The sequence below is a fragment of the Aeromonas crassostreae genome, assembly GCF_054052445.1.
In genome coordinates, this window is the sequence record NZ_JBSTYM010000006.1 from 111,495 (window position 1) to 168,580 (window position 57,086).

Here is a 57,086-nt window from a genome sequence, read left to right on the forward strand (position 1 = left end):
TGACAGGCGCACTGTCCGAGGCAGGCCTGGATGGCGGCATTGGGCCCCCGCTTGCGCAGGAAGGCGAGCAGCTCCATCTGGGTGTGGCGACTGTGGTTGAGGGCGGCCATCCTGAGCTCGCTGCGGCAGTGGGGAGAGCCGGAGAGGTGCAGCAGTTGCTGGTGGGCCTGGCAGAGCAGGGTGCAGGCATCGTTCGCCTCCCCCATGGCCAGCAGCAGATCGGCCAGGTTGTGGCTGGCGACCACCAGGGCGGCGACCACTTCGTCCGCGTCCTGCCAGTCGAGCAGCTGCTGCTCGGCCAGCAACAGGGCCTGGCGATAACCGGGCAGGGCGGCCAGATGATTGCCTTCGGCGAAGTGGTGATTCGCCAGCCGGGTATGGTGCCGCCATTGCGCCATGGGGTCCTGTCTCGCCATCGTCTCGCCCGCCCACCTCAAAGCTGAATGATATCAATTATCATTTCATACTAATTGGTCCCAGACAAGCAGACCCGGGCAACCCCATATGGGGGAGCGGGGATCGCGCCTGGTCGTTTAGTGATCCCCGCCACAACCCGGCGCCCCTTCGCCAGCCATGCTGTGCAGGCTGGCATGATGCCGGCCGTGACCCATGACCCTATCAACAAGGATGCTGATATGAAGAGATGGTGGTTGCTGCTGCTCTGCACCCTGCCCCTGCTGGGCCAGGCGAGCGGCTATACCCAGACCCGATACCCCATCATGCTGGTCCATGGCCTGCTTGGCTTCGACAGATTGCTGGGGGTGGATTACTTCTACGGGATCCCCCAGGCCCTTGGCCGGGATGGCGCCCGCGTCTATGTGGCCCAGGTTTCCGCCACCGCCAGCTCGGAGCTGCGCGGCGAGCAGCTGCTGGCCCAGGTACAGCAGGTGCTGGCGGTGACAGGAGCCGACAAGGTGAACCTCATCGGCCACTCCCACGGCGGCCCCACCATTCGCTACGTGGCCTCGGTCGCCCCCGAACTGGTCGCCTCGGCCACCAGCGTCGGCGGCGTTCACTTCGGCTCTGAGATAGCGGACAGGGTACGGATGCGGGTCACCCCGGGTTCGGCCGAGGAGGCCCTCGCGGCGGCGGCCGCCTCGGCCCTGTCCGGGGTCATCTCCCTGCTCTCGGGGGGTAGCGATCTGCCCCAGGCTCCCACCGCCGCCCTGGACGCCCTCACCAGCGAGGGGGCCGTCCACTTCAACGCCGCCTACCCGGAAGGGCTGCCGAGCCGCCATTGCGGCGAGGGGCCCCTCCTGGCCGACAACGGCGTCTACTACTTCTCCTGGAGCGGGCGCGGCAACCTGACCAACATCCTGGATCCGGTGGATCCGGCCCTGGTGCTCACGGGGACCTTCTTCGGCGAGGCCAATGACGGCCTGGTGGGGGTGTGCAGCAGCCACCTCGGCAAGGTGATCGGCACCCACTACCGCATGAATCATCTGGACGAGGTGAACCAGTCCTTCGGCATCCATCACCTGTTCGAGACGGATCCGGTCAGCCTCTACCGCCAGCACGCGAACCGTCTCAAGGAGATGGGGTTGTGAGGGGCCTGGCCCTGGCGGCCCTGGGCCTGCTGTGCGCCCTGCTCGGCCACGCCTTGTATCAACAGGGTAGCGACCCGGCCGACGCCCAACCCGCAGGCGCTACCCTGCGCCAGCAGTTGGTGGAGCGCCTCGCCAGCGGCCAGCCCATCGAGGATCCCCTGCTGGCACGCTACCGGGACTTCCTCGAGCAGGAGGCCAGGCTGCCCCTGCCCAGGGCGCCGGATCTTGCCAGCCTGATCCGGCTGTTCGAGGCCCGCGACCAGCTGCGTCGCCTCGCCTTCACCCCGGAGGAGCAAGCCAGGCTCTTTGCCGAGGAGCGGCTGATGGAGCAGTGGACCCTGAGGCGCAAGGCCCTGGCCGAGGCGCCCCCCGCCGAGCGGGCCCAGCTTGGCGAGGCGCTGGCACTCTGGCTCGCCGAGCAGCCGGACTGGTTCCAGGAGGCGGAGAGCAACGGCCGCCTGATCGGGGATCTGCAACGGATCGATGCCCTGCCCCCGGAGGAGCGGCGGCTCGCCCTGCTGGAGCGGGTCGGGCCAGAGGCCCAGGGGCGCCTGCAGCAGCTGGCTCAGGAGCAGCAGGCATTCGAGCAGCGGCTCGGCGATTACCTGGCGGCCCTAGCCGCCCAGGGGGATCCCGCCCCCGAGGCGAACCAGCAACTGCTGGCGGCCTGGTTTCCCGAGAGCCAGTGGCGCCGGGTGGCCGCCCTGACCCGGCTGCGCCAGGGACAATCAGCGCCGCAATAACCACCCAACCTGACCGCGTCAGGGGCAATCAGGGTCGCAGTGACCACCCGGCCCGGCTGCGCCAGGGGCAATCAGGGCAGCAATAACCACCCGGCCTGGCTGCCGACCCTGGTCATGGCGCCTCCCCCATCACGCCGGATCCGGCGCCGCCCCATGCAGCCAGGGCCGCAACACACACGGGGCCCTTGGGCCCCGTGTGTTGATCATGTCTTGCCCCGTCTCAGCGCGGCTTGTTGGCTCCCGGCAAGGGTTGCCAGGTGAGGCGGGTGACCCGGGTGCCCTGCACCTCGCACCTGAGGCTCAGATCCTGCCACCCGGCCTCCCGGCGCAGGGAGACCTCTCCCGCCACCCCCTCTGCCGTGGCCTTGACCTTCTCCTGCTCGAAGATCACCTTGTCGCCGCCGGTCAGGGCCATCAGCTTGCCGTTGCAGAGCCAGTGGGCGAGATCGGCCCCCTTCAGCTTGACCCCGCCCCGCTCGGCTTTCTGCTCCGCCGGGCTGGGTGCAAACAGCGCGCTCAGCTCGGCGGCCCGCTTGGTGAGCCAGGCTTCGCGCTGCGCCATGCTCATCTTGCTGACGAACTCCGCCGGCTCACCCTTGTCATCGAGCCACAGGGTCAGCGTGCCATCGTCATCGAAGGCGAACTGGGCGGCGGGCTCCTTGACCCCGAACAGCTTGCCCCCCTTGAAGTAGTAACGGCTCTCGCCGGCCAGCCGGCCCCGCTCGTCGCGGATGGGCACGGCGATGATGACGGGTACGCCGTCGACCCAGGCCTGGATGTCCACACCGTCATGGCTCATCAGCCGGGTGTCGAGGCCATATTCGGCCCCCTTCTCCATCAGGGAGAATTGCTGTGCCAGGGGCGTGGCCAGGGCAGAGAGGGAGCAGAGCCCCAGGGCTCCGGCGAGAAGGATCTTGCGCATACGTGTCCTGTGATGTGGCCCTTGGGCCTTGAGTTAACGCTCGAGCAACCAGGCTCGCAGTCCATCCCGTTGCCCTTCGTCGAGGGGCACGGACTGACGGGTCTGATAATCGAAATGGATCAGGGTGGTCTCACCGGTCACCGCCAGTTCGCCCCCCTGCCAGGCCTCCTGCCAGAGGGTGAAGGAGCTGGCGCCGATGCGGCTCACCCAGGTCTTGATGGTGACCGGCTGGCCATAGAAGAGCTCCCGTTTGAACTGCACTGCGTAGCCCGCGATGATCAGGTGCCAGTCCCCCACGTCCAGATCCGGGGAGAAGAGACGAAACAGGGGATCCCGGGCCGACTCGAACCAGACGGCCGGCACCGTATTGTTGATGTGCCCCAGGGCATCCGTCTCCTGAAAGCGGGGGTGGATCTGCATCTCCAGCATGGTGACTCCTTGTCGGTGGGTGAACGGGCGCGTGGCCATCATCAGCGAGTCAGGATGTTACCCCATCTGCGGGGCCCAGGGACAGGGATGGCGTGCCAGGGCGGCGCCCGGACAAAAAGACGCCCCGCACAGAGGGCTGTGCGGGGCGCCGGGTACCGGCCTTAGCCGATGAGATCGAAGCGATCGGCGTTCATCACCTTGCTCCAGGCGGCAACGAAGTCAGCCACGAACTTCTCCTGGCCATCCTGCTGGGCATAGACCTCGGCGTAGGCCCGCAGCACAGAGTTGGATCCGAACACCAGATCGATCCGGGTCGCCGTCCACTTCAGGGCGCCGCTCTTGCGATCCCGCACCTCGTAGTTCTGCTTGCCGCTGGGCTGCCAGACGTTGCCCATGTCGGTCAGGTTGACGAAGTAGTCGTTGGTCAGGACCCCTTCCCTGTCGGTGAAGACCCCGTGCCGGGTGCCGCCATGATTGGTGCCCAGCACTCGCATCCCGCCCACCAGCACCGTCATCTCATGGGCGGTCAGCCCCATCAGCTGGGTACGATCCAGCATCAGCTCCTCCGCACTGACCACATAGTCCTTTTTGAGCCAGTTGCGGTAACCGTCGTGCAGGGGCTCAAGGGGTTCGAAAGAGTCGATGTCGGTCTGCTGCTGGCTGGCATCGCCCCGGCCCGGGCTGAAGGGCACCGTCAGCTCGATGCCGGCCGCCTTGGCCGCCAGCTCGATGCCCACGTTGCCCGCCAGCACGATCACGTCCGCCAGGCTCACCTGGCTGGCGGCGGCCAGGGGCTCGAGCACCTTGAGCACCTTGGCCAGCCGGGCCGGCTCATTGCCCTCCCAATCCTTTTGCGGTGCCAGACGGATGCGGGCGCCGTTGGCGCCGCCGCGCATGTCCGAGCCACGGAAGGTGCGGGCACTGTCCCAGGCGGTGGCGACCATCTCCCCTATGGTGAGGCCGCAGCTGCGGATCTGCGCCTTGAGGGCCTGCACGTCATAGTCCCGCCGACCGGCGGGCACGGGATCCTGCCAGATCAGATCCTCAGCCGGCACATAGGGCCCCAGGTAGCGGCTCTTGGGCCCCATGTCCCTGTGGGTCAGCTTGAACCAGGCGCGGGCGAAGGTGTCGGAGAAGTAGGCGGGATCGTCGCGAAAACGCTCGGCTATCTTGCGGTACTCGGGGTCCACCTTCATGGCCATGTCGGCATCCGTCATGATGGGGGTGCAGCGGATCGACGGGTCTTCCACGTCGACCGGCTTGTCCTCCTCCTTGATGTCGATGGGCACCCACTGCCAGGCACCGGCCGGGCTCTTGGTCAGGGTCCACTCGTGGCCGAACAGCATGTCGAAGTAGCCGTTGTCCCAGCGGGTGGGGTGGCTGGTCCAGGCCCCTTCTATGCCGCTGGTGACCGTATTGCGGCCGATCCCGCGGCCGGTCTTGTTGAGCCAGCCGAGCCCCTGATCCTCGATCTCGGCCCCCTCGGGTTCGGGACCCAGCAGCTTGGCATCGCCGTTGCCATGGGTCTTGCCCACGGTGTGGCCGCCGGCGGTCAGGGCCACCGTCTCCTCATCGTTCATCGCCATGCGGGCGAAGGTGATCCGGATATCATGGGCGGTCTTGAGGGGATCCGGATTGCCATCCACCCCTTCCGGGTTGACGTAGATCAGCCCCATCATCACCGCCGCCAGCGGGTTGTCGAGATCCCGCTCCCCGGAGTAGCGGCTGTTGGGGTTGTTGGTGGGCGCCAACCACTCCTTCTCCGCGCCCCAGTAGATATCCTTCTCCGGGTGCCAGATATCCTCGCGGCCAAAGGCGAAGCCGAAGGTCTTGAGCCCCATGGACTCATAGGCCAGGGTGCCGGCCAGCAGGATGAGATCGGCCCAGCTGATCTTGTTGCCGTACTTCTGCTTGATGGGCCACAGCAGGCGACGGGCCTTGTCCAGGTTGGCGTTGTCGGGCCAGGAGTTGAGCGGCGCGAAACGCTGGTTGCCTGTGCCGCCACCGCCACGGCCATCGGCGATGCGGTAGGTACCGGCGGCATGCCAGGCCATGCGGATCATCAGGCCGCCGTAGTGGCCCCAGTCTGCCGGCCACCAATCCTGGCTGTCGGTCATCAGGGCCAGCAGATCCCGCTTGAGGGCATCCACGTCCAGGGTCTTGAGTGCGTCGCGATAGTTGAAGTCCTGCCCCAGGGGGTTGGTCTTGGTGTCATGCTGGTGGAGAATGTCGAAATTCAGGCTCTTGGGCCACCACTCCATGTTCGCCATCTCGGCGGCCGTGGTCCCTCCGTGCATGACAGGGCATTTTCCTTGGGAACGTTCTGAATTGTTGCTCATTGTTTTCCTCACTTGCTCTGCTTTCCATAACCAGAATCAGCATGGCACAGGACGATGACGCTATCTGTGATCCCTGAGTCTCTTCGCCGTTTTTGATGCACAGCACAATAGCCGAGGGCGTCATTCGGTGTCGCGACGCCCCTCTCCCGGCCATCAAGTCGCCGGGCTCTCCCACTCGGGCCTGAGCCAGGCGCTGCGAAAATCGAACCAGCCGAGGGCCGTCATCCGCACCCCGTGCACCCCGGCCCGGCTCTCCAGCTCCAGCCAGTGGTGAAACAGGGGCACGAACCAGCCCTGGCGCTGCACCTCGGCCAGCAGGGCGCGCGGGCCGGGCTCGGCGCCGCTGGCCCGCCACTGTGCCAACCCCTGCCAGAGCGCCTCCTGCCCGCCCCATACCTGCTGCAGCAAGGGGGTACCCTGCAGCCAGGCATAGGGGGCAAACGGCCCCTCATGTTCCAGGTTGAGGGTGCCGAGCCAGAGATCCACGTCCTCATCGGCGCCGCTCACCCAGCGGCCGTAGTCCAGGGTGCGCACCTCCAGCCTGATCCCCTGCTCCCCCAGCAGGCTGGCCATGGCATTGGCACACTCCTCAAACTCCAGATGCTGGTTGAAGCAGGCCAGCACCAGGCGCGTCGGCAGGGTGGCGGGCTCGGGGCCGGGCGGCAGCGGTGGCTCGCGCCAGTGGGGCAGCAGGCCGACGGCGCCGGTCAGGCCTCGTTGCAGCTCGGGGGCGACCCGGGCCATCAGGGCGATGGGGTTGAGCAGCCGGGTCAGCCACTGGCGCAGGGCCGGATCCTGCAAGCGGGGGGATCTGTCGTCCTGCAGCAGGAAGTAGCAGCCGGATTCGAGCTCGGACTCGCCGCGCATGGTGCCGAGCTCGGGGGTGTCGCTGCCGATCCTCAGGTGACTCTCCAGTCGCTCCGCCAGCTCCGGCAGCATCCAGATGTCGATCTCGTCGAGCAGGGCCCGCAGCCCGAAGTAGTCGTCGAAGGCGGTCAGCCGCAGTTGCAGGGGATCGTTGGCGCTCACCTGGTAGGGCCCAGTCCCCACCGGCCGCAGGGCGAAGCCCGCCTCCCCCGCCAGCTCCCGGGGCAGGATGGCGGCCACCGGCTCCGCCAGCAGGTGGGGCAGCCAGGGATCCGGGCTGGCTAGCCGGATATCCAGGGTGCGGGGCCAGGGGCTGTCAAACCCCGCCAGGTGGCGAAACAGCGGCCGCGTCCCCAGGGCCGCCAGGCTCTCCATCACATCCTCCACCCCCAGCTCGCGGCCATGGTGAAAGCGCACCGCAGGGCGCAGATAGAAACGCCAGTGACAGGGGGAGAGCGCCTCCCAGTGGTGGGCCAGGTCCCCCTCGATTTCCCCATTTTCCTCATTTCGCCGAGTGAGGCCATTGAACAGCTGGCGCGCCAGGTGGACCTCGGATCGGCGCAGCGGCCCGCTGGGCAGCAGGCCGGGCAAGGGGCGGTAGTAGGGCACCCGCAGGATCTGGCGCCCCTCCCGGGTCGCCTGGCCGAGCTGCTCGTAGAGCAGGGGGGTGAGCAGATCCAGCCGCTCCCCCGCCAGGGCCATGGCCTGGGCCAGCTGGCCCTGGCTCAGCAGATCCCGCAATCGGCGCCGGGTCAGGCTCTCCTGATTGTCCAGCAGGGTGAGGCGGGAGCGTCGCCCCCGTCCCGCCTCCGCCGACCAGCTCAGCCAGCCCTGATCCTGCATGCGGCGCAGCAGCAGGCGGGCGTTGCGCGGGGTGCAGCAGAGCAAGTCCGCCACCTCGGCGAGGCTGGCCTCCCGCTCATCGCAGCCAAGCTGCTGGGCGAGTCGTTGAAATTGTTGATAGAGACGGCTGCTGGGCATAAAAGGGGAAATCCTGTTGTTACAAGTCATCAGTTTTTACTTCCGTATTTTAGCTCAATACTGATGACGAACATGAGAGCCACAGCACAGGAGCCCCATCATGCGCCAGACCAGCCCCCTCAAACCGAACCGGATCCAGCAGACCCTACGCCGCTACTTCCGCCGGATCCTGCCCCGCCCGCTGCCCCTCATCGAGGATCCCATGACCCAGCTCAACCGCCTGATGCAGTGGGACATGCACCAGATAGACGACAGGGAGTATCGCCGTCGCCTCTGAATGGGCCCCTTGCGGGGCAAGAGAGGCGGGGAGCGCGCCAGGGCGTTGCCGGATTGGGTGGTTTACATCGGCGCCTGGCCTGCTAGATTGGACGTCTATCCATCCATAATGGCGACGACGTCCAACAAGGAGTGTGTGATGAAAGATGCGACCCTGGCCCTGCACCACGGCTTTGCCAACGACCCCACCACCAAGGCGGTGGCCGTGCCCATCTACCAGACGGTGGCCTACGAGTTCGACAGCGCCCAGCACGGGGCGGACTTGTTCAACCTGGCGGTGCCGGGCAACATCTATACCCGCATCATGAACCCCACCAACGACGTGCTGGAGCAGCGGATGGCCGCGCTGGAGGGGGGCATCGCCGGGCTGGTGGTGTCGGCGGGTTCCGCCGCCATCACCTACGCCATCCAGGCGCTGACCGCCGCCGGTGACAACATCGTCTCCACCCCCCAGCTCTACGGTGGCACCTACACCCTGTTCGCCCACATGCTGCCGAGCTTCGGGGTCGAGGTGCGTTTCGCCAAGGATGACAGCGCCGAGGCCATCGCCGCCCTCATCGACGATAAAACCAAGGCGGTCTACTGCGAGAGCATAGGCAACCCGGCGGGCAACATCGTCGATCTGGCGGCGTTTGCCAGGGTGGCCCACGCCCGCGGCGTGCCGCTGATTGTCGACAACACGGTCGCCACCCCTGTCTTGTGCAAGCCCATCGAGCACGGCGCCGATATCGTGGTGCACAGCCTGACCAAGTACGTGGGCGGCCACGGCAACTCCCTGGGCGGCGTCATCGTCGACTCGGGCAAGTTCCCCTGGGGGGATCACCCTGAGCGCTTCCCCCAGCTCACCCAGCCCGAACCCTCCTATCACGGGGTGGTCTATACCGAGGCCTTCGGCCCGGCGGCCTTCATCGGCCGGGTGCGCACCGTGCCCCTGCGCAACACGGGGGCGGCGCTGGCGCCCATGAACGCCTTCCTGCTGCTGCAGGGGCTGGAGACCCTGAGCCTGCGCATGGAGCGCCACGTGGACAACGCCCTGCGGGTCGCCCATCACCTTGACGCTCACCCCAAGGTAGCCTGGGTCAGCTACGCCGGTCTGCCGGGCCACCCCCACTATCCCCTGGCGGAGAAGTACATGGCCGGGCGCCCCTCGGCCATCCTCTCCTTCGGCCTGAAGGAGGGCTACGAGGCGGGGGTGCGCTTCTACGATGCCCTCCAGATCTTCAAGCGACTGGTCAACATCGGCGATGCCAAGTCCCTGGCCTGCCACCCCGCCTCCACCACCCATCGCCAGCTGAGCGAGGCCGAGCAGGCCAAGGCCGGGGTGAAACCTGAGATGATCCGGCTGTCGGTGGGGATAGAAGCCATCGAGGACATACTGGCGGATCTGGATCAGGCGCTGGAGGCCTGAGTCGGCGCAGAGCGGGCATCAGCCCGCTCTTTTTTTGTCTGCCGGTGAACCATTAACCTCGCCCGTTCGTACACTCCATCCCGCCACCGAATCGAGGTTCCCATGATAGTCCTGCACCACCTGAACAAGTCCCGCTCCCAACGCATCATCTGGCTGCTCGAGGAGCTGGGCCTGCCCTACCAGATCAAGGCGTATCAGCGCGACGCCACCACCTTCCTGGCGCCCCCCGAGCTCAAGGCCGTCCACCCCCTCGGCAAGTCGCCGGTCATTGAGTTCGACGGCAAGGTGCTGGCCGAATCCGGCGCCATCACCGAATACCTGATCGCCCGTCACGCCCCGGAGCGGCTGGCGCCGGCCACGGACAGCCCGGACTATGCCGACTACCTGCAGTGGCTCCACTTCGCCGAGAGCTCAGGCATTCTGCCGCTGCTGCTCGACCTGTTCGTGCGAAAAGATGGCAGCCCGATGGGCTTCCTGCCGGGCTACGCCCAGGCGGAGTGCGCCAAGGTGCTGGGCTATCTCAATACGGTCTTGAGCACTCGCCGCTATCTGGTGGAAGATCGCCTCACCGGCGCCGATATCCTGAACTCCTTCCTGGTGGATCTGCTGGCCCAGGGCGGCCAGCTGGCCCAGTTCCCGCACCTGCAAGCCTACTGGCAGCGGCTCAACACCCATCCGGCCCGCCAGAAGGCGGCGGCCCTGGAGCGCGAGCTGGACAGGGACGCCTGATCCCCAGGGGCCAAAAACGGGAGCCCGCTATCAAAACGGTGAGGGGTCGTCACCTGGCATGAGGTACTCGGGTGTAGCTTTGCTATGGTGTGACTAGGGAGGGGTGACCAAGCGCCTCCCATCACAATGACGCCACCAGGGTTTCGTCATCTGGGCGCTCTCGCCGGGCGCAACTCTCTAGCCACAGGGTCTCAATCATGAAACTGAAACACGCATGGATCGCCGGTTTGCTCACTCTCTGCACCAGCCCTCTGCTACAGGCCGCCGAAGTAACCGCCAATGTGGCGATCGCTCCGGGTCAGGTCAGTCTGGCGGAGGAGGTGAAGGCCGAGGCGACCGTCACCGCCATCGACATGGCGAGCCGCAAGGTCAGCCTGAAAAATGCCGAAGGCAAGGCGTTCGACCTGGTCGCCGGGGACGGGGTAACCAATCTCGAGCAGCTCAAGGTGGGGGATATGGTGACGCTGCGCTACCTGCAGATGCTGGATCTGGAACTGCTCAAGGGCAGCGCCGGGGTGAGAAAACGTCTGGTCGAGGTCGATGGCAGCAAGGCGGCCGCCGGTGAACAACCTGGGGCCGAAGCGGGTATGCAGGTGACCCTCTATGCGGACGTCATCGATGTGGACAAGGCGCAGCAGACCATACGGGTCAAGGGAGTGGACAAGACCCTCACCCTCAAGGTGAATGATCCGGCCCAGTTCGCCCTGATCGCCAAGGGGGATCAGATCAAGGCCGTCCAGACCACGGCCATCGCCATAGGGATAGAGCCCAAGCCGTAAGCGGGGCGACCCGCAGACCGGCCCTCATCCATCCGGCAAAACAAGAGGCACCCTCAAGGTGCCTCTTGTCATTGCGCCGAGACCGGCAGTCAGCCGCGGCTGATATGCAGCGGGCCGAAGGTCTGGGCCACCGGCATGATCTCTATGCTGTTGATATTGACGTGGGCGGGCTGCTCGCCAATCCAGAGCACGGTATTGGCGATGTCCTCCGGCGAGATGGCCTGCACCCCCTGATAGACGGAGGCAGCCTTGGCATCGTCACCGTGGAAGCGCACGTTGGAGAACTCGGTGCCGCCGCACAGACCCGGCTCCACGTTGGTGACCCGCACCGCCGTGCCCGCCAGATCGGCGCGCAGATTGAGGCTGAACTGCTTCACGAACGCCTTGGTGGCGCCATAGACGTTGCCACCCGGATAGGGATAGGTACCGGCGATGGAGCCGATGTTGATCACATGGCCACGGTTGCGCGCCACCATGCCCGGCAGCAGCAATCGGGTCACCAGGGTCAGGCCGCCGATGTTGGTGGCGATCATCTGTTCCCAGTCTTCCAGCTCGGACTGGTGCGCCGGGGCCAGGCCCAGGGCCAGACCGGCGTTGTTGACCAGCAAGTCCACCTGGCTCCAGTCCGCGGGCAGGCCGTCGATGGCGGCCCGGGTGGCGGCCTTGTCCTGCACGTCGAACACCAGGGGCAGGAAGCTCTCCCCCAGCTCCTCGGCCAGACCGGCCAGCCGCTCGGCGCGGCGGCCCGTGCCTATGACCCTGTGCCCGGCGGCGACCAGGGCGCGGCTGATCGCCTCACCAAATCCGGACGATGCGCCCGTTACCATTGCAATCATCTGAGCCTCCTTGGCTGTCATCAGGTTGTCGATTGAATTCATTTCACGGCGAGGCCGTCATTGCAGCTCGCGCCCCGTGCTCTTGCGCCAGACGAAGACCAGCAGATGCAGGGCGAGCAGGCCGGAGCCGGCAAGGCCGAACAGCAGCGCCGTCAGGGCATTGACCGAACCGTCAGCCCCGAACCACCACCAGAGGCCCCAGCCCGCCAGGGCGATGAGCAGGCACTGGAGGGCGCAGAGCGGGCAGCGCCCGAGCTTGGCCCGAATGGCGCTGGCGAGGCAGGCATCACAACTCATGCTGCATCCCCGAGGCAGAGGCAGGCATCACGATTCATGTCGCGCCCCCGAGAGCGAAGCTGGCATCACGGCTCATACCGCTTGCCTCGAGCGCGCCCTGGCAGCGCCACTCATGCTGACCCCGGATCGCGCTGGCGAGGAAGACATCACAACTCATGCTGCATCCCCCGAGCCTCCGAGCGCGCTTTGGCGGCGGGCTCCTTCAGGCTCAGCACCAGCCGATGGGCGTGCTGGTCCCGGCCATAGTAGTCGGGCAACCGCTGCTGGGCCCGAAACCCGAGCCGCCGATAGAGGGGCAATGCCTCCTCGTTGCCATCGGCCACCTCGAGCCGGACCGCGCCCCACCCCTGCTCCCTGCCATTGGTGATCACCTGCTCGAGCAGGCGACGGGCCCAGCCCTGCCTGCGCACCCGCCAGTGGATGGCCAGGGTCTGGATCACCAGGCGATCCCAGCCCTTGTGCTCCAGCAGGCAGAGATAGCCCATCAGCTGCTCCCTGCCGTCGTGCAGCAACAGGGTTCGCCCCTTGGCATGGGAGAGCAGATAGTGCCAGCGCTGGCGGCCGAAGGCGACCTCGGGGGGGAAGCAGTAGCGCTCCAGTTTTACGATGGCCCCCAGATCATCGAGACGGGCGGCACGCACGGTCAACACAGGAGAGTCCTCGTTTGAGTTATTTATCTTCAGCATCAGCAATGAGACTTGTATCACAAGTTACCAAAGCGGAACATGGGCACTGTAACCTCTTGTCCCCCCTAGCGCCATGGTCGTGCTTGCCGGTGCATCGAAGCCCACAGGGGATACTGCCATGTCGGCAGCCTATCTGTGGAGTCCGAAAAAATGAGTACCTATGTCATCGTCGAGGAGCCGGGTGACTGGCCCTGCCAGGGCGATTATCTGCTGACCGCCCGCACCTATCTGCAACATGGCCTGCCCACCACAGGGGGGCACGGTCGCATCATCAACCTCTGCCGCAGCCTAGATCACCTGAGCGCGGGTTACTACTGCTCCCTGCTGGCCCAGGCCAGGGGACACCACTGCCTGCCCGGCCTGCAGGCCATCAGCGTGCTCCAGCCCCAGCAACCGCCGGCCAAGCTGTGGCGCAAGCTGCAGGGCTGGCTGGCCCAGCAGAGCGAGGACAGGATCCGGGTGCGCGCCATCTTCGGCCAGTGTGAACAGAGCGAGCTGGCGGGGCTGGCCCGCTACTACTACGGCCTGAGCCAATTGCCGCTCCAGGAGCTGACCCTCAAGCGCGGCCGTCACGGCTGGTCGGTGCGCCAGCAGCAGAGCCTCTCCCCCCTGACCCTCAGCGAGGGGGAGCGCGCCCTGATGCTGAACCATGTCCGCACCCTGATCGGGGACGAGGCGGACCCCGCCGCGCCGCGCTATCAGCTCGCCATTCTGGCGGATCAGGATGATGGCCGCGCCAGCAGCGATGCCCTTGCCCTGGCCCGCTTCACCCGGGCCGCGGCGGCCCAGGGGATCCGCGCCGAGATCCTCTCCCCCGCCGCCATCGAGCGGCTGCCGGAGTTCGATGCCCTCTGGCTGAGGTCGGAGACGGCGGTGGGCCACTACACCTTCGAGTTTGCCCGCCGCGCCGAGCAGCTCAAGATGCCGCTGATCGACAGCGCCCGCGCCATCCTCGCCTGCAGCAACAAGCTCTACCTCTACGAGCTGATGGTGCGCAGCGGCGTGCCCATGCCCCCCACCATGGTGGTGACCCGCAGCGGGCGCCACCAGGTGGCCGATCTGGTGCAGCGCCTCGGCCTGCCGCTGATGGTGAAGATCCCGGACGGGGCCCAGGGGCGGGATCTGGCCATGGCGAGCGACGAGACCCAGCTCGCCCGCCTGCTGGACGAGGGGCTGGGCCGCTCCGCCCTGCTGCTGGTGCAGAGCCGGATCCCGGCCGAGTTCGACTGGCGCATCGCCCTGCTCGACGGCTCGCCGCTGTTTGCCTGCCGCCGCTATCGCCCCGAGCCCGGCAGCCGCATCCGCCGCCGCAAACACCCTCTCGACCTGAGCCGGATCGAGGCCCTGCCGCTGACCGAGGTGCCGGAGCGGGTGTTGCAGACGGCGCGCCGCGCCGTGCATCAGCTCGGCAACGGCCTGTTCGGGGTGGACTTGCGCCAGCAGGGGCAGGGCTGCGTGCTGCTGGAGATCATCGACAACCCCTGGATCCGGGGCGACATGGAGGACAAGGAGAGCCCGGATCTCTACGACAGGCTGGCCCGCGCCTTTCGCCAGCGGCTGGAAGACAGGGGGCAGCATGCCCTCTCCTAGGGCGGGATCCTGCCGCCCACGGACGAACAAGGGGAGCCTGGGCTCCCCTTGTTGCATCTGGCGCCATGACGGCGCTCAGGTCTGGCTCACTCCGCCGGCTTGTGCTTGCGGCTCGCCTTGAGCTCGAGAAACTCGATGATCTTGCCCGCCACATCCTTGCCGGAGGCCGCTTCCACCCCTTGCAGGCCGGGGGAGGAGTTCACCTCCAGCACCAGGGGACCCCGGGCGCTGCGCAAGATGTCCACCCCGGCCACGTCCAGCCCCATGATCTTGGCGGCCTGCACCGCGGTGGCCCGCTCTTCCGGGGTGATCTTGATGGCTTCGGCGGTCCCGCCCCGATGCAGGTTGGAGCGAAACTCCCCGGGCTGGGCCTGACGACGCATGGCCGCCACCACCTTGCCGTTCACCACCAGGCAACGGATGTCGGCACCGTTGGCCTCGCGGATGTACTCCTGCACCAGTATGTTGTTGTTGGTCTGGATGAAGGCCTCGATCACGCTCTCGGCCGCCTTGTGGGTCTCGCACAGCACCACCCCTATCCCCTGGGTCCCCTCCAGCAGCTTCACCACCAGGGGCGCCCCGCCCACCATCTTGATGAGATCCGGCACGTCGTGGGTGCTGTGGGCATAGCCGGTGATGGGCAGGCCTATGCCGTGGCGCGACAGCAGCTGCATGGCCCTCAGCTTGTCCCGGGAGCGACTGATGGCCACCGAGCTGTTGAGGGCCATGGTGCTCATCATCTCGAACTGGCGCAGCACGGCGGTGCCATAGAAGGTGATGCTGGCGCCGATACGCGGGATCACGGCGTCATAGTCCCCCAGCTCCACCCCTTCGTAATGAATGGAAGGGTTGTGGGAGGCGATATTCATGTAACAGCGCAGGGTGTCGAGCACCTCGACCTCATGACCACGGGCACGCGCCACCTCGACCAGACGACGGGTGGAGTAGTTTCTGGGCTCACGGGATAAAACAGCAATCTTCATGACAATTCCGCTAGGAGGCAGTGCCTGGGCAGGATGGGGCGGGAGAGTATAAGGTGCCACAGCGCCATGGCAACGCCAATTGTTTCTCCTGACAACAAGACAAACCACACAAAACCCGGATAAAGCCGACGGCTGTCATCCGGATGTAAAACGGCGGCCCCATGCTGGAGCCGCCGTTGTCGTCTGCTGAAAAGGGCCTGGGTATCGGTGTCCCCCGCCAAGACGCGGCCTCTTTCGGGGTCATCCCCTGCGCCGGCAGACACCTCAGCTCAAGTTGGGCCCCAGCCAGCGTTCGGCTTCTGCCAGGGTCATCCCCTTGCGTCTGGCGTAGTCTTCCACCTGATCTTGCTGGATCTGCGCCACCGCGAAGTATTTGCTGTCGGGATGGGAGAAGTACCAGCCCGACACCGCCGCCCCCGGCCACATGGCGTAGGATTCGGTGAGCTGCATGCCGATGGCCTGCTCCACCCCCAGCAGCTCCCAGATGCTGCCCTTCTCGGTGTGCTCCGGGCAGGCGGGGTAACCGGGGGCCGGGCGGATGCCCTGATAGTTCTCGCGAATAAGCTCCTCGTTGCTGAGCGCCTCGTCCGGGGCATAACCCCAGTGCCGCTTTCGCACCTGCTCGTGCAGGTATTCGGCAAAGGCCTCGGCGAGACGGTCGCACACCGCCTGGATCAGGATGGCGTTGTAGTCGTCGTGATCCGCCTTGTAGGCTTGCGCTATGGCCTCCTCGCCGATGCCGCCGGTCACCGCGAAGGCACCGATCCAGTCCGGCTTGCCGCTCTCCTTGGGGGCCACATAGTCCGCCAGACAGTAGTTGGGGAAGCCCTGCTTCTCGCTCTGCTGGCGCAGGTGGTGCAGCACCTTGATGACCTCGGTGCGGGACTCGTCCCTGTAGACCTCTATGCTGTCCCCCACCCCGTTGGCCGGGAACAGGCCTATGATGCCGGCGCAGCGCACGCTCTTGTCCTGCTCCAGCCGATCCAGCATGGCGTTGGCATCGGCAAACAGCTTGGTCGCCTCTTCGCCGATGATCTCGTCCTCCAGGATGCGCGGATACTTGCCCGCCAACTCCCAGCTGAGGAAAAACGGCGTCCAGTCGATGTAGGGGCGCAGCACGGAGACGGGCACGTCCTCGAAGGTCTGCACGCCCAGCTCACGGGGCTTGGGGGGCTCATAGCCGACCCAGTCCAGCTGCTGGCGGTTGGCGCGGGCGTGAGCCAGGGAAACCGGCTTGGAGCGCGGCTGCTTGCGGGCATGCTGCTCCCGCGCGATCTCGTACTCCTTGTCGATGCGGGCGACAAACGCAGGCTTGAGCTCGGGGTTGAGCAGGCTCTGGGCCACCCCCACGGCGCGCGACGCGTTCGACACATAGACCACGGGCTCGGAGTAGTTCTGCTCTATCTTCACCGCGGTGTGGGCCTTGGAGGTGGTGGCGCCGCCGATCAAGAGCGGCAGCTTGAAGCCCTGGCGCTCCATCTCTTTCGCCACGTGCACCATCTCGTCGAGGGACGGGGTGATAAGGCCGGACAATCCGATAATATCGGCATTTACCTCGCGGGCCGTCTTGAGGATGGTCTCGCAGGAGACCATGACCCCGAGATCGACGATCTCGTAGTTGTTGCACTGCAGCACTACGCCGACGATGTTCTTGCCGATGTCGTGCACGTCCCCCTTGACGGTGGCCATCACTATTTTGCCGTTGCTGGAGCCGCCGGACTTCTCCGCCTCTATGTAGGGTTGCAGGTAGGCGACCGCCCGCTTCATCACCCGGGCCGACTTGACCACCTGGGGCAGGAACATCTTGCCGGCGCCGAACAGGTCGCCGACCACGTTCATGCCGTCCATCAGCGGCCCTTCGATGACGTGCAGCGGCTTCTCGGCCCCGGCCCGCGCCTCTTCGGTGTCCTCCTCGATAAAATCGGTAATCCCCTTGACCAGGGCATGCTCCAGCCGCTTGCCCACCGGCCAGCTGCGCCACTCCTGATCCCGGGGATCCTCCGCCTGGGCGCCGGCGCCGCGATACTTCTCGGCGATGGCCAGCAGATCCTCGGTGGCGTTGTCATTGAGGTTCAGTACAACGGCCTCGACCTTCGCCTTCAGCTCCGCCGGTATGTCTTCGTAGATGGCGAGCTGACCGGCGTTGACTATGCCCATGTCCATGCCGCTGCGGATGGCGTGGTAGAGGAAGACGGCGTGGATGGCTTCGCGCACCGGCTCGTTGCCACGGAAGGAGAAGGAGACGTTGGAGACGCCGCCGGAAATCATGGCGTGGGGCAGGTGCTCCTTGATGTCCTTCACCGCCTCGATGAAGTCCACCGCGTAGTTGTTGTGCTCGTCGATGCCGGTCGCCACCGCGAAGATGTTGGGGTCGAAGATGATGTCTTCCGGCGGGAAGCCGACCTGATCCACCAGGATCCGGTAGGCACGCTGGCAGATCTCGAACTTGCGGGCACGGGTATCGGCCTGGCCCACCTCGTCGAACGCCATGACGATGACGGCGGCGCCATAGCGACGCAGCAGTTTGGCCTGCTCGATGAATTTGGCCTCCCCCTCCTTCATGGAGATGGAGTTGACCACAGGCTTGCCCTGCACGCACTTGAGGCCCGCCTCCAGCACCTCCCACTTGGAGGAGTCGATCATCACCGGCACCCGGGCGATGTCCGGCTCACCGGCGATGAGGTTCAGGAAGCGCACCATGGCCGCCTCGGCGTCCAGCATCCCCTCGTCCATGTTGATGTCGATGATCTGGGCGCCGCTCTCGACCTGCTGCTTGGCCACATCCAGGGCCTCGTCGTAGAGCCCCTCCTTGATGAGGCGCTTGAACTTGGCCGAGCCGGTGACGTTGGTGCGCTCCCCCACGTTCACGAACATGGATTCGGGGGTGATGATGAGGGGCTCGAGCCCCGACAGCCGGCAGGCCACCGGCAGCTCCGGCAGGGCGCGGGGCTTGATGCCGGCGACGGCGTCCGCCATGGCGCGAATATGGGTCGGGGTGGTGCCGCAGCAGCCCCCCACCAGGTTGAGGAAGCCGCTCTGGGCCCACTCGCGGATATGGTCCGCCATCTCGCCCGCGTCCAGATCGTACTCGCCGAACGCATTGGGCAGACCGGCGTTGGGGTGGGCGCTGACAAAGGTCTCGCTGATGCGCGACAGCTCGGCCACGTACTGGCGCAACTCGTCCGGGCCGAGCGCGCAGTTGAGGCCGAACGAAATAGGCTTCACGTGGCGCAGGGAATGGTAGAAGGCTTCCGTGGTCTGACCGGAGAGGGTGCGACCGGAGGCGTCCGTGATGGTGCCGGAGATCATCACCGGCAGGCTGTAGCCCAGGGCCTCGAACACCCCTTCCACCGCGAAGGCGGCGGCCTTGGCGTTGAGGGTATCGAAGATGGTCTCGATGAGGATGAGGTCGGCCCCCCCCTCGATGAGGGCGTGGGTGGATTCGGTGTAGGCGGCCACCAGCTCGTCATAGGTGACGTTGCGCTTGCCCGGATCGTTGACGTCAGGGGAGATGGAGCAGGTGCGGTTGGTGGGGCCAAGGACCCCTGCCACGAAGCGCGGCCTGGCGGGATCCTTGGCCGTCCACTCGTCCGCCACGGCGCGGGCCAGACGGGCCGCCTCCCGGTTGATCTCGGCGGAGAGCGCCTCCATCTCGTAATCGGCCATGGCGATACGGGTGGCGTTGAAGGTGTTGGTCTCGAGGATGTCAGCCCCGGCGGCACAATATTGATCGTGGATCTCGCGGATGATCTCGGGCTGGCTCAGCACCAGCAGATCGTTGTTACCCTTGATATCCGTATGCCAGTCGGCGAACCGCTCGCCACGATAATCGGCCTCTCCCAGCTTGTAACCCTGGATCATGGTGCCCATGGCACCGTCGATGATCAGGATCCGCTCAAGCAGGCAAGCCTGCAGACTCTTCTTTGTTGTCGACACCGCTCGATCCTCTTACATCCATGCAACTGCGTGGCTTTATCCTAACAGCAAAGAAAAAAAATGGAAATCTAGCCGTCTATCTGTCTAAAACCAGTCAGTGATACCCAAAAGTAGGTAGTGAGTAAACTATCACCGCGGAGTACCCTATGCCCGTCCTTTTACGGACTCGTGCTTGCTGTCACTCCAACGAGAAAAATAATCATGAGCGTCTATTACACACTCTGCTTCTTGGCGGCGTTGGCGATTTTTATCGCATTCGCCAACCAGTATGTCATCAAGATCCAGACCACCATCGCCATCACCGCCGGATCCATGCTGATCTCCGCACTCATGGTGCTGTTTGGCAAATTGGGTTGGTTCAATCTGGAACCCCTTGCCATCGCCACCATGGAGAGCATCAACTTCCAGGACTTCCTGCTCAAGGGGATCCTGGGCTTCCTGCTGTTCGCCGGCGGGATCGGTATCAACCTCAAGGCCTTGCGCAGCCAGAAGTGGGAGATCACCATACTGGCCATCTTCGCCACCCTGCTCTCCACCTTCCTCATCGGCTACGGCTTCTGGTTCATCGCCAAGCTGCTGGGCTGGGAGCTGCCCCTGGTCTACTGCCTGCTGTTCGGTGCCCTGATCACCCCCACCGACCCCATCGCCGTGCTGGCCATCGTCAAGAAGATGCAGGCCCCGCCCCAGATCGCCATCCAGATCGAGGGGGAATCCCTGTTCAACGACGGTACCGGCCTGGTGATCTTCGCCACCGTGTTTGCCGTGGCCTTCGGCGGCGTCGAGCCCACCTTCACCAGCGTGGCTGGCCTGTTCCTCCATGAGGCCCTGGGCGGCATACTGTTCGGCGCCGTGCTGGGGCTGCTCGCCCACGTGATGATCAGCGCCACCGACGATGGCTCCCTGGAGCTGCTGCTGACCCTGTGCATCCCGACCGCCGGCTTCGCCCTTGCCAACATGCTGGGGGTCTCAGGCGCCCTGGCCATGGTGGTGACCGGCATCATGATAGGCAACTGGACCCGCCATTCGGGCTTCTCCGAGCAGAGCCGCCACCACCTGGATCACTTCTGGGAGCTGGTGGATCAGTTCCTCAACGCCCTCCTGTTCCTGCTGATCGGTCTGGCCCTGGTGCTGCTGGATCTCGCCTGGCGCGACTGGATCCTGCTGGTCATCGCCGTGCCGCTCTGCCTGGCGGCCCGCTTCATCAGCGTCTCCGTGCCCTTCATGGCCTTTCGCAAGTTCCGCAGCTACAACCGCTTCACCATCCGCATCCTCACCTGGGGCGGCCTGCGCGGCGGTCTGGCCATGGCCATGGCGCTGGCGCTGCCGTCCGGCGTCATGATGATCCCGGGGCATGACGTCGATCTGCGCCAGGTCATACTGGTGATGACCTACTCGGTGGTGATGTTCTCCATCGTGGTACAGGGGATGACCATCACCCCCATGATAGAGAGGGCCAAGAAGGCCAGCGGCGACGTCTGATCCGCCGCCCTGCAAAACGAAGAAGCCGCCTCTCTGGCGGCTTTTTCGCAGGGGATCCCCCTATGGCCGGGCTCAGTCCCTGGGTTTCTCGTAGGTAAACACCTTGCCGATGTCCTCCAGCCGGTAGCTGGTGAGCTGGTAGACGTAGTAGTTGAGCCAGTTGGCGAACAGCAGATGGCCATGGCTGCGCCAGCTGGCCCGTGGCGGCTGGTCTGGGTCATTGCCCGGATAGTAGTTGACCGGAATGGCGGGGGCGAGCCCGGCCTCGAGATCCCGCCTGTATTCCCCATCCAGGGTCAGCACATCGTATTCGGGGTGACCGGTGACAAACACCTGGCGGCAATCCTTGGTGGCGGCGAGATAGACCCCGGCCTCCTCGGACTCGGCGAAGATCTGCAGATCGGTGTGGGCGCGGATAAGGTCGCCGTCGAAGGCCGCATAGCGGGAGTGGGGAGCCACGAACTCGTCATCGAAGCCGCGCAGCAAGGGCTCGTGTTCATCGAGCCTGTGGTGGCGATAGATGCCGGACAGCTTCTCGCCATGGGTCTGCTTGTCCATGCCATACAGCGCCTTGAGCGCCGCCTGCACCGCCCAGCACAGGAACAGGGTGGAGGTGACGTGCTCGTGGGACCATTCGATGATCTCGACCACCCTGTCCCAATAGACCACCTCCTCGAACTCCACCCGGCCCAGGGGCGCCCCCGTGATGATCATGCCGTCGTAGTTGTTGCCCCGCACCTGTTCGAAGTCGTGATAGAAGTTCTCGAGATGGGCCTGGGGGGTGTTCTTGGATTCCCGATCGTCGATGCGCAGCAGATCCACATCCACCTGTAGCGGCGAATTGGAGAGCATCCGCATCAGCTGGATCTCGGTCTCTATCTTCTTGGGCATCAGATTGAGGATGAGCACCCGCAGCGGGCGTATGTTCTGGGTGACGGCCCGGGATTCCGTCATGACGAAGATGTTCTCCTGCCCCAGCACTTCGGCGGCGGGTAACTGATCCGGGATCTTGATGGGCATGCTGACTCCCTGTACTGCATCAGTAAAAATGTCTGGACATCTAGAAGCCTATAATAAAGCGTCCGGGCTGTCATCCGATACCTTTGTATTCACTCTCGCCATTGACTAGCATACGGCTCACGTGTCCCTCACTGCGACCCCCATGGCCGGTATCACCATTTCAGTAGACAGGCTGCGAGTCGGCAACTATGTCTCCCTGCCCCTGGGCTGGCGCGCTCACCCCTTCCTGTTTTCCAGCTTCAAGATCAAGAACGAAGAAGAGATAGCCCTGATCCGCCATCTGGGGCTGGGCAGAGTCACCATCATCCCGGAGAAGAGCGACTGCCCGCCCCTGCCCCCCGATTCGCCAAGCCGAGAGGCCGCGCCCGATCCGGCTCAGCAGAGGGAGATGGAACAGGACAAGGAGCAGCGTATCGCCCGGTTGCAGCAGTACCGCCGGGACCTGCAACAGTGCGAGAAACAGTTTCAGCACTCCTTGAGCCAGGTACGCAGCCTGATGAGCAAGGTGCAGGCCCGCCCCCTCAACGCCATCGACGACGCCAAGGAGCTGATCGATGCCATCGCCAGCCAGCTGCTGGCGGCGGACGAACTGGTGCTGCACCTGATGGGGGACGGCGAGGAGGGAGATCCCCTCTACTATCACTCCCTCAACGTCAGCGTGCTGAGCATGATGCTGGCCAAGGAGTGCGAGATGAACGCGGAGCAGATCCGTCTGGTCGGCATGGGGGCCCTGTTTCACGACATCGGCAAGCTGAAGATCCCGAGCCAGATCCTGCGCAAGCACGCCCCCCTGACCAGGCCGGAGCAGAACCTGCTGGCCCAGCATCCCCGCTACGGGCTGGACCTCATCAACCTGGCGGCCTCCTTCCCCGCCGAGGCCAAGGGCATAGTGCTGCACCATCACGAATACCTGGACGGCAGCGGCCCGGAGGGACTCAAGGCCGGGCAGCTCGATCCCATGACCCAGCTGGTCTCCCTCATCAACGAATATGACAACCTCTGCCACCGCCACGGCAAGGTGCCCTACTCCGCCCTCTCCAGCCTCTACAAGCAGCGCAAGGGCCAGTTCAATCCGGACAACATGGCCCTGCTGATCCGCCTGCTCGGCATCTATCCTCCCGGCAGCGTGGTGCAGCTCTCCAGCGGTCAGCTGGGCCTGGTGATGTCCGTCAAGGGGAGCAGCCTGCTCCACCCCAGCGTGCTGGTCTACGATCCCGCCATCCCGCGCCAGGAGGCGGCCGTCATCGCGCTGGATCGGGCCGGGCTCACCATCGCCAAGGTGATCCATCCCAGGCGCCTGCCCCCCGCCGTATTCGAGTACCTGAATCCGCGCACCCGCATCAGCTACTACTTCGAACCCAAGACCAAATGACCCTGCAGGAGTCTTCATGCACATAGAAATCGTCAGCACAGGCGACGAGATAGTGACCGGCCTGGTGGTCGATACCAATGCCGCCTGGCTCAGCGCCCGCTTGCTGGACCAAGGCTGGCAGGTGCGCCGCCGCCATACGGTGGGGGATGATCTCGCCGAGCTGACCGCCCTGCTGCGCGAGTGCGCCGAGCGCGCCGACCTGGTGCTGGTGTGCGGCGGCCTGGGCCCGACGGCGGACGATCTCACCGCCCAGGCCGCGGCCGATGCCTTCGACGCGCCCCTGACTCTGCATCCCGGCTGGCTCGATACCATAACGGCCCGCTACACCAGCCGGGGTCGCCCCATGCCCGCCAGCAACGCCAAGCAGGCCTGGCTGCCCACGGGCAGCGAGATCCTCGACAACCCGGTCGGCACCGCCTGCGGCTTCCTGCTGCGGCGGGGGAGCTGCCGCATCGCCTTCACCCCTGGGGTACCGTTCGAATTCAAGCAGATGGTGACGGAGCAGATCCTGCCCCGCCTGGGCGAAGACCATGCCACCGGAGAGACGGCGCTGCGCCGCTTCTACAGCTTCGGCATCTCGGAATCCGCCCTGAGCGATCGGCTCGACGGCGCCCCCTGGCCCGCCGGGATCACCCTCGGCTACCGCTCCGCCATGCCCCTCATCGAACTCAAGCTGATCGGCCAGGGCGCCACTCCCCAGGACATGGAGGCGGCACAGGCACGCCTGCTCGCACAGATCGCCCCCTGGCTGGTTGGTCAGGGAGACGAGGAGCCGGCGCGGCAGATCCTCGCCCTGCTGGGGGACAGGCCCCTGACCCTGTTCGAGGGGGAGAGCCGGGGCGCCTTGCTGGCCCTCTGCCATCCCCATTCCGGGTTGACGGCCCACTTCAGCCAGCGGCCTGCCGACGAGCCGGCCCAGCCGCTGGGGGACGGGCGCGGGGCGAGCCTGACCATAGGGATGGCGGGGCCCCAGGGGGTGCCACTTCGGCTCTGCATCGATGGCCAGTGCGTCGGCCAGACGGTGAGGGTCAGCCACCCGGATCCCGAAAGCGCCCGCGCCATCCTCGCCTTCGCCGCCCTGGACATGCTGCGCCGCCACCTGACGGGGCTGCCGGTGATCGCCGACTACCTCACCCTGACCCGCACCGAGCCCCTGGGTTGAGTCGCCCCGGCCAGCGAGCCAGCATGGGCTCGCTGGCTCATATGCCCTCCCCCCGCCTCCTCACGGCGACCGCCCCTGACCCTGTCCCCATGGCGATTTCTTCAACCGTCATCACCCATTTGGACATAGATCATTGACCGATAAGAAGAATGATCAGGATACTGGACCCACCTTGCCGCCGTGTCGGGGGAACGACAGGGAGGTATCATGGATTTGATAGAGCAATCAGTCAGATGGACTGAGCAGGAGCCTGAGTGTTAAGCAAAGAGTGGTTACAGTTGTCGGCGGATATGGAGCTGGCCTGCCTGCGCATCCTGCCCGGGCTGGACGAGTCGGTGCGCGAAGCCGATGTGTTCAGCCTGCTGCTCGCCTCCAACTGTCGCCGCTATCAGCCCCTGCACGAGGGGATCAAGCAGGTGGTCAGCCTGCTCAATGCCCTGCAGGCCAAGCCGGACGCCCCCATCCCTCCCAATCCCGTCCCCATCGCCAGGCGCCAGGACGCCCGGCTGATGATACTGATCGACAGCGACAAGATGACGGCCCGGGCCCAGATCACCTGCGACTGGGGCGGCAAGCCGCTCACCCTGGACGCCTTGCAGCAGGCCCTCGGCGAGAGCGAAGTGAACAGCGGTGTGCAGGGCATACTGCTCGAGCAGGCCGTCAAGCTCGCCAGAGAGGGGGCCCCCGGCAGTCTGATCCAGCCCGCCATCGCCTACGGCATCGCCCCCATTGCCGGCCAGGACACCCGTTTCGAACGTCTGGTCGATACCCCGTCCGATCGCATCCTCAAGCCTCAGGAGACGGAGAACGGCAAGGTGGATCTGCGCGACCTCGGTACCCTGGTGACGGTCCGGGCGGGGGAGCCGCTGATGCGCCGCCACCCGGCGACCCAGGGCTCACCCGGCCTGACGGTCACGGGCCAGACCCTGCCGGTCAAACCGGGCAAGGAGCTGGCCATGGTCCCAGGGGTCGGCACCGAGACAGCCAGTGACGACCCCAACCTGCTGCTCGCCAGCCGCCCCGGCCTCCCCTGCCTCGAGAAGCAAGGCATGCGGGTCGATGATGTGCTCAGCCTCAAGCAGGTGGATGCCCGCAGCGGCCATGTGACGTTCGAGGGGGCCCTCATCATCAGCGGCGACGTATTCGCCGGCATGCGGATCCGGGCCAGTGGCGACGTGGTGATCGGTGGCTTCGTGGAGGGGGCCGACGTCGAGTCCGGCGGCGCCATCACGGTGCGCCACGGGGTCATCGGCCGCAAGACGGAGGATGACGAGCCCCTGTGCCGACTCAGCGCCCAGGGGGAGATCCACGCCGCCTATGCCCAGTACGCCAGGCTGGAGGCGGGGGGCAATATCCATATCCAGACCCAGCTCACCCACTGCCACACCCGCAGCGGTCAGGATCTGCTGGTCGGCGACAGCGCCATGCGCAAGGGCACCCTGCTCGGCGGCATCAGCATCGCCAATCGCCAGATCCAGGCCCCCAGCATAGGCGCCAGTGCCGCCAACCATACCCGGCTGCAGATCCTTGGCGGCTACTTCAGCCACAAGCAGCAGGAGCAGGAGCTCAAACAGCGCAAGCAAGCCTGCCGCGATCAGCTGCTCAAGGTGCAGGATCTGCTGCTCAAGCTGCTGCAGCTGCCGCGGGAGAAGCGCAACCCCGAGACCCTGGACAAGATCAAGACCCTGCGCCAGCAATACCTGGGCCAGAGCAAGGGGCTGGATGCCAAGCTGGACGAGGCCCAGAAGGCTCTGCAGCAGCTGCTCGGCGAGATGGCGATCACCGCCACCCAGCGCCTCTATGCCGGTGTCGAGGTGGAGCTGGCCAACAGCAGCTACCGGGTCGACATCGACCATGGCCCCATTCGTATCGCCTTCAAGCAGGAACAGATAGTGTTGCAGCCTCTGGAAGGACGCAAATAAGTCATACCACGCCCCTTCAGGCAGGATCGGAGCGTCTTGCCACCCCGGAGGACGTACGGCCAGCCATCACTCAATCCCTCGAGGGCCGGGTCAGCCATGCCGTGATCCCTGACCCGAACTTGGGTACACTGCCAGCCTTGCACGCCACACAAAGCAGGTAACAGTCGATGTACAAACTGATCGCATTGGATATGGATGGCACTCTGCTCACCCCCCAGGGCACCATCTCCTCTCGCACCCATGCTGCCATCACCGCCGCCCGCGCCAGGGGCGTGACCGTGGTGCTGGCCTCCGGTCGTCCCCTGGAGGGCATGACCCGCTACCTGGAAGAGCTGGGGATGACGGGGCCGGAAGATTATGTGATCAGCTACAACGGCGCCATGGTGCAACGGGTCGCCGACGGCGCCCGGATCCGCAGCCAGCTGCTGACCGGGGCCGATGCCAGCCTGGTGGCGCGTCTGGCCGAGCAGCATGGGGTCAATGTCCACGGCTTCTCGGTGCGCCAGGGCCTCATCAGCCCCCGCCTGAGCCACTACACCGAGCACGAGTCCCGCCTGACCGGCATGCCGGTCAACCTGGTCGACTTCGCCACCCTGCCCCCGGACGAGGCGATCCTCAAGGTGATGATGATCGACGAGCCCGCCCTGCTGAGCCGGGCCATCGCCGCCCTGCCGGCGCAGCTCTATCAGGACTACACAGTGGTGCAGAGCGCCCCCTACTTCCTCGAGATCATGAACAAGCAGAGCCACAAGGGGAGCGGAGTCGCCGCCCTGGCCGAACACCTGGGCCTGGATGCCAGCCAGGTGATCGCCGTAGGGGATGCGGGCAACGACAGCCACATGATCGAATACGCCGGCCTCGGCGTCGCCATGGGCAACGCCACCGACCCCCTCAAGGCCCTGGCCCAGCACATCACCAGCCGCAACGATGAGGACGGGGTCGCCCGGGTCATCGAAACCTTCGTGCTGGCCTGATCCCCACGGCCACGTCCATCCGGCAGGCCCCCTGCCGGATGTTTAATATATCCACCCATCATGTCAGCCACAGCTCCGAACTTGCCCCCACTCTCCCCATCAGACGGGCGATGACGCCATGTCTGCCCCATGTTGCTTAACATAAACCGCTCATTTCGTTTGACATATTTAACGGCCTTGGCAGACTGAAATCAGGATCCAGGCTCTCGCCGCTGCGCGCCTTCTCCTGACATCAGCCGATGCGAGCCCGGGATCTCCTAAACTTGCCTTGAGGCAGGCCCTGATATCGGTCAGGGCGAGCCCAAGGCGCAAGGGTCCCTCGGGACCGCAAAGGAATGCCAAGGTGATCTATGTCTGCACATACCCCATCCGCCCCAACCCGCAAGCCCCTGGTTCTGATGACCATGGGCAGCCAGGCCCGCAACGGCCATGACTATCAGGTGATGACTCACAAGTACATCAAACCCCTGGTGGAGATAAGCGACTGCACCCCGCTGCTGGTGCCCACCTGCTGCGACACCGAGGCTCTCGAGCACTATCTCTCCCTGGCCGATGGCGTCTATCTGAGCGGCGCCGGATCCAACATAGATCCCGCCCTCTATGGCCAGCAGAATCTGACCCCGGACAAGGCCCAGGACAGGGAGCGGGATCTGTTCGACATCGCCCTGGTGCGGGCCGCCATCGACAAGGGCGTGCCCATCCTCGGTATCTGTCGCGGCATGCAGGAGATCAACGTCGCCCTGGGAGGGGACATACATCAGAAGGTCTACAGCGAACCCGGCTTCGATGATCATCGCGAGGATCCCGATGATCCGCCCGAGCTGCAGTATGGCGAGAGCCACATGGTCGAGCTGGTGGAGGGGAGCTGGTTTGCCGACCTGATGGGCACTCGCCGCATCCCGGTCAACTCGCTCCATGGTCAGGCCATCAGGCGCCTGGGCAAGGGGCTCGCTCCCCTGGCCCATGCCGAGGACGGGGTGATCGAGGCGATCCATGCCCCCAGCCTGCCCCAGTTCACCCTGGCGGTGCAGTGGCACCCGGAGTGGCACGCCAGCGAGAACCCTCACTCGGTCAAGATCTTCACCGCCTTCGGCGAGGCCTGCCGACGGCAAGCCGCCCGCCGCTGACCGGCGCCAGGACGCAAGACCCAAAGAGGGGCCCGCGGGCCCCTCTTTGGCTGTCTGCCTGTTGCCTCAGGGCCCTGGCCTCACTCGCCAAAGCCCCTGGCCCTGAGTTTGGGCAGGCCGCCGCGCACCGGTCGCAGGCCGCGGCAGGCATCCAGCCCCTTGAGCCCCCGCTGGATATGGTCGGGAGAGTGACCAAAGACCATGCCGTTGCTGCGATAGAGGTTGTTGTCGTCGAGCTCGAACCGCTCGCCGCCGATGAGCAGGGGCCGCCTGCCCTCCTCCTCCTTGCCGCGCTTGAGGGGCAGGACGAGGTCGGTCAGTATCTCCCCCGTGGCGCAGCCCTCGCGCCAGCGAGCCTCATCGGAGAAGGGGGTGATGGCTATTTCGCGCCAGGATCCATCCCCGAATTCGACCCTATAGTGGTCGGTCAGCAGATCGCAGCCTGCCAGCAGACCCAGGCATCCCAACAGACAGTAACGACTCAGCCGCGGCATCTCTCCCTCCTGTCCAGCCAGGGCAGCATAGCGGCCGCGCCGCCGCGGCGCATCTTCATTGGCTGGCCATGGCTCATGATGGCGCCCACTCATGGTCCAGCAGCAGGGGGCCCAGCTCCTCGAGCCGACTCAGCATGAGATCCGGCAGCTGGCTGAGGCGGCGCCAGTCACCCTGGCCGCCATTGAGCCAGGCGACGCGGTAGCCTTGCCGGCGAGCCCCCAGCACGTCGCTGCGCTCATGGTCTCCCACGTGCAATATCTCGGCGGCAGCCAGCCCGAGATCCCGGGCCGCCGCCACGAACATGTCGGGGGCGGGCTTCATCAGGGTGCCGGCACCGGCCTTGTACACGGTGCGAAAGTAGCCATCGAGCCCGGCCCGGGCCAGATCCAGGTTGCCATTGGTGATGGCCACCAGGGGGTAACGCCGGGCCAGGGCCGCCAACAGGCGATGGGTGCTGGCGGGCACCGCTACGGCGGATCGCTCGGCCAGAAAGCCGGCAAACACCTCGGCGGCGGCACGCTCGGCCGAGGCGGCGTCCATGCCGCCTTCCCGCAGTGCCCGCCCCAGGCTGATCCTGCGAGCCAGGCTGACATCGTGATGCAGGGCGGGATCCTCCAGCAGCACCTGGCGCTTGCAGGCATGCCAGCGCTCGGCGTCCAGCATGGCCCCCGCCAGGTATTCGCTGCGCAGGTGAGCCAGCATCCAGGACTCGGCGCGGGCGATGTGAGGACCGTTGTCATAGAGGGTGTCATCGAGATCGAAGGAAAGCGCCTTGACCGGCTGCCAGCGACGGAAAAAAACCATGCTCACTCCTGTTCGTCGTCCTTGCCGCCGCCATGGCGCCTGGCCCTGGGGTGGGCGCCATCATAGACCTTGGCAAGGTGCTGAAAGTCGAGGTGGGTGTAGATCTGGGTGGTGGAGAGGTTGGCGTGGCCGAGCAGCTCCTGCACCGCCCGCAGATCCCCCGACGACTCCAGCATATGGGTCGCGAAGCTGTGCCTGAGCTTGTGGGGATGCACATGGGCGTTGAGGGCCTGCTTGCCGCCCCAGCCATCGAGGCGCATCTGCACCGAGCGGGCCGAGAGGCGCCGCCTCTGCCTGGAGACGAAGAGGGCAGGCTCCTCGGCCGGGGCCAGGGCCGGGCGCAGGGCCAGCCACTTGTGCAGCCACTCCAGCGCCATGCGCCCTATGGGCAGCACCCGCTCCCGCGAGCCCTTGCCCACCACCCGCAGCTGGCGATCGTCCAGGCGCAGATCGGTCAGATCCAGCCCCACCAGCTCCGCCAGCCGCAGGCCGGAGGAGTACATCAGCTCCATGATGGCGCGATCCCGCACCGCCAGCGGATCCTGCTCGTCGGTGATGTTGAGCAGCTGATACATCTCGTCCACGTCCAGATTCTTGGGCAGGGGGCGCCCCTGCTTGGGGGTGCTGATGCCCCGCGCCGGGTTCGCCGCCAATCGCCCCTGACGCACCTGCCAGTCACAGAAGCTGCGCAGGGCAGAGAACTTGGTGGCGAGCGAGCGGGGCGCCAGCCCCCCCTTGTGCATCCGGCTCATCAGGCTGCGCACCTGGCTCGCCTCGAGCTCGGGCCACTGGCTCAGCCCCTGCGCCACCAGCTGGCCCGTCATGGCGATGAGGTGGGCCAGATAGTGGTTGCGGGTGTGGGCGCTCAGCTGGCGCTCCACCCTCAGGTATTCGATGAAATCGCCGAGATCCTGCGCCAACGCGGGGGGCAGGCCGGCGAGCCCGTCAGCGCTGGCCGTCACGGATCAAGGCCGGCAACCGCAGCTGCAACAGGCGGCCGAGCTGGCCGAGCAGCAGAGGGTCGTTGTGGGGGGTGAAGTGACCGGGATCCGGGCTGGCGAAGGCCAGCAGGCCCAGATCGCCCAGGCGCATCAGCGCCACCGAGCCCACCAGTACCCCCTGACCGAACAGCAGCTGCTGTTCGCTCTGATTGAGGCGGCCGAAGTAGAAGCCCTGGCCGGGCAGACGCTGGCCCATCAGCTGCTCCATCCCCTTGCCCGTCGCGAGGAAACGCGCTCCTTCCTCCCCCGGCTGACACTGCCTGGGATTGAGCCAGAGCCGCAGCCCGGACAGGCGCAGCCGCTCGACGAAGGCCTGCTGCATGGCGTTCACCAGCTCGCCCAGGGTCTGGCAACCATGGATGTCGCCATAGAGATCCGTGTAGACGCGAAAGATCCGCTCGTTCTCGCTGGCCAGGCTCATCAGCTCGGTGATCTCCAGCTCCAGCCGCTCGATGCGGTCGCGCTGGCGCTCGAGCTGGCGCTCCACCAGGGAGACGCTGCCCCTGCGCTCATGGGGGATGCGCACCCGATCCAGCAGGCTCGCGTGTCGTTGAAAAAATTCGGGGTAACGGGCCAGGTACGCCAGCACCTCGGCCTCATCGACCTCATGCTCCTGCCGTTTCGCTTCACTCATGCTTGTTCAATCCCGTCTTGATGGTCCTGTGGGCGCCAGATGTGCCGACACAGGGGACCCTGTGGTCCAGGCCCCCTATTAGAACCCTATCGGGGCGTCAAATACAGTCGCGTTTGCAGATGGGGACATAGGCCCCCGCACCGGGCAGAAGAACGGCGGCCCGGGCCGCCGATCCTCACAGCTCTATCTGGCCGTCGAACACATGCTCGGCAGGGCCAGTCATGTAGACCGGCTGACCCGGCCCCTTCCAGGCGATGGTCAGCTTGCCGCCGGGCAGGAAGACGGTCACCCGCTCCTTGAGCTTGCCCTGGCTCATGCCGATCACCGCGGCGGCGCAGGCCCCGGTGCCGCAGGCCAGGGTCTCCCCCACCCCGCGCTCGAACACCCTCAGCCGGATCTGGGTGGCATCCACCAGCTCCATGAAGCCGACGTTGACCCGCTCGGGGAAACGCTCGTGGCGCTCCATGATGGGGCCAAGAGTCTCGACCGGGGCATCATCCACCGAGGGAACCTCGATGACGCAGTGGGGATTGCCCATGGAGACGGCGCCGCACATGACGGTGTGCTCCTGGGCCCGCAACAGGTAGGTCTTCTCCGCCTTCTGGGCGCGAAACGGGATCTTGCCCGGCTCGAACTGGGGCACCCCCATGTTGACCGTGACCTGCCCCTCGTTCTCAAGCTGAAGGGTGATGCGGCCACGGGCCGTGCTGACCGAGATCCTGTCCCGGTTGATCAGCCCCTTGAGCCGCACGAAGCGGGCGAAGCAACGGGCGCCATTGCCGCACTGCTCCACCTCACTGCCATCGGCATTGAAGATACGGTAGTGAAAATCGAGCTCGGGATCATAGGGCGGCTCCACCAGCAGCAGCTGGTCGAACCCTATCCCGAAGTGGCGATCCGCCAGCTTCTTGATGACGTCGTTGCTGAAGAACACCTTCTGGGTGACGCCATCCACCACCATGAAGTCGTTTCCCAGGCCATGCATCTTGGAAAATTCAATCAACATCTTTTTTCCCTGCGCTGTTCAGGCCGCAATAAAGGTCGTACATCACCATGAAGTCGTTATCCGAGGCCCCATGCATCCTGGAAAAATCAATCAACATCTTTTTTCCCTGCGCTGTTCAGGCCGCAATAGCTGTTCAGGCCGCAATAAAGGTCGCTCACCACCATGAAGGCGTTATCCGAGGCCCCATGCATCCTGGAAAAATCAATATCCCGCGTTCAATACAGGGAAGCGCCGGAGCAGCCCTCGCCCTCCCGCGCTCCCCTGCCCGGATCACGGCAGCAGGTGTTCGCCCTGCCAGAGCGAGGCCAGCGGCTCACGCTCGCGGATGAGGAACGCCTGGTCACCGTCCACCAGCACCTCGGCGGCGCGGGGGCGGGTGTTGTAGTTCGATGACATGGTGAAGCCGTAGGCACCGGCGGAACGCACCGCCAGCAAGGAGCCTTCGGCAATGGCCAGGGTGCGCTCCTTGCCGAGGAAGTCGCCGGTCTCGCACACCGGGCCCACCACGTCGTAGAGGGCCGGCGCGTGAGCGGCCTGGCTGTCCACCTCTATGATGTTCATCCAGGCGCCATAGAGAGACGGGCGCAGCAGGTCGTTCATGCCGGCGTCGATCAACGCGAAGTTGCGGGTCTCGCCCGGCTTGAGGTACTCGACCCGGGTCAGCAGCACGCCGGCGTTGGCGACGATGGCACGTCCCGGCTCGAACAGCAGGGTCAGGTCGCGGCCCGCCAGCTTGGCCTTGAGCGCCTCGGCGTATTCGGTCGGGTGCGGCGGCTGCTCGGCGCCATAGTTGACCCCGAGGCCGCCGCCCACGTCCAGGTGATGGATATGGATGCCTTCACCGGCCAGCTCGTCGATCAGCCGCAGCAGCTTGTCCGCCGCCTCCATAAAGGGATTCAATTCAGTAAGTTGAGAGCCGATATGGCAATCCACCCCCTTGATGGCGATGTTGGCCATGGCGGCCGCCTTGCGATAGATGGCGGGTGCCTGCTCGATGGGGATGCCAAACTTGTTCTGTTTGAGGCCGGTTGAGATGTAGGGGTGGGTGCCGGCATCGATGTCCGGGTTGACCCGCACCGAGATGGGGGCCACCTTGCCCATGCTGGCGGCGACCCGGTTGAGACGCTCCAGCTCGGCTTCGGACTCCAGATTGAAGCAGAGGATCTCTTTCTCCAGCGCGAGGCGCATCTCGGCCTCACTCTTGGCCACGCCGGAGAAGACCACCTTGGCCGGATCCCCGCCCGCCGCCAGCACCCGCGACAGCTCGCCGCCGGAGACGATGTCAAAACCGGAGCCCAGGCGGGCCAGCAGGTTCAGGATGGCGATGTTGGAGTTGGCCTTGACCGCGTAGCAGACCAGGTGGGGTATGTCCCCCGCCGCCTGATCGAAGGCATGCCAGTGGCGCTCCAGGGTGGCACGGGAGTAGACGTAGAGCGGGGTGCCGTGCTGCTCGGCCAGTTGCTGCAGCGAGGTCTGTTCGGCCTGCAGCTGACCGGCGGCATTGTAGTTAAAGTGATCCAAGGGGCGGTTCCTTCCAAATTATGACGAGTGCGGCGCAGCCTCTGGGGTCGACTCGGCCGGGGTCTGGGGTGCGCTCTGCTGGCCATCCGACGAGTCGGTCGGCGCCTGGGCTGGCTGGGCCTCTTGCTCCTGCGGCTGCTCGGCAGGCGGCATATAGAGAGGACCTTTCAGGCCACAGGCGACCAGGGCGAGAGAGAGAAGCGCGGCAGACAGGCACCGGACGAGTTGAGTAATCATAATGGTTCGCTGCGAAAAATTTTTTGGCCCTCTATAATCGCACTCACATTGTTAAAAGCAACAGGATAAACCGATGAAGGATCACGAGTATCACGCCCTGGTAGACACCTTTTTCCAGTCTGTGGAAGACCGCATCGACGCGAACTACCCGGATATCGATTGTGAGCGGGCGGGCGGCGTGCTGACCCTGGTGTTCGAGAACAAGACCAAGGTCATCCTCAACAAGCAAGAGCCCCTGCACCAGATCTGGGTCGCTACCCGGGAGAACGGCTTCCACTTCGAGCTGCAAGGGGACACCTGGATAGACAACCGCTTCGGCCACGAGCTCAAGGCCCTGCTCGCGCGCGCCTGCACCCAGCAGTCCGGCGAGGACGTGCGCTTTCCATGATTGACATCCATCCCGCTGGCGCCCGCCATGCCGTGATCTGGCTCCATGGCCTGGGGGACTCCGGCGCCGGGCTGGCCCCCCTGGTGGAGGCGCTGGCCTTGCCAGCCGACCTGCCCATCCGCCACCTGCTGCCCGATGCCCCCGAGCGCCCCATCACCATCAACATGGGCTGCAAGATGCGCGGCTGGTACGACATCAGAAGCTTCGACGACCCGGCGGATCGCGCCGTGGAAGCCCATGTCCGCGAGTCCGCGACTCGTATCGCCGCCCTGCTGAGTCAACTGGTGGCCGAAGGCTTTGCCCCGGGTAACATCGTCCTGGCCGGCTTCTCCCAGGGAGGCGTGATCGCCTCCTTCACCGCCCTGAGTTATCCGGCCACCCTGGCGGGCCTGCTCTGCATGTCCACCTACCTGGCGGCGCCGGATAGGCTGGTCGAGGAGATGAGCGAGGCCGCCCGCGCCCTGCCCATCTGCTACATGCACGGCATCTATGACGACGTGGTGCCCCTCTCCATGGGGTGGGATGCCAAACAGCGGCTGGAGGCGGCGGGCCTGGCCCTCGCGTGGCACGAATACCCGATGCGCCACGAGATCTGCCGGCCCCAGCTGGCGGATATCCGCGCCTGGCTGCTGGCGCGCCTCCTGCCCTGACCCGGCGACGTTCGCAACAGAGAGAGGGGGGGGGGGGGGGGGGGGCGGGAGATAATGGTGGCGGGTTGGGCGCCCTGCCCCCCCCGCGCCTCCCCCGCCGCCGCTCCCAACCCAGCGCGCGCCTGCATTCCCGGCCCTCTTCATATCATGGTGGCTGGTTCAGCCCACTTCCCGCGCCGGGCTCTGGGGCTCGCGCCCCAGCCCCTGGCTGCGATAGGGGATCACCTCCAGCGCTTCCCCCTTCTCCACTATCTCGTAGTACTGGGGCAGGTTGAAGTTGACGGGCTGACCATCGTCACCGAACCGCTCGTGGCTCGAGGTGTAGAAGCGGTTGACCCCGGCCACCAGCTCATCCTTGTTGCCGGCGAAGTGCTGGTAGATCTCCACCCGGTTCGCTTCGTCCAGGATATAGATGTTGGTGCCCGCATTGCGGGTATCGAAGAAGAACTGCACCAGGCCTTCGCTGGCGTAGGCATCGACGATGCCGGGCAGGTGCTGGCTGTGGGTCTTGTCGAGGCGCAGCGGCAGGTGATCCAGCTTGTTGTGGGAGATGTGCCGGTAGAAGTCGATGGCATTCTCCAGCTTCTTGACCGACACACCGCGCCGCTCGAAGAAGATGCCGTACTTCTCCTTGCCGAGGACCAGCGTCTTGACCAGCTGCTGCTTGTCCCGGGCCAGACGCAGCTCGATGCACTCGGCCACCAGCTGCTGGAAGCGGGAGCGCACCAGGGAGCGGAAGTGCTGGCTGTAACAGAACACGGCGATGGTCTCGGGGGCCGCCGCATCCTGGTGCATCTTGCCGAGTATGGTGGTGAGGGCATCGACCACGGCCTCGTCACCGCGAAAATGCAGGGTGCGGATCTCGCTCCAGGAGTTGCGATAGACCAGATCCACCGACCCCACCAGACACTCCAGGTTGCGACCAAACGAGAAGACGTCCGCGCTGTTGGCATCGAACTCGATCACCTGTCCGACCCAGTGACTGGTGGGATCCACCTCCAGGTTGAGGTAGATGGAGAGCTGGCGGATCTCGCAGGGGCGGCTCAGGGCGAGGTTGGTGGCGCGGGGATACTTGATCGGGAAGCAGCCGGCCAGATCGCGACAGAACTGATGCAGGTTGTCGATATGCAGATCCGAGCCCTGGTTGAACAGGTGCACCCGGGACTGGGGCGTGAGCAGATCGTTGAAATAGGCCCAGGCCACCAGCTTGCTGATGTAGCTGTTATGCTCGAGCGGCGCCCGCCCTATGATGTCCGCCGGCTCCAGGGACTGCTTGTAGAGGTACCAGCCGGCACGATTGAGCCGCCCATGAGGCACCTGCACCAGGCTGAGATCCGGCTCGCTCAGATCCGGCGCTATCTTGAGGTTGATGCGCTGCACCTTGCCCGGCAGGCTCTCGAACGCGGCATAGAGCTTGCGCGACAGTATGCCGATGTCTTCCGGGTTGATGGACTCGCTGATGTTGTTGCGCCGGGCGAACTGGATCAGGTTGCGATAGCTCTGCATCAGGGCCTCGAGCAGCTCGGCATAGGCCACCTTGACCTGCTCCACCTTCCACTCCTGGCGATGATCCAGATGATGGAGCCGCGCCGGGCTCCAGCCCCAGTAGTCCACCAGCTGCGCCAGCTGCTCCCGCCGCCACTGGGGCGACCCCTCCTGGTTGGGATGACTCAGGCCGTCACACACCTTGAGGTAGAAGCAGCGGCGCACCAGGTCCAGTCGCGCCATGTCACCGATGGACTTGAGGTAGTTGGTCACCTTGTCCAGCATCAGGCAGTAGTTGTCCTGGCGAAAGCTCATGCCCTCGTTTTGCTGGAACCAGTCGCGGCTGATGAAGGAGAGCAGCCGGGTGTTGGGGTACTCGTGGGAGTAAGCCTCCATCAGCACCGATTTGAGCACCGCCTTGTAGGGGGAGTCGATGCCCTTGTAGAGCTGCCAGAGCGCCGAACCGAAATACTCCTCGGCCGGAATGCGGTTGAAGCTGCCCAGATCGAGCCAGTCATCCTGACTGAGCTGACCGCTCGCAAACAGGCCGGTCACATACTCGTCGTAACGTTCATCGTATTCACGGGGCACCAGGTACCAGAGCAACCGCTTGCCCGCGATGTGCATGGCGCTGCGGTAGAACTCGTCGAGCAGCAAGAGGTGCTGGGCACTGCCGCAGTTCTCTCCCTGCATCTGGGCATCGTTGTGCTGGCGGAACTTGTCTTCGGGGATGAGGAAGAAGTTGAGATCCACCCCCCGCTGTTCGGCCCACTTGGAGAGCTGCTGACACTTCTGATCCAGCAGAGCCAGCCGATCCGGCGAGAGGCCGGCCACATGGCAGACCCAGATGTCGAGATCCGAGTGGCAGCACTGACCGATGGAGGAGGTGCTGCCCATGGAGTAGAGCCCCTGGATAGCCCGATCCGTGGTCGCCAGCCCCCCCTGGCAGTTGGCGTTCTGGCACAGGTCCTCGATGAAGGCTTGCTGCACGCCATCGGCCTTGAAACTCCAGATCCCATGGGGCACATCCCCCGCCACATAACCGGGCAGGAGGGGATGATTGAAGTGCAGCATGACGGGCAGCAGGTGAAACACCTGCTGCCCGTAGCGACTCATGAGACCTAGCGCCCGCTGCGTCTTGAGACGATTGATCTCGTCATAACGCGACACGAGCACATCGAGTTGTGCCAGCAATGACCTGCCTATATGGGGGTTGCAATTGACGCACCAAAACGGTGAAACGTCAAGAAAGTGTGATCATGTTAACAATGCTAACTGCGGTGGTAAACAAGCCCACAGCGAATAGCTGGATTATTTGTGACCGTCAGTTTAACAGTATCAGCAGAAAATAAATAAATACTTTTAAATCATTCAGTTAACATTCAGCGTGGACCGAGCGAAAACCCTTTTTTCCCTTCATTTTTTGCCAGGATCCCGCTTTTGCGGCCCACGCCATGAAAGCCCCTGCAAAGGGTGGTAAGATCATTTCCCTTCTAAATATGAAACAACTGATTGATATGGCAGCCCGTACCCTGAGAATCGCCACACGCAAGAGCCCACTGGCCCTGTGGCAGGCCAACTTCGTCAAAGAACGGCTCGAGGCCCTGCACCCACAGCTCGTCGTCGAGCTGCTGCCCATGAGCACCCAGGGTGACAAGATTTTGGATACCCCTCTGGCCAAAGTCGGCGGAAAAGGGCTGTTCGTCAAAGAGTTGGAAACCGCCATGCTGGAAGGCCGGGCAGATATCGCCGTTCACTCCATGAAAGACGTGCCGGTTGAATTTCCGGCAGGATTGGGACTGAGAACCATCTGCGAGCGGGAAGACCCCCGCGATGCCTTCGTCTCCAACCGCTTCGCCAACGTGGCCGACCTGCCCCAGGGCGCAGTGGTCGGCACCTCCAGCCTGCGCCGTCAGTGCCAGCTGCGCGCCGCCCGGCCGGACCTGGTGGTGCGCGACCTGCGTGGCAACGTCAACACCCGCCTCGCCAAGCTCGATGCCGGCGACTATGACGCCATCATACTGGCGGCGGCCGGCCTGCTGCGCCTGGAGATGGCGGAGCGGATCCGCGCCTTCATCGAGCCCGAGCAGAGCCTGCCCGCCAATGGTCAGGGGGCGGTCGGCATCGAGTGTCGCGACGACGACCACGAGCTGCACGCCCTGCTGGCACCGCTGGAGCACGCCGAGACCCGGGCCAGGGTGCTGACCGAGCGCGCCATGAACCGCGCCCTGCAGGGGGGATGTCAGGTACCGATCGGTGCCTACGCCCTGGTGCAAGGGGACGAGATCTGGCTGCGTGGCCTGGTGGGCAGTCCGGACGGCAGCCGGGTGCTGCGCGACGAGATCCGCGGCCCCCTCGCCCAGGGAGAGGCCCTGGGCCAGCAGCTGGCCGAACGCCTGCTCGCCGCCGGAGCCGATCAGATACTGGCCGAGGTCTATCAGGCATGACGACGCCGGGCGGCCTCTGCGAGAGGGGGATCTCCCGGTGAGGCCCCTGGTGGTTCGCCCCGCCGGGCAAGGCGCGGAGCTGGCACGCTTGCTGCGCCGCCACGGCCACGACCCCCACCCCTGCACCCTGCTCACCCTGGGCCCGGGCAGCGAACTCGAACGGCTGCCCGCCCTGCTGGCCCAGGCGGATATCGTCATCGCCGTCAGCGTCCATGCCGTTCTTTTTGCTGATGATTTTCTGTTGCAAACTGGTCAGACCTGGCCAAATATTGACTACCTTGCGGTGGGGGACGCCAGCGCGGCGGCCTTCGCCGAACGCGGCATCAGGGCCCTCTGCCCGGCCGATCCCCGCAGCGAAGGCCTGCTGGCCCTGCCCGCCCTGCAAGGGGTGGCGGGCAAAAACGTGCTCATCTTGCGCGGCAACGGCGGCCGGGATCTCATCGCCCAAACGCTGGCCTCGAGGGGGGCTCTGGTGCACTATTGTTGCACCTATGAACGCCACTACCCCGAGCAGGATGGCGCGGCGCTGACCCAGAAGTGGCAACAGGCCGGGGTCGACAGCCTGCTCGTCACCAGCGGGGAGTTGTTGCAGCGTCTACAGACGCTGGTACCGGATGATCGACACCCCTGGCTGCACGACTGCCAGTTGGTGGTCCCCAGTGCCCGGGTGGCCGAGATGGCCGAAGGGTTGGGTTTTCTCCATATCACGATTGCCCAGGGGGCAGCCAATCCGGCCCTGCTGGCCGCCCTGGAACAGAGGAAGATGCGATGACAGAACAACAAGACGTGCAAACGAGCGACGCGTCAGGCCAGGAGGCCGCCACCCAGGCCACTCACGCTGCCAGCCAGGCCGCCGCTCAGCCACAGCAACCGGCCCAGAGCAAGGGCCGCGCCGGCGTGCTCATGGGGGGGCTTGCCATCCTGATCGCCCTGGGGCTGACCGGGGGGCTCTACTATCACGGTCATCAGGGCGCCCTGGCGCAGCAGGCCGAGCTGGGGCAACTCAAGCAGCAACTGACCCAGGTCAGCGATCGCCTCGCCAACAGCGGCAGCGAAGAGCGTGCCCGGCTCGGTGAACTGGGCAAGGTGCAGCAGGCCCTGCAAGAGGAGTTCAAGGGCTTGCAGAACCGGGTGCTGGACCTCAACGACAAGCGTCCCAATGACTGGATGCTGGCCGAATCCGAGTATCTGGTGCGCATGGCGGGCCGCAAGCTCTGGCTGGAACACGATCTCGTCTCCGCCATCACCCTGCTCGGCAACGCCGACGAGCGCATCAAGGCCCTCAACGATCCCAGCCTGATGCCCATTCGCAAATCCCTGGCCGAGGACATCACCCGGCTCAAGGCGATGCCGCGCATCGACCGCGAGGGGCTGACCCTCAAGCTGGCCGCCCTCGAAGATCAGATCGAACTCCTGCCCCTCTCCAACGTCACCATGCCCGCCGCCCAGGAGCAGCAGAGCCAGGCGGTCAGCAGCAATCCGGACGAGTGGGAGAGCAACCTGAAGAAGAACTGGGTCAAATTCACCGAGAACTTCATCACCATTCGCCGCCGGGATGGCGCGGTCGAGGCGCTCATCTCACCCCAGCAGGAGATCTACCTGCGCGAAAACCTCAAGACCAAGCTGCTGCAGGCCCAGCTCGCCGTCTACCGCGAGCAGCAGGGGCTCTATGAAGACAGCATCGACAAGGCGCAGCGCTGGCTCGGCCAGTACTTCGATACCGACAACAGCGCGACCCGCTACCTGCTGGGCGAGCTCGACAAGCTCAAGGGCGAGCAGATCCAGTTCGACTACCCGGACAAGTTCAGCTCCCAGGCCCTGCTCGAACAGGTCCTGACCGAGCGCCTGCAGCGCATCGCGACCGGTAACTGAGGAGAGCCCCATGATCCGTTTGATTATTCTGGTTGCCGTCATGGTGGCGGGCCTGGCCTTCGGCCCCGAGGCGTCGGGCAACAAGGGTTATGTGATGATCTCCCTTGGCAACTACACGGTGGAATCCTCCGTGACCAGCGCCGTGATCCTCGCCATCCTGTTTTACGGCCTGCTGCTGGCCGTGGAGTGGCTGCTGGCGCGGGTATTCGGGCTGCGCCGCAGAACCCTCGGCTGGTATGGCTCCCGTCGACGCCGCAAGGCCAACCAGCAGACGGTGGCCGCGACCCTGGCCTTCGCCGAGGGCCAGTATGGCCAGGCGGAGAAGCTGATGGTGAAGGGGGCCCGCAACAGCGAGACCCCCCTGCTCAACTACCTCTCCGCCGCCAAGGCGGCCCAGGCCAGGGGGGATGAGCGTCGCCGGGATCACTACCTGCAACAGGCCCAGGAGGAGCATCCCAAGGCCGAGCTGGCGCTGACCCTGACCCAGACCCAGCTGCAGATAGAGCAGGGCCAGTACGAGAGCGCCCTCGCCACCCTGGAATCCCTGCGGGCCCTCAATCCCCGCCATCCCATGGTGCTGGATCAGCTATGCCAGGTGCAGCTCGCCCGCCAGGACTGGCCGGCCCTGCTGGAGCTGATCCCCATACTGCACAAGGTCGGCAGGCTCACTCCCAAGGAGGAGGAGGCGCTGACCCATCAGGCCTGGATCGGCCGCCTGCAGCAAGGCGCGGGCGACGCCGACAAGCTGGCCGCCATCTGGCAGGTCATGCCCAAGAAGCTGCGTCAGGATCCCGAGCTGCTGCTCGGCTATGGCCGCCAGCTGCAGACCCTGCAAGGGGACCAGGCCGCCGCCCGGCTCTGGCTCGACGCCCTGCGCAAAGAGGCTCATCCCGAACTGCTGGCCGAACTGCCCCGGCTGCGACTGGATGACTATCAGCCGCTGCTGACCCTGCTTGGCAAGATGCAGGACAAACCCGGCGCCCAGGCGGCCCTCGCCCAAGTCTGCCTGCTGGCCGGCCAGCTGGACGAGGCTCAGCGGCTGCTGGAGCTGGAGCTCGCCAAGGCGCCGAGCGCCGCCCTCTGCCACGCCATGGGCCAGCTGATGGACAAGCGCCGCCTCACCAACAAGGCCAACGAGTACTATCGCCAGGCACTGCAACTCGCCGGCATCTAGTCCCCAGCCGACACGACCGACACGAAAAGAGGCCGCGATTGCGGCCTCTTTTCATATGGCGCCGGTGTGGGCCAGGACAATGGCGCCCTCAGGAGGTTAGTCGCTCCCATTCACCGAGCAGCCAGATGGCCTCCCCTCTGTGCGTGCCGCACACGTCCACCATGGGGCGAAAGCCGCCGCACACGGCCGGTCGCTCCGGCAGGCCAAACAGGCGGCAACCCAGCCGCTCGTCGAGTTGAACACAGGGCACGCCGGCGGGCTTGCCCTGGGGCATGCCGGGGATGGCACTGCTGATACTGGGGGCGATGCAGCAGGCTGCGCAGCCGGAGCGACATTCCATGACGACGTCCATCCAAGGGGGAAGCCCAGTCTACCCCAGCGCCCGGCAACGGCTTACCACTATCTCGGCTGCCCCCCGTCATCAGGCAAGTTATCGCGCAACCCCTCACCGCTGAGGTCGCTCACGGCCCGGCCTCGCGCGCCGGAGCCTGAATGACGCCAGCACTCACTCCCCCTGAAAACAACAAGCCCGACACAGGGCCGGGCTTGTCTCACGCGCGCGTCAATCAGCGGGATCAGAGGATGATGTCGCGAATGACCTCGTCCTTGCGATCCAGGTAATGGATGGACTTGATGCGGCGGATGGTTCTGGACTTGCCACGGATCAACAGGGTCTCTGTGGTCGCCATGACGCCATCGCTGCTGATGCCTTCCAGCAGGTCGCCCTTGGTGATGCCAGTCGCCGAGAAGATGACGTTGTCGTTCTTGGCCAAGTCTTCCAGCTTGAGCACCCTGGTGACGTCGATACCCAGATCGATGCAACGGGCTATCTCCTGCTCCCCCAGGGCACGGGCATTGGCATCGTCCCCCTTGACCTGGTGGCGAGGCATGAGGCGAGCCTGCATGTCGCCGTCCAGGGCGCGGATCACCGCCGCCGAGATGACCCCTTCCGGTGCGCCACCGATGCCATAGAGCATGTCGACTTCGCTGTCCGGCAGACAGGTGAGGATGGACGCGGCGACGTCACCGTCGGGAATGGCGAACACCCGCACCCCCAGCCCCTGCATCTCCTTGATCGCCTTGTCATGACGCGGCTTGGCCAGGGTGATGACGGTCAGGCGGGAAAGCGGCTTGCCGAGCGCCTTGGCCACGGCCTTGAGGTTCAGCTCCAATCCCAGGCTCAGGTCGATCACGCCCTTGGCCTTGGGACCCACGATCAGCTTTTCCATGTACATGTCGGGGGCCTTGAGGAAGGAGCCCTTGTCGCCGACGGCCAGCACGGCCAGGGCATTGGACTGGCCCATGGCCGTCATGCGGGTTCCCTCGATCGGGTCGACGGCGATGTCTACCGCATCCCCCTGGCCCGTGCCCACCTGCTCCCCGATGTAGAGCATGGGAGCCTCGTCGATCTCACCCTCGCCGATCACTATCTCGCCATTGATATCGATCTGGTTGAGGATATGACGCATGGCCGCCACGGCCGCACCATCGGCGATATTCTTGTCACCACGTCCGAGCCACTTGTAGCCAGCCAGTGCAGCCGCTTCCGTCACTCGGGAAAATTCGATTGCCAGTTCACGTCTCATCGCTAATCCAACCTATTGGAGCTCGAAAAACGGGCGGCATTCTACCACAAGGGCAAACCTTTGCGCGCAAAACTGCGCGGTTGCCGTATTTTTACCGCCCGGCCAGCCAACATCCCCCCCTTCCGCCCTGTCACCAAACCGACACACAACCACCATTTAGACTTCATTTTTCAGTCACGCAGCCGTCATCCAGCCTCCCTAGCATAGCCCCGTCTTTTACAGCAAAAGCTTGCAACACAAGGGATTAAAATGAAAAAGCTGACAGTAGTAGCGCTGGCAATGACCGCCGCCTTCCAGGCCCAGGCCGTCGAAGTTTTCAAGAATGACACCACCAAGCTCGACCTCTATGGCCGCATCTATGCCGGCCACTTCTTCGGTGACAAGAAGGAGCTGGATGACAACGGTGACATCAAGAACGACTACAGCGGCAAGCAGGGTGCGAACCAGTTCGTCCGCTTCGGTGCCAAGGTCGACAGCCAGATCAACAGCAACCTCAAGGCGCTGGCCCAGTACGAGCTGCAGCTGTACGTCAACGACAGCGAGAAGACCATCAGCGATGACTCGGACAACATGCGTACCCGCCTGGCCTTCGCCGGGGTGGGCGCCGACTGGGGCAATGTCACCTTCGGCCGCCAGAAAGGGGCCCCGGGCTTCCTGGCTGACTGGACCGATGTCTCCCTCTCCGATGGCTACGGCAACGAGGCGCTGGGCGCCAAGACCGACACCTTCGCCACCAACCGCGCCGGTTCCGTGCTGAAATACTCGGGCCTGTTCAACGGCTTCCAGCTCGATACCAGCTACAAGTTTGATGGTGGCGACACCGAAGACGAGGGCAGCAAGGACAGCGATCCGGCCTACGGCGCCGCCGTCGCCTACACCTTCCCGTTCAACCTCTCCCTCGGTACCGCCTACAACGTCGGCCTGCGCCAACAGGATGGCGAGAAGGACGCCAAGCTGTGGCTCATCTCCGCCAAGTATGACGACAAGGCCGTCTACGCCGCCCTGAGCTATGCCGACGGCAGCGACTTCCTGGGGACCGACAAGGACCACACGGGTTGGGAAGCCGCCCTGGGTTACAACTTCAGCAACGGCATCGGCCTGATGGCCCTGTGGAACAAGCAGGAGATCGAGCAGAAGGGCAAGGATGACGTCGACTCCATCGACTACTACACCCTGGGCGCCCAGTACAAGTTCAACAGCAACTTCCGGGTGATCGGCGAGTACCGCATCAACAACCTGGACAGTCAGTCGAACAAGGCCGTCGCCAACAAGGACGACTTCCAGCTGGCCGCCCGCTACGACTTCTAAGTCAGACCCTGCCCAGAAACGACAAGACCGCCCATCGGGCGGTCTTTTGTTATGGGCGGATAACCGCTTAGAGGCTGGGCAGCACCCCGGCCGGGATCAGGTCGTTGTAGCTGGCACGGCCCAGCAGGGCGGCGGCGGCCTCGATATCCGGCGAGAAGTACCTGTCCTTGTCGTAGAAGCTGACCTCTTCACGCAGTCGTCCCTTGGCCAGCTCGATAAGCTCTGTGCTGCGCAGGGGGGCGCGAAAGTCCAGACCCTGGGCGGCGGCGAGCAGCTCCACCGCCAGTATGCCGCGGGTGTTCTCCGCCATGTCAGCCAGACGGCGACCGGCGAAGGTGGCCATGGAGACGTGATCCTCCTGGTTCGCCGAGGTGGGCAGGCTGTCCACCGAGGCCGGGTGGGCCAGCGTCTTGTTCTCGGAGGCCAGCGCCGCCGAGGTGACTTGGGCAATCATGAAGCCCGAATTCACCCCGCCGTTGTTCACCAGGAAGGCCGGCAGGCCGGACATGCGGGAATCAATCAGCAGCGCCATACGTCGCTCGGACAGCGAGCCGATTTCCGCGATGGCCAGCGCCAGATTATCGGCCGCAAAGGCCACCGGCTCGGCGTGGAAGTTGCCGCCGGAGATTATCTCCTCATCATCGGCAAACACCAGCGGGTTGTCGGAGACCGCGTTGGCCTCGCACACCAGCACCTCGGCGGCGTGGCGGATCTGGGCCAGACAAGCCCCCATCACCTGCGGCTGGCAACGCAATGAGTAGGGATCCTGCACCTTCTCGCAGTTGTGATGGGACATGCCGATCTCGCTGCCATCCACCAGCAGGTGGCGATAGCAGGCGGCCGCATCGATCTGGCCACGCTGACCGCGCACTTCGTGGATGCGGGCATCGAACGGCCGGCGGCTGCCAAGGGCGGCCTCCACGCTCATGGCACCTATGGTGATGGCACCGGCGTAGAGATCCTCGGCATGGAACAGCCCTTCCAGCGCGAAGGCGGTACTGGCCTGAGTGCCGTTAAGCAGCGCCAATCCTTCTTTGGGTGCCAGCGCGATAGGCTCGAGCCCGGCAATTTTCAGCGCAGTGGCGGCATCGATCAGCTCGCCCTTGTGGCGAGCCTTGCCTTCACCGATCAGCAAGCAGCTCATATGGGCCAGAGGCGCCAGATCGCCGGAGGCGCCGACAGAGCCCTTCTTCGGCACCACCGGATAGACTTCGGCGTTGATGAGGGTCATCAGGACCTCAAGCACCGTCAGCCGGATGCCGGAGAAGCCGCGCGCCAACGAGTTGAGCTTGAGCACCATCATCAGCCGTACGGTGGCGTCATCCATGTACTCGCCAATCCCTGCCGCATGGGAAAGCACGATGGAGCGCTGCAATTCGTCCAGCTGCTCCACCGGAATGCGGGTGTTGGCCAACAGGCCAAAGCCGGTGTTGATGCCATACACCACCCGGTTCTGCTCGATCACCTTGGTAACCACGGCGGCTGAGGCGTGAATCCCCGGCAGCGCGGCCGGATCCAGTGAAACATGTACCGGCTCGCGGCTGACGCGGCGCAGGGTGGCAAGATCCAGCTCGCCCGGAGTAATAGTCAATTCAAACATGGTGTTACACCTTTCCTTTGACACCGTTGGCGCCGTCAATCATCGGCAGATCCAGTTTCGCCTCATGGGCACAGTTGATGGCAATCTCGTAGCCGGCATCCGCGTGGCGCATCACCCCGGTGGCCGGGTCGTTGCGCAGCACCCGACCGACGCGGCGGGCCGCATCATCGCTGCCGTCACAGACGATCACCACCCCGGAGTGCTGGGAGAAGCCCATGCCCACACCGCCACCGTGGTGCAGTGAGACCCAGGTCGCGCCGCCCGCGGTGTTGAGCAGGGCGTTGAGCAGCGGCCAGTCGGAGACGGCGTCGGAGCCATCCATCATGGACTCGGTCTCCCGGTTCGGGCTCGCCACCGAGCCCGAATCCAGGTGATCGCGACCGATGACCACGGGCGCTTTCAGCTCGCCATTCTTCACCATCTCGTTGAAGGCGAGGCCCAGGCGCACCCGATCCTTGACGCCGACCCAGCAGATCCGCGCCGGCAGGCCCTGGAAGGCGATGCGCTCGCGGGCCATGTCGAGCCAGTTGTGCAGGTGGGGATCGTCCGGGATCAGCTCTTTTACCTTCTGATCGGTCTTGTAGATATCTTCCGGGTCGCCGGAGAGCGCTACCCAGCGGAACGGGCCTATGCCCTCACAGAACAGCGGGCGGATGTAGGCCGGGACGAAACCCGGGAAGTCGAAGGCATTTTTCACCCCCTCTTCCAGCGCCATCTGGCGGATATTGTTGCCGTAATCGAGGGTGGCGGCGCCGCGGGATTGCAGGGTCAGCATGGCTTCGACCTGACGGGCCATGGAGCGGCGAGCCGCCACATTGACCTCGTCCGGTGCGCTCTTTTGCAGCTCGCGCCACTGGGCCACGCTCCAGCCCTGGGGCAGGTAGCCGTGGATGGGGTCGTGGGCGGAGGTCTGGTCGGTCACCACGTCCGGGGTGATGCCGCGAGCCACCAATTCTGCGAAGACGTCGGCGGCGTTGCCGAGCAGGCCGACGGAGACGGCGGTGCCGCTGCGTTTGGCTTCCTCGACCATGGCCAGCGCCTCATCCAGGCTGTATGCCTTCTTGTCGACGTAACGGGTCTTGAGCCGGAAATCGATGCGGGTCTCGTCGCACTCTACGGCGATCATGGAGAAACCGGCCATGGTGGCGGCCAGGGGCTGGGCACCGCCCATGCCACCCAGGCCCCCGGTCAGGATCCAGCGCCCTTTGGGTTCACCGTTGAAGTGCTGATTGGCCACCGCGAAGAAGGTCTCGTAGGTGCCCTGCACGATCCCCTGAGTACCTATGTAGATCCAGGAACCCGCAGTCATCTGGCCGTACATCATCAGGCCCTTCTTGTCGAGCTCGTTGAAGTGCTCCCAGTTGGCCCAGTGCGGCACCAGGTTGGAGTTGGCGATCAGCACCCGCGGCGCATCCTTGTGGGTCTGGAACACCCCGACCGGCTTGCCGGATTGCACCAGCAGGGTCTGATCCTCCTCGAGCCGGGTCAGCACCTCGACGATCTTGTCGTAGCAGGCCCAGTTGCGGGCGGCGCGGCCGATGCCGCCGTACACCACCAGGGACTGGGGATGCTCGGCCACTTCCGGATCCAGGTTGTTCATCAGCATCCGCAGGGGCGCCTCGGTCAGCCAGCTCTTGGCGGTCAGCTCGGTGCCGCGGGGGGCGCGGATGACCCGGCTCGGGTCATGGCGGGGATCCTGTTTCTGATGGTGCTCGGACATGTGACGCTCCTTGTGCGCTCTGGGGCTCTCGCCCGCTTACTTGGTCAATTGGTGGATCAGGCGGGCGGCCACGCGGGCGCTGATGCCGTCTCGATCCAGACTCGGATTCAATTCAGCCAGATCGGCGAGGCGCAGCTTGCCGCTGGCACGGATCTCGGCGATCAGGGGTTCTATCAGACTCAGGGCCACCCCATGGGCGGCCGGGGCACTCACCCCGGGCATCTGGCCCGCGGGCAGCACGTCGAGATCGATGGTGAGGTAGAGGTGATCCACCTCCGCCATGAAGGCGTCCAGGCCCAGGATCAGGCTCGGCAACGCATGGGCCGTCATCTCCTCGTCCTTGACGACCCACACATTCAGGTCTTCGGCACGGGCGAACAGCGCCTGGGTGTTGGCGGTCTCGGCCACCCCGAGGCAGGCGTAGCGAAACGCCGTGCCCTGCAGCTGGCACTGCTCCGCAATCTGGAAGAAGGGGGTGCCGGAGCTCGCCTGGGGCGCCTTGCGACGCAGGTCCAGGTGCGCATCGAAGTTGATGATGCCGATGCGACCACGGCCAGCCAGATGACGATTGAGGCCGCTCCAGCTGCCGAAGGCCACCTCATGACCTCCCCCCAGCACCAGGGGGAACTGACCATCGGCCAGGAGGGCGGCGACCCCCTCGGCCAGCCGCTCATGGGCGGATTCCAGATCCCCCTCCTGGCAGCGGACATCGCCGGCATCCCAGGCCGGGAGGCGGCCATGCCAGGCGGTATTGGCCAGGGCCTTGCGGATATGCAGGGGCCCCTCGACGGCGCCGACGCGCCCCTTGTTGCGACGCACCCCTTCATCACAGGCAAAGCCCAGCAGGGCAATGCCCCTGGCCGAGCCCGGCTGCCAGGGTTGCACCCTGTCGTGCCAGCGCAGGGCGAGTTCGCCATCTTCCGGGTCGCAGCGACCCTGCCAAACGCTCATATCAACCACGGATCGTCTCCTCGCCATTGACCACACGGCAGACCGGCTGCTCGACGCCGACCAGATAGCTGAGCTCGGCGGGATGGCCGCAGCTCCACACCACGAAATCCGCCGCCATGCCTACCCGCAGCTGCCCCAGCCGCTCCTGCTCCCCCAGGGCGCGGGCGGCGTGACGGGTCACCCCGGCCAGGGCCTCGGGCGGGGTCAGGCCAAACAGGGTGCAAGCCATGTTCATGGCCATGCGCAGGGAAACGATCGGGGCCGTACCCGGGTTGATGTCGGAGGAGACCGCCATGGGCACATGGGCGCGGCGCAGGGCCTCGACCGGCGGCAGCCTGGTCTCCTTGAGGAAGTAAAAAGCGGTGGGCAGCAGGGTGGCGACCACGCCGCGATGGGCCAGGGCATGGATGCCGTCTCCATCCAGGTACTCCAGGTGATCCACAGAGAGGGCGCCGAAGTGGGCGGCCAGGGTGCTGCCCCCCAGGTTGGATAGCTGGTCCATGTGGCCCTTCACCGGCAGGCCGTACTGGGCTGCGGCGAGGTAGACCTGCTCGGTCTGGGCCAGGGAGAAACCGATGTGCTCGCAGAACACGTCCACCGCATCCGCCAGCCCCGCCTCGGCGGCCGCCGGGATGATCTCCTGGCAGATGGTCTCGACCCAGGAGTCGGGATCGTCCTTGTATTCCGGCGGCACGGCGTGGGCGGCCAGCAAGGTGGTCTTGATCCGGATGGGCAGGGACTGACCGAGGCGACGGGCGACCCGCAGCATCTTGAGCTCGTCCGTCAGGGTGAGACCATAACCGGACTTGATCTCCAGGGTGGTGACCCCCTCGCGCATCAGTGCCTTCACTCTGGGCAGGGCGAGATCGTAGAGTTGATCCTCGCTCGCGGCCCGGGTCGCCTTGACGGTGGAGAGGATGCCGCCGCCACGCTTGGCGATCTCGGCGTAGGGCACCCCTTTCTGACGCAGTTCGAACTCCTCGGCCCGACTGCCGGCGAAGATGAGGTGGGTGTGACAGTCGATGAGACCCGGGGTCACCAGCTTGCCCTTCATGTCCTGCCAGTGGGCGGGGAAGCTGCCCTTGAGCTCATGCATGGGGACCAACCCATGGATCAGGCCGTCGCGCACGCCGATGGCATGGGGCTCCAGCAGGCCATAATCGGCCAGATCCGGCCTCATGGTCGCCGGCAGCACATTGAGCCAGACCCGCTCGCAGTTCAACAGTTCCTTGTTCATATCGCCCCCACAAATGTATATACAATACGTTATAACCTATCTCGAACCAAAAATACAGTAGCGAGATCACATCTTGGTAACACTGGATTTACTTGAGTATAGCCATGAAAAAGCCCACCTGGCGGTGGGCAGATACTCAAGGTCATATGTATATACAATATGATTCAGGCGAGCCAGCCCAGGGCGATGGCGACCTTGCCCAGCCCCCCGGCCAGCAGCAGGCCAAGCAGGGTGCGGATCAGCCAGATCACCAGCAACTGGCCCACCCCGAGGGGGATCCGGGTCGCCAGGATGCAGGGGATGGAGGCGGACAGGAAGAGCACTGAGCTGACCGACACCACGGCCGCGACGAAGCGCACCAGCAGATCCGCACCCTTGAGCAGGATGGCGGGAAGGAACATCTCCGCCAGACCGGCCGCCAGGGAGCGGGCCGCCACCATGGGCTCATTCATGTCCAGCAGCCAGGTGAAGGGCAGGAAGATCCAGCCGATGACGTCAAACAGCGGCGTATGGTTGGCCAGCAGCAGTCCCATCAGGCCCACCGAAAGGATGGAGGGCACCACGGCCGCCGCCATCTGCACCCCGTCACGCAGGTTGTCCAGCAGCTGGCGCCAGATGGCCGGTGCCTGACGGGACTGGCTCAGGCCGGCCGCCATGGCCGCCTGCCAGCGATTCATGCCGGCGGGCAGGGGCTCGTCCTCCCCTCCCTCATCATCGAGGCGGGAGATGGGCGGGATCCGGGCCGTGATGGCGGTGATCAGGAAGGTGATGACCAGGGTCGACCAGAAGTAGAAGTTCCAGTGAGGCATCAGGTTGAGGGTCTTGGCGACGATGATCATGAAGGCCGCCGACACGGTGGAGAAACCGGTCGCTATGATGGCGGCTTCGCGCAGGCTGTACTTGCCCGCCAGATAGACCCGGTTGGTGATGAGCAGACCGACCGAGTAGCTGCCGACGAAGGAGGCCACCGCATCGATGGCCGAGTGGCCCGGGGTGCGCCAGAGTGGCCGCATGATGGGCTGCATCAGGACGCCGATCAGCTCCAGCAGGCCGAAGCCCAGCAGGAAGGTGAGCGCCAGGGCCCCGATGGGGACGATCAGCCCCACCGTCATGGCCAGCTTGTCGAACAGGAAGGGGAGACTGCCCGGCGCCATCAGCCAGGCAGGCCCCGCGCCGCTCAGATAGACCAGGGCCAGCCCCAGGCCGAGCAACTTGAACAGGGTCAGCACCCTGTCGATGGGGCGGGCTCGCCAGCGGCCGCTCCACAGGGGCGCACAGGCACCATAAACGATGAGCGCCATCACCAGGCTCACCGCCAGGGTACGCTGGGCCACCAGCTGGCTCGCCAGATGATCCACCAGTATGGTGCTCTTGCCCCCCCATTCGAACGGCACGAAGAAGCTGCCGATCCCCAGGATCGCGGTAAGGATCAGCTTGAAGGCCGCCCCGGCCCCCGTGCTGGGCGCCATGACCTGTTCCCTTTCCATCTTGTCTCTCCCTGTTGCTTGACTCACCCATGCGGTCAGCCGGAATGGCCGCCACAAATGTATATACATATTTACACCAGAACACCGGGGAGGACAAAACAAAAAATTAACAAGAGTGAAACATGGGGAGCCACGACGGATCCCGGCGGGATCCCGAGATCGGGAAACGAAAAAGGCCCGCGAGGGCCTTGGTCAGTCGTCTTGGGATCAGGACATCCGGGTCTGGGATCTCAGCTTGTAGCGGGATCCCGGCGACAGCAGCCTGGCATAGGAGACCAGGGCTCCGTCGGACCAGGTGCGGCGATGGAGCAGCAGGCAGGGAGTATCGACCCGCACCTGCAGCAGCCCCGCCTCACCGGCGCTCGGCAACACGGCCTCGACCACGTGCTCCATCTCGGAGAGGGGACACACCTCCATCAGATAGCGGTTCGGGGTCTGGCGGGTGAAGTCCTGCTCGCCATAGCCGGGCAGCTGCCTGGCATCGACGAAACGCTCCTCCAGCTGCAGGGGCTCCCCATCGGCCTGATGGACGATCAGGCTGTGGAAGATGGGGGCACCGACCCGCAGGCCAAGCTGCACCGCCACCTTCTCGTCGGCGGCCTGACGCTCGAGCCGGATCACCCGGGCGCTGTACTCGGCCCCCTGCTCCGCTATCTCGTCCGCTATGTTGCGAATGGCGAGCAGGGTCGACTCGGTGCGCCTGTCCGCCACGAAACTGCCGGAGCCTGCGGTGCGGTTGAGCCAGCCTTCGGCCACCAGTTCGCGCAGGGCCTTGTTGACCGTCATCCGGCTCACGGCAAACTGCTCGCACAGGGCGGCCTCGGTCGGGATCCTGTCTCCCGCCTCATAGTGGCGGGAGCGGATGCCGTCGAGCACGTGTTGCTTGATCTGCAGATAGAGCGCGGGGGCCAACGGCAGCGTCCTCAGCGACGGCGCGGACGCTTGTCCGGCCAGGCGCGATAGACATCGGGGATCTGATCCGGCCCGCTGATGCAGAGATCGAGATCGTGCAGCAGACCATCCTTGATGCCGTAGATCCAGCCGTGCACCGCCAGCTCCTGACCCTTGCGCCAGGCGTTCTGGATAATGGTGGTGTAGCAGACGTTGGCGACCTGCTCGGCCACGTTCAGCTCGCACAGGTAGTCGAACCGCTCGTGCTCATCCTCGATGGCCTCGAGCTCTTCGCCGTACTTGAAGTAGACGTCCTTGATGTTGCGCAGCCAGTTGTCGATGAGCCCCAGCTCCTGGTTCTGCATCGCCGCCTTGACGCCACCGCAGCCGTAGTGGCCACAGATGATGATGTGCTTCACCTTGAGCACCTCGACCGCATATTGCAGCACAGAGAGGCAGTTGAAGTCGGTGTGCACCACCAGGTTGGCGACGTTGCGGTGGACGAAGACGTCTCCGGGCAGCAGTCCCATCAGCTGGTTGGCGGGTACCCGGCTGTCGGAGCAACCGATCCAGAGGTATTCGGGGGCCTGCTGGGCGGAGAGGGTAGCGAAGAAATTCGGGTCCTCGGCCTTGATCCGCTCCGCCCACTCGCGGTTGTTGGTAAACAGGTCGTTCAACAGTTTCACTATCTGCTCTCCCTACTGTGGCAGTGGCGGCAACATAACATACACAAGGGTAACCAAGGCAAGGCCGACCAGATGCTCTCGAAACAAAAACAGGGCCATCAGGCCCTGTTTTGTCGATGAAGCATCACGCCACCATGGCATCTTTCAGCTTCTTGAATGGATTTTTCTCGAGCTGACCAATGCGTTCGGCGAATGCCATCAGGCACCCATGGCGTCTTTCAGCTTCTTGAGGGCATTTTTCTCGAGCTGGCGAATTCGCTCTGCCGAGACGCCGTAGCTGTCGGCCAGCTCCTGCAAGGTGGTCTTGTTGTCATCATCCAGCCAGCGGGCGCGGATGATGTGCTGGCTGCGCTCATCCAGGGTCGCCAGGGCCGAGCCCAGACGGCGGGTGGCATGGCTGTCCCAGTTGTCGTTCTCTATGGTGGCGGCGAGATCGGACGACTTGTCTTCCAGATAGTGGACGGGGGCGAAGCCGGCCTCGTCATCCTCGTCACCCACCAGATCGAACGCCTGATCGTAATTGCTCATGCGCGCCTCCATCTCGGTCACATCGCTGACCGAGACGCCGAGCTCGTCGGCCACGGCACGGGCCTCGTCGTGGCTGAACCAGCCCAGACGCTTTTTGGATTTGCGCAGGTTGAAGAAGAGCTTGCGCTGGGCCTTGGTGGTCGCCACCTTGACCATGCGCCAGTTACGCAGCACGTATTCGTGAATTTCGGCCTTGATCCAGTGCACGGCGAAGGAGACCAGACGCACCCCCACACTGGGGTCGAAGCGCTTGACCGCCTTCATCAGGCCGATATTGCCTTCCTGTACCAGGTCGGCCTGGGGCAGGCCGTAGCCGGCATAACTCTTGGCAACGTGAACGACAAAGCGCAGGTGCGACATGACCAGCTGACGGGCAGCCTCGAGATCGCCATCCTGCTGCAACCGCATCGCCAGCTCACGCTCCTCTTCCGCGCTGAGCACGGGAATCGCGTTAACGGCCTGGACATAACCTTCCAGACTGCCTTGGGGGATAAGGGCCATAGTGCGTTGCAATGAAGTTCCCATCTTTTACCTCTTACTCTTGCGTCGCGCCAGTCTAGCAGCCTCAGTCGGGCTGTCCAGGCGGGGGCGACCATTCTGCGGCCTGAGTCAACAACTAAACCAGGTCAGAACCCGGCTCATCTTAGGGTCGCGGGATGAATCATCAATGAACAGTCAAAAAAAGGGGGTCACAGTGAAGGACCCCCGAAAAGTAGCATGCTAAGTCCATTGTTGCGGAGCTCGCAACCTTCACATGCTTGCCAAGTCTGACGAGCGGGGGTCTTACGCCACACCCGTATAAGTTCGATTTTAAGACTGTGTTATTTCGATAAGGTTCCATGGATCTCGGGAAGATCCTGGCGATCATTGACGTCCAGATTACTCCCTGAACGCGAGCTGTGCCAGAAAGGGCCACTTTTTTACTTGATCCAGCTCGCAAAATCCAGTGAATGTTTGTCGATTCCTTGCTCAGGAAGGCTCTATGTCGCGGATATGGCGATGCACGGAGAACCAGGAGGCGATTAGCCCCAGCAGGGCCCCCAGCAGGATCAGGTTGATCCCGTCGACCGCCCCCATGCCCACCAGCCGGAAATGGCTGTTGTAGAGGCCGGCCAGCTCCTTGACCACCCCCTCGCTCCAGATCACCATCACCTCGGTCAACCACCAGGCCAGCATGCCGCCGATCACCCCGTACCAGATGCCGGTATAGAGAAAGGGCCTGTGGATGAAGGCATCGGTCGCCCCCACCAGCTTGAGCACCTCAATCTCGGAGCGCTGGTTCAGGATATTGAGCCTGAGGGTATTGCCGACGATGAGCAGCACGGCGCACAGCAGCAGGGCGGCGATGCCTGTGATGGTGTGGCGCAGCAGGTTCATGATGCCCTGCAACCGGGTCAGCCATTGCAGGTCCAGCTTGCCCTGCTCTATGCCGGGCTCGTTCTCCAGCTTGGCCAGCAGCTCGGCAGCCCCTTCCGGGTTCTGCCAGCGGGGATCCGGGATCACGCTCAGCACGGGGGGCAGCGGGTTGCTGTCCAGGTAGTCGAGGGCATCGCCAAAGCCCGAGATCTCGCGAAACTCCTTGAGGGCCTGATCCCGGCTCATGTAGGTCACCGAGGCCACCTCGGGGTAGAGCTGGATCCGCTGCCTGAGCTCCTGGATGTTCTGCTCCGGCAGATCCTTGCGCAGATAGAGGGAGATCTGGGAACTGTTCTGCCAGTTGCCCTCCACCAGTTCGGCGTTCTTGAGCAGCACATGGAAACAGGAGGGCAGCGCCAGGCTGACCCCGAGCACGGCCAGGGTCATCAGGGAGGCGAGCGGATTGCGCCACAACTCCCCCAGGCTGGCGAAGGCCTGACGCAGATGATCGACCCAATACATGACGAAGCGGCGCAGCAGGGGCTGCTTGTGGCGCACGATAGCCATCAGTTTTCCTCCTGCGGAGAGTACATCCGTCCCGCCTTGAGGGTGAAAGTGCGATAGCGCATGCGGGCGATGAGGCCAAGATCATGGGTGGCGATGAGCACGGAGACGCCGAAGCGGTTGAACTCCTCGAACAGTCGCATGATGTCCATGGAGAGCTGGGGATCCAGGTTGCCGGTCGGCTCATCCGCCAGCAGCAGGGGCGGCTTGTTGACGATGGCGCGGGCGATGCCGACCCGCTGCTGCTCGCCGCCGGAGAGCATGCGCGGCTGGTAGCGCTCCTTGCCGAGCAAGCCCACCTTGTCCAGGGCCGCGGCGACCCGCTTGTTGATGTCGCCGTGGCTGTAACCATCGATCACCAGGGGCAGGGCCACGTTGTCGAACACGGTTCTGTCCATCAGCAGGCGGTGATCCTGAAAGATCATGCCGATCTGACGGCGCACATAGGGGATCTGGCGCCGCTGGATCCGGCTCACATCCTCCCCATGAAAGAAGACGCGGCCATCGGTGGGCCGTTCCATCACGCTGATCAGCTTGAGAAGGGTGCTCTTGCCCGCCCCGGAGTGACCGGTCAGGAAGCCCATCTCCCCCTTGCGCAGGTGAAAACTCACCTTCTGCAGCGCCTGATGGCCGCCGCTGTATACCTTGCTGACCTGATCAAAACGAATCATCTCTGGTCCCTGAAGCTTGAGCTGGCCCCGGCTAGGGGGCGCTGGAGAGAGCAAGGGCCGCCCGTGGACGGCCCTTAGGCTTATTCGTCGCGGCTAAACAACGCCTCGATAAAGTCATTGGCGACGAAGGGGCGCAGATCGTCGATCCCCTCGCCCACCCCGATGAAGCGGATCGGGATCTGGAACTTGTCCGCCACCGCGAAGATGACCCCGCCCTTGGCGGTGCCGTCCAGCTTGGTGAGGGTGATACCGGTCAGGCCCACCGCCTCGCTGAACAGCCTGGCCTGGCTCAGGGCATTCTGGCCTGTGCCCGCATCCAGGGTCAGCATGATCTCGTGGGGCGCCTCCTGGTCGAGCTTCTTCATCACCCGCACCACCTTCTT

At 64.8% G+C, this 57,086-nt stretch carries 52 protein-coding genes (2 of these 52 cut by a window edge); 20 read left to right on the forward strand and 32 right to left on the reverse strand.

Annotated features, from left to right (window positions below; genetic code table 11):
* Positions 1-398: the 5' portion of a DUF2753 family protein gene (locus ACW5W4_RS06820; protein WP_456688866.1), read on the reverse strand. The gene continues 28 nt to the left of window position 1, outside the view; only the first 398 of its 426 coding nucleotides appear in the window; it begins with the start codon at positions 396-398; the stop codon falls past the left edge of the window.
* A 237-nt stretch (positions 399-635) separates the two neighbouring features.
* On the opposite strand from ACW5W4_RS06820, the gene ACW5W4_RS06825 reads away from it, so the two are divergent.
* Together ACW5W4_RS06825 and ACW5W4_RS06830 are read left to right on the forward strand one after the other, a co-directional pair.
* On the forward strand, positions 636-1,547 hold the full coding sequence (locus ACW5W4_RS06825; RefSeq protein WP_456688867.1) for an esterase/lipase family protein: 912 nt from the start codon (positions 636-638) through the stop codon (positions 1,545-1,547).
* Positions 1,544-2,290, forward strand: coding sequence for a lipase secretion chaperone (locus ACW5W4_RS06830; RefSeq protein WP_456688868.1), 747 nt, complete (start codon positions 1,544-1,546; stop codon positions 2,288-2,290). The genes ACW5W4_RS06825 and ACW5W4_RS06830 overlap by 4 nt, the downstream gene beginning before the upstream one ends.
* Positions 2,291-2,510: 220 nt before the next feature.
* On the opposite strand, the gene ACW5W4_RS06835 is transcribed toward ACW5W4_RS06830, so the two are convergent.
* The 4 genes from ACW5W4_RS06835 to sgrR form a co-directional block, all read right to left on the reverse strand.
* On the reverse strand, positions 2,511-3,212 hold the full coding sequence (locus tag ACW5W4_RS06835; RefSeq protein ID WP_456688869.1) for a hypothetical protein: 702 nt from the start codon (positions 3,210-3,212) through the stop codon (positions 2,511-2,513).
* 33 nt (positions 3,213-3,245) lie between these two features.
* Positions 3,246-3,641: an acyl-CoA thioesterase gene (locus tag ACW5W4_RS06840; RefSeq protein WP_456688870.1), complete on the reverse strand. Its 396-nt coding sequence runs from the start codon at positions 3,639-3,641 to the stop codon at positions 3,246-3,248.
* 161 nt (positions 3,642-3,802) lie between these two features.
* Positions 3,803-5,980 (reverse strand): catalase/peroxidase HPI, encoded by a 2,178-nt coding sequence (katG, locus tag ACW5W4_RS06845; RefSeq protein ID WP_456688871.1) that lies wholly within the window; start codon positions 5,978-5,980, stop codon positions 3,803-3,805.
* A gap of 153 nt (positions 5,981-6,133) precedes the next feature.
* Complete coding sequence (gene sgrR, locus ACW5W4_RS06850; RefSeq protein WP_456688872.1) at positions 6,134-7,828, reverse strand: HTH-type transcriptional regulator SgrR; 1,695 nt, start codon at positions 7,826-7,828, stop codon at positions 6,134-6,136.
* Positions 7,829-7,928: 100 nt separating this feature from the next.
* On the opposite strand from sgrR, the gene ACW5W4_RS06855 reads away from it, so the two are divergent.
* The 4 genes from ACW5W4_RS06855 (at position 7,929) to ACW5W4_RS06870 (ending at position 11,020) form a co-directional block, all read left to right on the forward strand.
* On the forward strand, positions 7,929-8,105 hold the full coding sequence (locus tag ACW5W4_RS06855; protein ID WP_427262814.1) for a hypothetical protein: 177 nt from the start codon (positions 7,929-7,931) through the stop codon (positions 8,103-8,105).
* 138 nt (positions 8,106-8,243) lie between these two features.
* Positions 8,244-9,512 carry an O-acetylhomoserine aminocarboxypropyltransferase/cysteine synthase family protein gene (locus tag ACW5W4_RS06860; protein WP_456688873.1) on the forward strand — a complete coding sequence of 423 codons (1,269 nt, stop codon included), beginning with the start codon at positions 8,244-8,246 and terminating at the stop codon, positions 9,510-9,512.
* Between the two features lie 102 nt (positions 9,513-9,614).
* Complete coding sequence (locus tag ACW5W4_RS06865; protein WP_456688874.1) at positions 9,615-10,241, forward strand: glutathione S-transferase family protein; 627 nt, start codon at positions 9,615-9,617, stop codon at positions 10,239-10,241.
* A gap of 197 nt (positions 10,242-10,438) precedes the next feature.
* Positions 10,439-11,020, forward strand: coding sequence for a hypothetical protein (locus ACW5W4_RS06870; protein WP_427262812.1), 582 nt, complete (start codon positions 10,439-10,441; stop codon positions 11,018-11,020).
* A gap of 89 nt (positions 11,021-11,109) precedes the next feature.
* Here ACW5W4_RS06870 and ACW5W4_RS06875 read toward each other — a convergent pair whose 3' ends face one another.
* The 3 genes from ACW5W4_RS06875 to ACW5W4_RS06885 form a co-directional block, all read right to left on the reverse strand.
* Complete coding sequence (locus tag ACW5W4_RS06875; protein ID WP_427262811.1) at positions 11,110-11,856, reverse strand: SDR family oxidoreductase; 747 nt, start codon at positions 11,854-11,856, stop codon at positions 11,110-11,112.
* 57 nt (positions 11,857-11,913) lie between these two features.
* Positions 11,914-12,153: a DUF3624 domain-containing protein gene (locus ACW5W4_RS06880; RefSeq protein WP_456688875.1), complete on the reverse strand. Its 240-nt coding sequence runs from the start codon at positions 12,151-12,153 to the stop codon at positions 11,914-11,916.
* 146 nt (positions 12,154-12,299) lie between these two features.
* Entirely contained in the window at positions 12,300-12,803 is a 504-nt protein-coding gene (locus ACW5W4_RS06885; RefSeq protein WP_456688876.1) for a GNAT family N-acetyltransferase, read from the reverse strand.
* A 186-nt stretch (positions 12,804-12,989) separates the two neighbouring features.
* On the opposite strand from ACW5W4_RS06885, the gene ACW5W4_RS06890 reads away from it, so the two are divergent.
* Complete coding sequence (locus ACW5W4_RS06890) at positions 12,990-14,429, forward strand: RimK family protein (protein ID WP_427262808.1); 1,440 nt, start codon at positions 12,990-12,992, stop codon at positions 14,427-14,429.
* An 86-nt stretch (positions 14,430-14,515) separates the two neighbouring features.
* On the opposite strand, the gene rimK is transcribed toward ACW5W4_RS06890, so the two are convergent.
* Complete coding sequence (gene rimK / locus ACW5W4_RS06895; RefSeq protein WP_042000693.1) at positions 14,516-15,412, reverse strand: 30S ribosomal protein S6--L-glutamate ligase; 897 nt, start codon at positions 15,410-15,412, stop codon at positions 14,516-14,518.
* 264 nt (positions 15,413-15,676) lie between these two features.
* A complete protein-coding gene (metH, locus tag ACW5W4_RS06900) occupies positions 15,677-19,348 on the reverse strand; it encodes a methionine synthase (RefSeq protein WP_456688877.1) in 3,672 nt (1,223 codons plus the stop codon).
* 201 nt (positions 19,349-19,549) lie between these two features.
* Here metH and ACW5W4_RS06905 point away from each other — a divergent pair, with 201 nt between their 5' ends.
* Positions 19,550-20,827 (forward strand): cation:proton antiporter, encoded by a 1,278-nt coding sequence (locus ACW5W4_RS06905; protein ID WP_456688878.1) that lies wholly within the window; start codon positions 19,550-19,552, stop codon positions 20,825-20,827.
* A gap of 72 nt (positions 20,828-20,899) precedes the next feature.
* On the opposite strand, the gene metA is transcribed toward ACW5W4_RS06905, so the two are convergent.
* Positions 20,900-21,847 carry a homoserine O-succinyltransferase MetA gene (gene metA, locus ACW5W4_RS06910; protein ID WP_427262806.1) on the reverse strand — a complete coding sequence of 316 codons (948 nt, stop codon included), beginning with the start codon at positions 21,845-21,847 and terminating at the stop codon, positions 20,900-20,902.
* Between the two features lie 142 nt (positions 21,848-21,989).
* On the opposite strand from metA, the gene ACW5W4_RS06915 reads away from it, so the two are divergent.
* The 5 genes from ACW5W4_RS06915 (at position 21,990) to ACW5W4_RS06935 (ending at position 28,404) form a co-directional block, all read left to right on the forward strand.
* The gene (locus tag ACW5W4_RS06915) at positions 21,990-23,219 is read left to right on the forward strand and encodes an HD-GYP domain-containing protein (protein ID WP_456688922.1); all 1,230 of its coding nucleotides are present in this window, start codon (positions 21,990-21,992) and stop codon (positions 23,217-23,219) included.
* A gap of 16 nt (positions 23,220-23,235) precedes the next feature.
* Entirely contained in the window at positions 23,236-24,381 is a 1,146-nt protein-coding gene (locus tag ACW5W4_RS06920) for a molybdopterin-binding protein (protein WP_456688879.1), read from the forward strand.
* Positions 24,382-24,635: 254 nt separating this feature from the next.
* A complete protein-coding gene (locus ACW5W4_RS06925) occupies positions 24,636-26,303 on the forward strand; it encodes a DUF342 domain-containing protein (RefSeq protein ID WP_456688880.1) in 1,668 nt (555 codons plus the stop codon).
* Between the two features lie 167 nt (positions 26,304-26,470).
* Positions 26,471-27,277 (forward strand): sugar-phosphatase, encoded by an 807-nt coding sequence (gene yidA / locus ACW5W4_RS06930; protein ID WP_456688881.1) that lies wholly within the window; start codon positions 26,471-26,473, stop codon positions 27,275-27,277.
* Positions 27,278-27,627: 350 nt separating this feature from the next.
* Positions 27,628-28,404 (forward strand): gamma-glutamyl-gamma-aminobutyrate hydrolase family protein, encoded by a 777-nt coding sequence (locus ACW5W4_RS06935; protein ID WP_456688882.1) that lies wholly within the window; start codon positions 27,628-27,630, stop codon positions 28,402-28,404.
* 80 nt (positions 28,405-28,484) lie between these two features.
* Here ACW5W4_RS06935 and ACW5W4_RS06940 read toward each other — a convergent pair whose 3' ends face one another.
* From ACW5W4_RS06940 to lptM, 7 genes are all read right to left on the reverse strand, one after another.
* Complete coding sequence (locus tag ACW5W4_RS06940) at positions 28,485-28,898, reverse strand: hypothetical protein (RefSeq protein ID WP_456688883.1); 414 nt, start codon at positions 28,896-28,898, stop codon at positions 28,485-28,487.
* A 73-nt stretch (positions 28,899-28,971) separates the two neighbouring features.
* Entirely contained in the window at positions 28,972-29,703 is a 732-nt protein-coding gene (locus ACW5W4_RS06945; protein WP_456688884.1) for an HAD-IA family hydrolase, read from the reverse strand.
* Positions 29,704-29,705: 2 nt separating this feature from the next.
* On the reverse strand, positions 29,706-30,665 hold the full coding sequence (gene xerC, locus ACW5W4_RS06950) for a tyrosine recombinase XerC (protein ID WP_456688885.1): 960 nt from the start codon (positions 30,663-30,665) through the stop codon (positions 29,706-29,708).
* Positions 30,649-31,338 carry a DUF484 family protein gene (locus ACW5W4_RS06955; protein WP_456688886.1) on the reverse strand — a complete coding sequence of 230 codons (690 nt, stop codon included), beginning with the start codon at positions 31,336-31,338 and terminating at the stop codon, positions 30,649-30,651. The genes xerC and ACW5W4_RS06955 overlap by 17 nt, the downstream gene beginning before the upstream one ends.
* A 175-nt stretch (positions 31,339-31,513) precedes the next feature.
* On the reverse strand, positions 31,514-32,344 hold the full coding sequence (dapF, locus tag ACW5W4_RS06960) for a diaminopimelate epimerase (protein ID WP_456688887.1): 831 nt from the start codon (positions 32,342-32,344) through the stop codon (positions 31,514-31,516).
* 270 nt (positions 32,345-32,614) lie between these two features.
* Positions 32,615-33,865, reverse strand: coding sequence for a diaminopimelate decarboxylase (lysA, locus tag ACW5W4_RS06965; RefSeq protein ID WP_427262796.1), 1,251 nt, complete (start codon positions 33,863-33,865; stop codon positions 32,615-32,617).
* A gap of 18 nt (positions 33,866-33,883) precedes the next feature.
* Complete coding sequence (gene lptM / locus ACW5W4_RS06970; protein WP_408796269.1) at positions 33,884-34,102, reverse strand: LPS translocon maturation chaperone LptM; 219 nt, start codon at positions 34,100-34,102, stop codon at positions 33,884-33,886.
* Between the two features lie 73 nt (positions 34,103-34,175).
* Here lptM and cyaY point away from each other — a divergent pair, with 73 nt between their 5' ends.
* Together cyaY and ACW5W4_RS06980 are read left to right on the forward strand one after the other, a co-directional pair.
* On the forward strand, positions 34,176-34,490 hold the full coding sequence (gene cyaY / locus ACW5W4_RS06975; RefSeq protein WP_042000644.1) for an iron donor protein CyaY: 315 nt from the start codon (positions 34,176-34,178) through the stop codon (positions 34,488-34,490).
* Positions 34,487-35,140: an alpha/beta hydrolase gene (locus ACW5W4_RS06980; RefSeq protein WP_427262795.1), complete on the forward strand. Its 654-nt coding sequence runs from the start codon at positions 34,487-34,489 to the stop codon at positions 35,138-35,140. The genes cyaY and ACW5W4_RS06980 overlap by 4 nt, the downstream gene beginning before the upstream one ends.
* Before the next feature lie 159 nt (positions 35,141-35,299).
* Here ACW5W4_RS06980 and ACW5W4_RS06985 read toward each other — a convergent pair whose 3' ends face one another.
* A complete protein-coding gene (locus ACW5W4_RS06985) occupies positions 35,300-37,819 on the reverse strand; it encodes a class I adenylate cyclase (RefSeq protein WP_456688888.1) in 2,520 nt (839 codons plus the stop codon).
* Positions 37,820-38,142: 323 nt separating this feature from the next.
* On the opposite strand from ACW5W4_RS06985, the gene hemC reads away from it, so the two are divergent.
* From hemC to ACW5W4_RS07005, 4 genes are read left to right on the forward strand one after another with little or no spacing between them, the layout of a single operon-like run.
* Positions 38,143-39,072 carry a hydroxymethylbilane synthase gene (gene hemC / locus ACW5W4_RS06990; RefSeq protein WP_456688889.1) on the forward strand — a complete coding sequence of 310 codons (930 nt, stop codon included), beginning with the start codon at positions 38,143-38,145 and terminating at the stop codon, positions 39,070-39,072.
* 37 nt (positions 39,073-39,109) lie between these two features.
* Positions 39,110-39,844: a uroporphyrinogen-III synthase gene (locus ACW5W4_RS06995; RefSeq protein ID WP_456688890.1), complete on the forward strand. Its 735-nt coding sequence runs from the start codon at positions 39,110-39,112 to the stop codon at positions 39,842-39,844.
* Complete coding sequence (locus ACW5W4_RS07000) at positions 39,841-40,944, forward strand: uroporphyrinogen-III C-methyltransferase (protein WP_456688891.1); 1,104 nt, start codon at positions 39,841-39,843, stop codon at positions 40,942-40,944. Before ACW5W4_RS06995 ends, ACW5W4_RS07000 begins: the two co-directional genes overlap by 4 nt.
* 10 nt (positions 40,945-40,954) lie before the next feature.
* On the forward strand, positions 40,955-42,118 hold the full coding sequence (locus tag ACW5W4_RS07005) for a heme biosynthesis HemY N-terminal domain-containing protein (protein ID WP_456688892.1): 1,164 nt from the start codon (positions 40,955-40,957) through the stop codon (positions 42,116-42,118).
* 88 nt (positions 42,119-42,206) lie between these two features.
* Here ACW5W4_RS07005 and ACW5W4_RS07010 read toward each other — a convergent pair whose 3' ends face one another.
* A complete protein-coding gene (locus tag ACW5W4_RS07010; RefSeq protein WP_456688893.1) occupies positions 42,207-42,458 on the reverse strand; it encodes a YkgJ family cysteine cluster protein in 252 nt (83 codons plus the stop codon).
* Positions 42,459-42,693: 235 nt separating this feature from the next.
* Positions 42,694-43,704, reverse strand: coding sequence for a class II fructose-bisphosphatase (gene glpX / locus ACW5W4_RS07015; RefSeq protein ID WP_427262789.1), 1,011 nt, complete (start codon positions 43,702-43,704; stop codon positions 42,694-42,696).
* 249 nt (positions 43,705-43,953) lie between these two features.
* Between glpX and ACW5W4_RS07020 the strand changes: the two genes are divergently transcribed.
* Positions 43,954-45,012: a porin gene (locus ACW5W4_RS07020; RefSeq protein ID WP_456688894.1), complete on the forward strand. Its 1,059-nt coding sequence runs from the start codon at positions 43,954-43,956 to the stop codon at positions 45,010-45,012.
* Positions 45,013-45,079: 67 nt separating this feature from the next.
* Here the strand turns inward: ACW5W4_RS07020 and hutH are convergent, their stop codons facing one another.
* From hutH to ftsY, 11 genes are all read right to left on the reverse strand, one after another.
* On the reverse strand, positions 45,080-46,612 hold the full coding sequence (gene hutH, locus ACW5W4_RS07025; protein ID WP_456688895.1) for a histidine ammonia-lyase: 1,533 nt from the start codon (positions 46,610-46,612) through the stop codon (positions 45,080-45,082).
* Between the two features lie 4 nt (positions 46,613-46,616).
* A complete protein-coding gene (gene hutU / locus ACW5W4_RS07030) occupies positions 46,617-48,332 on the reverse strand; it encodes a urocanate hydratase (protein ID WP_456688896.1) in 1,716 nt (571 codons plus the stop codon).
* A 36-nt stretch (positions 48,333-48,368) separates the two neighbouring features.
* Positions 48,369-49,283, reverse strand: a complete 915-nt coding sequence (hutG, locus tag ACW5W4_RS07035) for a formimidoylglutamase (protein ID WP_408796356.1) — start codon at positions 49,281-49,283, stop codon at positions 48,369-48,371.
* Between the two features lies 1 nt (position 49,284).
* Positions 49,285-50,520 (reverse strand): imidazolonepropionase, encoded by a 1,236-nt coding sequence (hutI, locus tag ACW5W4_RS07040; RefSeq protein ID WP_456688897.1) that lies wholly within the window; start codon positions 50,518-50,520, stop codon positions 49,285-49,287.
* Positions 50,521-50,684: 164 nt separating this feature from the next.
* Positions 50,685-52,007 carry a YjiH family protein gene (locus ACW5W4_RS07045; protein ID WP_456688898.1) on the reverse strand — a complete coding sequence of 441 codons (1,323 nt, stop codon included), beginning with the start codon at positions 52,005-52,007 and terminating at the stop codon, positions 50,685-50,687.
* A 207-nt stretch (positions 52,008-52,214) separates the two neighbouring features.
* Positions 52,215-52,919, reverse strand: a complete 705-nt coding sequence (gene hutC, locus ACW5W4_RS07050; protein WP_111874356.1) for a histidine utilization repressor — start codon at positions 52,917-52,919, stop codon at positions 52,215-52,217.
* A gap of 11 nt (positions 52,920-52,930) precedes the next feature.
* Positions 52,931-53,584, reverse strand: a complete 654-nt coding sequence (gene can / locus ACW5W4_RS07055; protein ID WP_427263197.1) for a carbonate dehydratase — start codon at positions 53,582-53,584, stop codon at positions 52,931-52,933.
* A gap of 198 nt (positions 53,585-53,782) precedes the next feature.
* Positions 53,783-54,637 (reverse strand): RNA polymerase sigma factor RpoH, encoded by an 855-nt coding sequence (rpoH, locus tag ACW5W4_RS07060; protein WP_408796302.1) that lies wholly within the window; start codon positions 54,635-54,637, stop codon positions 53,783-53,785.
* 444 nt (positions 54,638-55,081) lie between these two features.
* Positions 55,082-56,035 carry a permease-like cell division protein FtsX gene (ftsX, locus tag ACW5W4_RS07065; protein WP_042000579.1) on the reverse strand — a complete coding sequence of 318 codons (954 nt, stop codon included), beginning with the start codon at positions 56,033-56,035 and terminating at the stop codon, positions 55,082-55,084.
* Complete coding sequence (gene ftsE, locus ACW5W4_RS07070; protein WP_408796304.1) at positions 56,035-56,703, reverse strand: cell division ATP-binding protein FtsE; 669 nt, start codon at positions 56,701-56,703, stop codon at positions 56,035-56,037. The genes ftsX and ftsE overlap by 1 nt, the downstream gene beginning before the upstream one ends.
* Before the next feature lie 80 nt (positions 56,704-56,783).
* A protein-coding gene (ftsY, locus tag ACW5W4_RS07075; RefSeq protein WP_456688899.1) for a signal recognition particle-docking protein FtsY crosses the window boundary here: on the reverse strand, positions 56,784-57,086 show its final stretch. The gene runs 1,350 nt beyond the window's last position; 303 of the gene's 1,653 nt are visible here — the last part of the coding sequence; its start codon lies off the right edge, out of view; its stop codon occupies positions 56,784-56,786.

Excerpts from the sequence above, each read along its gene's own strand:
- ACW5W4_RS06945 (WP_456688884.1), bottom strand. The coding sequence starts at position 29,703 with ATGGTTTTTTTCCGTCGCTGGCAGCCGGTCAAGGCGCTTTCCTTCGAT.
- ACW5W4_RS06840 (WP_456688870.1), bottom strand. The coding sequence starts at position 3,641 with ATGCTGGAGATGCAGATCCACCCCCGCTTTCAGGAGACGGATGCCCTG.
- hemC (WP_456688889.1), top strand. The coding sequence starts at position 38,143 with ATGGCAGCCCGTACCCTGAGAATCGCCACACGCAAGAGCCCACTGGCC.
- ACW5W4_RS06860 (WP_456688873.1), top strand. The coding sequence starts at position 8,244 with ATGAAAGATGCGACCCTGGCCCTGCACCACGGCTTTGCCAACGACCCC.
- ACW5W4_RS06905 (WP_456688878.1), top strand. The coding sequence starts at position 19,550 with ATGAGCGTCTATTACACACTCTGCTTCTTGGCGGCGTTGGCGATTTTT.
- ACW5W4_RS06855 (WP_427262814.1), top strand. The coding sequence starts at position 7,929 with ATGCGCCAGACCAGCCCCCTCAAACCGAACCGGATCCAGCAGACCCTA.
- glpX (WP_427262789.1), bottom strand. The coding sequence starts at position 43,704 with ATGAGACGTGAACTGGCAATCGAATTTTCCCGAGTGACGGAAGCGGCT.
- katG (WP_456688871.1), bottom strand. The coding sequence starts at position 5,980 with ATGAGCAACAATTCAGAACGTTCCCAAGGAAAATGCCCTGTCATGCAC.
- ACW5W4_RS06875 (WP_427262811.1), bottom strand. The coding sequence starts at position 11,856 with ATGATTGCAATGGTAACGGGCGCATCGTCCGGATTTGGTGAGGCGATC.
- ACW5W4_RS06915 (WP_456688922.1), top strand. The coding sequence starts at position 21,990 with ATGGCCGGTATCACCATTTCAGTAGACAGGCTGCGAGTCGGCAACTAT.
- ACW5W4_RS06940 (WP_456688883.1), bottom strand. The coding sequence starts at position 28,898 with ATGCCGCGGCTGAGTCGTTACTGTCTGTTGGGATGCCTGGGTCTGCTG.
- ACW5W4_RS07010 (WP_456688893.1), bottom strand. The coding sequence starts at position 42,458 with ATGGAATGTCGCTCCGGCTGCGCAGCCTGCTGCATCGCCCCCAGTATC.
- metA (WP_427262806.1), bottom strand. The coding sequence starts at position 21,847 with ATGCCCATCAAGATCCCGGATCAGTTACCCGCCGCCGAAGTGCTGGGG.
- hutU (WP_456688896.1), bottom strand. The coding sequence starts at position 48,332 with ATGTCCGAGCACCATCAGAAACAGGATCCCCGCCATGACCCGAGCCGG.
- ACW5W4_RS06890 (WP_427262808.1), top strand. The coding sequence starts at position 12,990 with ATGAGTACCTATGTCATCGTCGAGGAGCCGGGTGACTGGCCCTGCCAG.
- ACW5W4_RS07000 (WP_456688891.1), top strand. The coding sequence starts at position 39,841 with ATGACAGAACAACAAGACGTGCAAACGAGCGACGCGTCAGGCCAGGAG.
- dapF (WP_456688887.1), bottom strand. The coding sequence starts at position 32,344 with ATGTTGATTGAATTTTCCAAGATGCATGGCCTGGGAAACGACTTCATG.
- ACW5W4_RS06865 (WP_456688874.1), top strand. The coding sequence starts at position 9,615 with ATGATAGTCCTGCACCACCTGAACAAGTCCCGCTCCCAACGCATCATC.
- hutG (WP_408796356.1), bottom strand. The coding sequence starts at position 49,283 with ATGAGCGTTTGGCAGGGTCGCTGCGACCCGGAAGATGGCGAACTCGCC.
- ACW5W4_RS06980 (WP_427262795.1), top strand. The coding sequence starts at position 34,487 with ATGATTGACATCCATCCCGCTGGCGCCCGCCATGCCGTGATCTGGCTC.
- ACW5W4_RS07020 (WP_456688894.1), top strand. The coding sequence starts at position 43,954 with ATGAAAAAGCTGACAGTAGTAGCGCTGGCAATGACCGCCGCCTTCCAG.
- ACW5W4_RS06825 (WP_456688867.1), top strand. The coding sequence starts at position 636 with ATGAAGAGATGGTGGTTGCTGCTGCTCTGCACCCTGCCCCTGCTGGGC.
- ACW5W4_RS06880 (WP_456688875.1), bottom strand. The coding sequence starts at position 12,153 with ATGAGTTGTGATGCCTGCCTCGCCAGCGCCATTCGGGCCAAGCTCGGG.
- lptM (WP_408796269.1), bottom strand. The coding sequence starts at position 34,102 with ATGATTACTCAACTCGTCCGGTGCCTGTCTGCCGCGCTTCTCTCTCTC.
- ACW5W4_RS06920 (WP_456688879.1), top strand. The coding sequence starts at position 23,236 with ATGCACATAGAAATCGTCAGCACAGGCGACGAGATAGTGACCGGCCTG.
- rimK (WP_042000693.1), bottom strand. The coding sequence starts at position 15,412 with ATGAAGATTGCTGTTTTATCCCGTGAGCCCAGAAACTACTCCACCCGT.
- ftsX (WP_042000579.1), bottom strand. The coding sequence starts at position 56,035 with ATGGCTATCGTGCGCCACAAGCAGCCCCTGCTGCGCCGCTTCGTCATG.
- ACW5W4_RS07005 (WP_456688892.1), top strand. The coding sequence starts at position 40,955 with ATGATCCGTTTGATTATTCTGGTTGCCGTCATGGTGGCGGGCCTGGCC.
- ACW5W4_RS06835 (WP_456688869.1), bottom strand. The coding sequence starts at position 3,212 with ATGCGCAAGATCCTTCTCGCCGGAGCCCTGGGGCTCTGCTCCCTCTCT.
- hutI (WP_456688897.1), bottom strand. The coding sequence starts at position 50,520 with ATGAACAAGGAACTGTTGAACTGCGAGCGGGTCTGGCTCAATGTGCTG.
- ACW5W4_RS06870 (WP_427262812.1), top strand. The coding sequence starts at position 10,439 with ATGAAACTGAAACACGCATGGATCGCCGGTTTGCTCACTCTCTGCACC.
- ACW5W4_RS07045 (WP_456688898.1), bottom strand. The coding sequence starts at position 52,007 with ATGGAAAGGGAACAGGTCATGGCGCCCAGCACGGGGGCCGGGGCGGCC.
- ACW5W4_RS06955 (WP_456688886.1), bottom strand. The coding sequence starts at position 31,338 with ATGAGTGAAGCGAAACGGCAGGAGCATGAGGTCGATGAGGCCGAGGTG.
- rpoH (WP_408796302.1), bottom strand. The coding sequence starts at position 54,637 with ATGGGAACTTCATTGCAACGCACTATGGCCCTTATCCCCCAAGGCAGT.
- ftsE (WP_408796304.1), bottom strand. The coding sequence starts at position 56,703 with ATGATTCGTTTTGATCAGGTCAGCAAGGTATACAGCGGCGGCCATCAG.
- yidA (WP_456688881.1), top strand. The coding sequence starts at position 26,471 with ATGTACAAACTGATCGCATTGGATATGGATGGCACTCTGCTCACCCCC.
- hutH (WP_456688895.1), bottom strand. The coding sequence starts at position 46,612 with ATGTTTGAATTGACTATTACTCCGGGCGAGCTGGATCTTGCCACCCTG.
- sgrR (WP_456688872.1), bottom strand. The coding sequence starts at position 7,828 with ATGCCCAGCAGCCGTCTCTATCAACAATTTCAACGACTCGCCCAGCAG.
- ACW5W4_RS06935 (WP_456688882.1), top strand. The coding sequence starts at position 27,628 with ATGTCTGCACATACCCCATCCGCCCCAACCCGCAAGCCCCTGGTTCTG.
- cyaY (WP_042000644.1), top strand. The coding sequence starts at position 34,176 with ATGAAGGATCACGAGTATCACGCCCTGGTAGACACCTTTTTCCAGTCT.